General features: G+C 71.8%; 49 protein-coding genes (1 of these 49 running past the window's edge). 22 read left to right on the forward strand and 27 right to left on the reverse strand.

The features are described from left to right. From dxs to ASE20_RS00500, 10 genes are all read right to left on the reverse strand, one after another. Window positions 1–1,273: 1-deoxy-D-xylulose-5-phosphate synthase (dxs, locus tag ASE20_RS00455; protein ID WP_235538743.1), on the reverse strand; the 1,273-nt coding region annotated here is incomplete at its 3' end. Between the two features lie 18 nt (window positions 1,274–1,291). Continuing rightward, a complete protein-coding gene (locus ASE20_RS00460; protein WP_056892573.1) occupies window positions 1,292–2,233 on the reverse strand; it encodes an SMP-30/gluconolactonase/LRE family protein in 942 nt (313 codons plus the stop codon). Continuing rightward, window positions 2,230–2,661 (reverse strand): NUDIX hydrolase, encoded by a 432-nt coding sequence (locus ASE20_RS00465; RefSeq protein ID WP_056892574.1) that lies wholly within the window; start codon window positions 2,659–2,661, stop codon window positions 2,230–2,232. Before ASE20_RS00465 ends, ASE20_RS00460 begins: the two co-directional genes overlap by 4 nt. After that, window positions 2,658–3,371, reverse strand: coding sequence for a DUF3105 domain-containing protein (locus tag ASE20_RS00470; protein WP_082612027.1), 714 nt, complete (start codon window positions 3,369–3,371; stop codon window positions 2,658–2,660). The genes ASE20_RS00465 and ASE20_RS00470 overlap by 4 nt, the downstream gene beginning before the upstream one ends. Then, window positions 3,368–3,667, reverse strand: a complete 300-nt coding sequence (locus tag ASE20_RS00475) for an MTH1187 family thiamine-binding protein (protein ID WP_056892576.1) — start codon at window positions 3,665–3,667, stop codon at window positions 3,368–3,370. Before ASE20_RS00475 ends, ASE20_RS00470 begins: the two co-directional genes overlap by 4 nt. A gap of 42 nt (window positions 3,668–3,709) precedes the next feature. Continuing rightward, entirely contained in the window at window positions 3,710–6,373 is a 2,664-nt protein-coding gene (locus ASE20_RS00480) for a hypothetical protein (RefSeq protein ID WP_056892577.1), read from the reverse strand. An 82-nt stretch (window positions 6,374–6,455) separates the two neighbouring features. Then, entirely contained in the window at window positions 6,456–9,092 is a 2,637-nt protein-coding gene (locus tag ASE20_RS00485) for a hypothetical protein (RefSeq protein ID WP_157538345.1), read from the reverse strand. A gap of 215 nt (window positions 9,093–9,307) precedes the next feature. Beyond that, a complete protein-coding gene (locus ASE20_RS00490) occupies window positions 9,308–10,108 on the reverse strand; it encodes a DNA polymerase beta superfamily protein (RefSeq protein WP_056892579.1) in 801 nt (266 codons plus the stop codon). Window positions 10,109–10,205: 97 nt separating this feature from the next. Further along, window positions 10,206–13,025: an aconitate hydratase gene (locus ASE20_RS00495; RefSeq protein WP_056892580.1), complete on the reverse strand. Its 2,820-nt coding sequence runs from the start codon at window positions 13,023–13,025 to the stop codon at window positions 10,206–10,208. 132 nt (window positions 13,026–13,157) lie between these two features. Further along, complete coding sequence (locus ASE20_RS00500) at window positions 13,158–15,071, reverse strand: ABC transporter ATP-binding protein (protein WP_056892581.1); 1,914 nt, start codon at window positions 15,069–15,071, stop codon at window positions 13,158–13,160. A 142-nt stretch (window positions 15,072–15,213) separates the two neighbouring features. On the opposite strand from ASE20_RS00500, the gene ASE20_RS00505 reads away from it, so the two are divergent. From ASE20_RS00505 to ASE20_RS00515, 3 genes are all read left to right on the forward strand, one after another. Further along, window positions 15,214–15,789 (forward strand): dihydrofolate reductase family protein, encoded by a 576-nt coding sequence (locus tag ASE20_RS00505; protein ID WP_056892582.1) that lies wholly within the window; start codon window positions 15,214–15,216, stop codon window positions 15,787–15,789. A gap of 97 nt (window positions 15,790–15,886) precedes the next feature. Next, window positions 15,887–16,369, forward strand: coding sequence for an RNA polymerase sigma factor (locus ASE20_RS00510; RefSeq protein ID WP_056892583.1), 483 nt, complete (start codon window positions 15,887–15,889; stop codon window positions 16,367–16,369). Then, on the forward strand, window positions 16,362–17,513 hold the full coding sequence (locus ASE20_RS00515; protein ID WP_056892584.1) for a DUF4232 domain-containing protein: 1,152 nt from the start codon (window positions 16,362–16,364) through the stop codon (window positions 17,511–17,513). Before ASE20_RS00510 ends, ASE20_RS00515 begins: the two co-directional genes overlap by 8 nt. On the opposite strand, the gene ASE20_RS00520 is transcribed toward ASE20_RS00515, so the two are convergent. Then, window positions 17,500–18,633 carry a class I SAM-dependent RNA methyltransferase gene (locus tag ASE20_RS00520; RefSeq protein WP_056892585.1) on the reverse strand — a complete coding sequence of 378 codons (1,134 nt, stop codon included), beginning with the start codon at window positions 18,631–18,633 and terminating at the stop codon, window positions 17,500–17,502. The two genes, ASE20_RS00515 and ASE20_RS00520, sit on opposite strands and share 14 nt — an antisense overlap. Beyond that, window positions 18,630–20,672 carry an APC family permease gene (locus ASE20_RS00525; RefSeq protein ID WP_056892586.1) on the reverse strand — a complete coding sequence of 681 codons (2,043 nt, stop codon included), beginning with the start codon at window positions 20,670–20,672 and terminating at the stop codon, window positions 18,630–18,632. The genes ASE20_RS00520 and ASE20_RS00525 overlap by 4 nt, the downstream gene beginning before the upstream one ends. A gap of 122 nt (window positions 20,673–20,794) precedes the next feature. Here ASE20_RS00525 and ASE20_RS00530 point away from each other — a divergent pair, with 122 nt between their 5' ends. Together ASE20_RS00530 and ASE20_RS00535 are read left to right on the forward strand one after the other, a co-directional pair. After that, complete coding sequence (locus ASE20_RS00530; RefSeq protein WP_056893046.1) at window positions 20,795–21,460, forward strand: potassium channel family protein; 666 nt, start codon at window positions 20,795–20,797, stop codon at window positions 21,458–21,460. Window positions 21,461–21,505: 45 nt separating this feature from the next. Beyond that, window positions 21,506–22,180 (forward strand): potassium channel family protein, encoded by a 675-nt coding sequence (locus ASE20_RS00535; protein ID WP_056892587.1) that lies wholly within the window; start codon window positions 21,506–21,508, stop codon window positions 22,178–22,180. A 4-nt stretch (window positions 22,181–22,184) separates the two neighbouring features. Here the strand turns inward: ASE20_RS00535 and ASE20_RS00540 are convergent, their stop codons facing one another. Genes ASE20_RS00540 through dut form a run of 4 tightly spaced genes read right to left on the reverse strand, consistent with a single transcriptional unit; the run spans window position 22,185 to window position 24,465 of the window. Next, complete coding sequence (locus tag ASE20_RS00540; RefSeq protein ID WP_056892588.1) at window positions 22,185–22,940, reverse strand: DUF3159 domain-containing protein; 756 nt, start codon at window positions 22,938–22,940, stop codon at window positions 22,185–22,187. Then, window positions 22,937–23,299, reverse strand: coding sequence for an OB-fold nucleic acid binding domain-containing protein (locus tag ASE20_RS00545; RefSeq protein ID WP_056892589.1), 363 nt, complete (start codon window positions 23,297–23,299; stop codon window positions 22,937–22,939). The genes ASE20_RS00540 and ASE20_RS00545 overlap by 4 nt, the downstream gene beginning before the upstream one ends. A gap of 13 nt (window positions 23,300–23,312) precedes the next feature. After that, a complete protein-coding gene (locus ASE20_RS00550) occupies window positions 23,313–23,972 on the reverse strand; it encodes a DUF3710 domain-containing protein (RefSeq protein ID WP_056892590.1) in 660 nt (219 codons plus the stop codon). Window positions 23,973–24,009: 37 nt separating this feature from the next. Continuing rightward, window positions 24,010–24,465, reverse strand: coding sequence for a dUTP diphosphatase (gene dut / locus ASE20_RS00555; RefSeq protein ID WP_056892591.1), 456 nt, complete (start codon window positions 24,463–24,465; stop codon window positions 24,010–24,012). 51 nt (window positions 24,466–24,516) lie between these two features. Here dut and ASE20_RS00560 point away from each other — a divergent pair, with 51 nt between their 5' ends. Beyond that, the gene (locus tag ASE20_RS00560; RefSeq protein ID WP_056892592.1) at window positions 24,517–25,002 is read left to right on the forward strand and encodes a DUF3093 domain-containing protein; all 486 of its coding nucleotides are present in this window, start codon (window positions 24,517–24,519) and stop codon (window positions 25,000–25,002) included. Window positions 25,003–25,023: 21 nt separating this feature from the next. Further along, on the forward strand, window positions 25,024–25,311 hold the full coding sequence (locus ASE20_RS00565; protein ID WP_056892593.1) for a DUF4235 domain-containing protein: 288 nt from the start codon (window positions 25,024–25,026) through the stop codon (window positions 25,309–25,311). A gap of 132 nt (window positions 25,312–25,443) precedes the next feature. Here the strand turns inward: ASE20_RS00565 and ASE20_RS00570 are convergent, their stop codons facing one another. The 3 genes from ASE20_RS00570 to ASE20_RS00580 all read right to left on the reverse strand — a co-directional run bounded on the left by ASE20_RS00570 (window position 25,444) and on the right by ASE20_RS00580 (window position 27,724). Continuing rightward, window positions 25,444–25,734 carry a DUF4193 domain-containing protein gene (locus tag ASE20_RS00570; RefSeq protein WP_036542629.1) on the reverse strand — a complete coding sequence of 97 codons (291 nt, stop codon included), beginning with the start codon at window positions 25,732–25,734 and terminating at the stop codon, window positions 25,444–25,446. Window positions 25,735–25,871: 137 nt separating this feature from the next. Next, window positions 25,872–26,663 carry an inositol monophosphatase family protein gene (locus tag ASE20_RS00575; protein WP_056892594.1) on the reverse strand — a complete coding sequence of 264 codons (792 nt, stop codon included), beginning with the start codon at window positions 26,661–26,663 and terminating at the stop codon, window positions 25,872–25,874. Continuing rightward, complete coding sequence (locus tag ASE20_RS00580; protein WP_056892595.1) at window positions 26,660–27,724, reverse strand: ferrochelatase; 1,065 nt, start codon at window positions 27,722–27,724, stop codon at window positions 26,660–26,662. The genes ASE20_RS00575 and ASE20_RS00580 overlap by 4 nt, the downstream gene beginning before the upstream one ends. 32 nt (window positions 27,725–27,756) lie before the next feature. On the opposite strand from ASE20_RS00580, the gene ASE20_RS00585 reads away from it, so the two are divergent. The 5 genes from ASE20_RS00585 to ASE20_RS00605 all read left to right on the forward strand — a co-directional run bounded on the left by ASE20_RS00585 (window position 27,757) and on the right by ASE20_RS00605 (window position 34,104). Next, window positions 27,757–28,962, forward strand: coding sequence for an MFS transporter (locus ASE20_RS00585; protein ID WP_056892596.1), 1,206 nt, complete (start codon window positions 27,757–27,759; stop codon window positions 28,960–28,962). Continuing rightward, a complete protein-coding gene (locus ASE20_RS00590; RefSeq protein WP_056892597.1) occupies window positions 28,943–30,250 on the forward strand; it encodes a D-arabinono-1,4-lactone oxidase in 1,308 nt (435 codons plus the stop codon). The genes ASE20_RS00585 and ASE20_RS00590 overlap by 20 nt, the downstream gene beginning before the upstream one ends. After that, window positions 30,247–30,630, forward strand: coding sequence for a YchJ family protein (locus ASE20_RS00595; protein WP_056892598.1), 384 nt, complete (start codon window positions 30,247–30,249; stop codon window positions 30,628–30,630). Before ASE20_RS00590 ends, ASE20_RS00595 begins: the two co-directional genes overlap by 4 nt. Window positions 30,631–30,944: 314 nt before the next feature. Next, entirely contained in the window at window positions 30,945–31,976 is a 1,032-nt protein-coding gene (sepH, locus tag ASE20_RS00600) for a septation protein SepH (protein ID WP_225868972.1), read from the forward strand. Window positions 31,977–32,058: 82 nt separating this feature from the next. Beyond that, on the forward strand, window positions 32,059–34,104 hold the full coding sequence (locus tag ASE20_RS00605; protein ID WP_056892600.1) for an SDR family oxidoreductase: 2,046 nt from the start codon (window positions 32,059–32,061) through the stop codon (window positions 34,102–34,104). A gap of 13 nt (window positions 34,105–34,117) precedes the next feature. Here ASE20_RS00605 and ASE20_RS00610 read toward each other — a convergent pair whose 3' ends face one another. Next, window positions 34,118–34,927: a sulfurtransferase gene (locus tag ASE20_RS00610; RefSeq protein WP_056892601.1), complete on the reverse strand. Its 810-nt coding sequence runs from the start codon at window positions 34,925–34,927 to the stop codon at window positions 34,118–34,120. A 70-nt stretch (window positions 34,928–34,997) separates the two neighbouring features. Here ASE20_RS00610 and ASE20_RS00615 point away from each other — a divergent pair, with 70 nt between their 5' ends. Continuing rightward, window positions 34,998–35,450, forward strand: a complete 453-nt coding sequence (locus tag ASE20_RS00615) for a hypothetical protein (protein ID WP_056892602.1) — start codon at window positions 34,998–35,000, stop codon at window positions 35,448–35,450. On the opposite strand, the gene ASE20_RS00620 is transcribed toward ASE20_RS00615, so the two are convergent. Beyond that, entirely contained in the window at window positions 35,451–36,911 is a 1,461-nt protein-coding gene (locus ASE20_RS00620; protein WP_056892603.1) for a glutamate-cysteine ligase family protein, read from the reverse strand. A 9-nt stretch (window positions 36,912–36,920) separates the two neighbouring features. Then, entirely contained in the window at window positions 36,921–37,940 is a 1,020-nt protein-coding gene (locus ASE20_RS00625; protein ID WP_056892604.1) for a DUF4192 domain-containing protein, read from the reverse strand. Window positions 37,941–38,072: 132 nt separating this feature from the next. Between ASE20_RS00625 and ASE20_RS00630 the strand changes: the two genes are divergently transcribed. From ASE20_RS00630 to ASE20_RS00640, 3 genes are all read left to right on the forward strand, one after another. Beyond that, window positions 38,073–39,419 (forward strand): DNA polymerase IV, encoded by a 1,347-nt coding sequence (locus tag ASE20_RS00630; RefSeq protein ID WP_056892605.1) that lies wholly within the window; start codon window positions 38,073–38,075, stop codon window positions 39,417–39,419. Window positions 39,420–39,429: 10 nt separating this feature from the next. Then, a complete protein-coding gene (locus ASE20_RS00635) occupies window positions 39,430–41,601 on the forward strand; it encodes a S9 family peptidase (protein ID WP_056892606.1) in 2,172 nt (723 codons plus the stop codon). Between the two features lie 203 nt (window positions 41,602–41,804). Then, window positions 41,805–42,782, forward strand: coding sequence for an RNA polymerase sigma factor RpoD/SigA (locus tag ASE20_RS00640; RefSeq protein ID WP_056892607.1), 978 nt, complete (start codon window positions 41,805–41,807; stop codon window positions 42,780–42,782). Between the two features lie 48 nt (window positions 42,783–42,830). Here ASE20_RS00640 and ASE20_RS00645 read toward each other — a convergent pair whose 3' ends face one another. Further along, entirely contained in the window at window positions 42,831–43,460 is a 630-nt protein-coding gene (locus ASE20_RS00645; protein WP_056892608.1) for a hypothetical protein, read from the reverse strand. A 110-nt stretch (window positions 43,461–43,570) separates the two neighbouring features. On the opposite strand from ASE20_RS00645, the gene ASE20_RS24535 reads away from it, so the two are divergent. Continuing rightward, window positions 43,571–44,596, forward strand: a complete 1,026-nt coding sequence (locus ASE20_RS24535; protein ID WP_056892609.1) for a helix-turn-helix transcriptional regulator — start codon at window positions 43,571–43,573, stop codon at window positions 44,594–44,596. Here ASE20_RS24535 and coaE read toward each other — a convergent pair. Continuing rightward, entirely contained in the window at window positions 44,584–45,192 is a 609-nt protein-coding gene (gene coaE, locus ASE20_RS00655) for a dephospho-CoA kinase (protein ID WP_056892610.1), read from the reverse strand. The genes ASE20_RS24535 and coaE overlap by 13 nt on opposite strands. 22 nt (window positions 45,193–45,214) lie before the next feature. Between coaE and ASE20_RS00660 the strand changes: the two genes are divergently transcribed. Continuing rightward, window positions 45,215–46,492 (forward strand): class I adenylate-forming enzyme family protein, encoded by a 1,278-nt coding sequence (locus ASE20_RS00660; protein WP_164483656.1) that lies wholly within the window; start codon window positions 45,215–45,217, stop codon window positions 46,490–46,492. 48 nt (window positions 46,493–46,540) lie between these two features. Here the strand turns inward: ASE20_RS00660 and ASE20_RS24145 are convergent, their stop codons facing one another. From ASE20_RS24145 to ASE20_RS00675, 3 genes are read right to left on the reverse strand one after another with little or no spacing between them, the layout of a single operon-like run. Further along, the gene (locus tag ASE20_RS24145; protein WP_082612029.1) at window positions 46,541–48,055 is read right to left on the reverse strand and encodes a caspase family protein; all 1,515 of its coding nucleotides are present in this window, start codon (window positions 48,053–48,055) and stop codon (window positions 46,541–46,543) included. Between the two features lie 30 nt (window positions 48,056–48,085). Beyond that, window positions 48,086–51,112, reverse strand: a complete 3,027-nt coding sequence (locus tag ASE20_RS00670) for a hypothetical protein (protein ID WP_157538344.1) — start codon at window positions 51,110–51,112, stop codon at window positions 48,086–48,088. A 12-nt stretch (window positions 51,113–51,124) separates the two neighbouring features. Then, window positions 51,125–53,353 carry a hypothetical protein gene (locus ASE20_RS00675; RefSeq protein WP_157538343.1) on the reverse strand — a complete coding sequence of 743 codons (2,229 nt, stop codon included), beginning with the start codon at window positions 53,351–53,353 and terminating at the stop codon, window positions 51,125–51,127. Between the two features lie 190 nt (window positions 53,354–53,543). Between ASE20_RS00675 and ASE20_RS00680 the strand changes: the two genes are divergently transcribed. The 4 genes from ASE20_RS00680 to ASE20_RS00690 all read left to right on the forward strand — a co-directional run. Then, a complete protein-coding gene (locus tag ASE20_RS00680; RefSeq protein WP_056892613.1) occupies window positions 53,544–54,272 on the forward strand; it encodes a LuxR C-terminal-related transcriptional regulator in 729 nt (242 codons plus the stop codon). A 317-nt stretch (window positions 54,273–54,589) separates the two neighbouring features. Continuing rightward, window positions 54,590–56,317: an SIR2 family protein gene (locus ASE20_RS00685; RefSeq protein WP_056892614.1), complete on the forward strand. Its 1,728-nt coding sequence runs from the start codon at window positions 54,590–54,592 to the stop codon at window positions 56,315–56,317. Further along, a complete protein-coding gene (locus ASE20_RS24540; RefSeq protein WP_157538342.1) occupies window positions 56,317–56,889 on the forward strand; it encodes a hypothetical protein in 573 nt (190 codons plus the stop codon). The genes ASE20_RS00685 and ASE20_RS24540 overlap by 1 nt, the downstream gene beginning before the upstream one ends. Next, window positions 56,882–57,671: the start of an AAA family ATPase gene (locus tag ASE20_RS00690; RefSeq protein WP_056892615.1), read on the forward strand. It continues 1,619 nt past the right edge of the window; the window shows 790 of its 2,409 coding nt (coding positions 1–790); its start codon is at window positions 56,882–56,884; the stop codon falls past the right edge of the window. The genes ASE20_RS24540 and ASE20_RS00690 overlap by 8 nt, the downstream gene beginning before the upstream one ends.

The raw sequence follows: 57,671 nt of genomic DNA on the forward strand, positions 1-57,671 counted from the left end.
CGCCGTCGTCGCCGGTCACGCCCGAGCGGTCGAGGACGAAGGTGACGCCGCACCTGTGCAGGGCGACGTCCATCAGCACCTGGTCGAAGGCGCGGTTGAGGAAGGTGGCGTAGACCGCGAACACCGGGTGCAGGCCGCCCAGCGCGAGGCCCGCGGCCGAGGTGGCGGCGTGCTGCTCGGCGATGCCGACGTCGAAGGTCCGCTCGGGGAACCGGGCCTGGAACTTGTCCAGCCCGACCGGGTGCATCATCGCGGCGGTGATGCCGACGATGTCGGAGCGACGCTCGCCGATGCGCACGATGTGGTCGGCGAAGTGGTCGGTCCAGATCAGGCCCTTGGGCTTCTCCGCTCCGGTCTGCACGTCGAACGGACCGGGCGCGTGGAACTGGTCGGCCTCGTGCCGCTCCGCGGGGTCGTAGCCGAAGCCCTTGCGGGTGATGGCGTGCACGATCACGGGGCCGCCGAAGCGCTTGGCCTGGCCGAGCGCCTGCTCCATGGCCGCGCGGTCGTGGCCGTCGACCGGGCCGACGTACTTCAGGCCGAGGTCCTCGAAGAGGCCCTGCGGCGCGAGCGCGTCCTTGAGGCCCTTCTTCATGGCGTGCAGGGCGTCGTAGGCCGCCGCGCCGACACCGGGCACCGCGGTGAGCCGGCGCTTGACGATGTCGAGCACCGTCTCGTAGCGCGGGTTGGTGCGCAGGCTGGTCAGCGCGGTCGCGAGGCCGCCGATGGTCGGCGTGTAGGACCGGCCGTTGTCGTTGACCACGATCACGAGCTTGCTGTCGTGCTGGATCGCGATGTTGTTGAGCGCCTCCCAGGCCATGCCGCCGGTCAGCGCGCCGTCACCGATGACGGCGACGGTGTGCCGGTCCTCGCCACGGATGGCGTAGGCCTTGGCCAGGCCGTCGGCGTAGCTCAGCGCGGTGGACGCGTGGGAGTTCTCGACGATGTCGTGCTCGGACTCGGCCTGGCTGGGGTAGCCGCTCAGGCCACCCTCGCGGCGCAGCGTGCCGAAGTCGCCGGCCCGGCCGGTGACCAGCTTGTGCACGTAGGACTGGTGACCGGTGTCGAAGACGATCTTGTCGCGCGGGGAGTCGAACACCCGGTGGATCGCCAGGGTCAGCTCGACCACGCCGAGGTTGGGTCCGAGGTGGCCGGAGTTCGTGGCGACCGTGCGGATCATCAGGTCGCGGATCTCCGCCGCCAGCTGGGTCAGCTCGTCCTCGGACAGGGCCCGCAGGTCACGCGGGTGGGAGATCGATTCGAGGACAGGCATGGAGTCCACTTTAGGCCGTCACAGGTCGTAGACGGCGATTGCGGGCTCGTGGAGGCTGCCCATCCACAGCCGGCCGTCGTGCTCCCTGACCCCCGTCACCATGTGGTACGACGCGCCGTGGTCGGCGGGCGTGACGTCGACGTCGTGCACGAGGGCGCCGCCGGTGTCGTGGGCGACGACGCGGACCGACTGCTTCGGCTTGGGCTGCAGCGCCTCGGGCAGCATCGTGGCGAGCTTGCGCAGCAGCATCGGGCCGGTCTGGAGGCGCTCGACCAGCGGGTCCTTCGGGCTCGCGATCGTGATCCAGATCAGGCCGTCGGAGCCGCGGGCGATGTTGTCGGGGTAGCCCGGCAGGTCGGTGGCGAGGAAGTCGCGGGTGCCCGCGCGGGGACCGCTGATCCAGTGGCGCACGACGGTCCGGGCGCCGGTCTCGGCGACGCAGACGAAGTCGCCGTCGGCGGAGAGCGCGACCCCGTTGGCGAAGGCGAGGCCCTCGAGGACGACGGTCACGGTGCCGTCGGGGTCGCGGCGCAGGAGCCGCCCGGTGCGGGTGTTGCGGACGAAGTCGTGCTTCCACCGGGCGATGCCGAACCGGGTCGAGCTGTCCGACCACCAGATCGTGCCGTCGTCGGCGATCGCGGCGTTGTTGCAGAACCTCATCGGGACGCCGTCGACCTCGGCGGTGATCAGCTCGACCTCGCCGCTCGCCGGGTCGACCCAGAGCAGGCCGCGCAGGGCGTCGCACACCAGGAGCCGGCCGTCGGGGGCGAACTCGATGCCGAGCGGGCGGCCGCCGGTCTGCGCGACGAGGTCGACCTTCGCACCGTCTTCCCCGACCCGGAAGATCGAGCCGTCCTCGGTGCCGGTGAAGACCGCACCGGCGTCGGGGCCGGACGTGGCGACGACGACGTCCTCGGCGCCGGGGCCGGGGACCGGGATGACGGTGAACGCGTTGCTCATGGCAGCAGCTCCTGGTAGCGGTCGGAGGCGAGGAAGTCGGGCAGGATCATCGCAGCCGCCGCGCCGAGCGGCAGGTCGCCCAGCCGGGCCGGGTCGACGAAGACGATCTGCCGGCCCTCCCCCAGCACGATGTCGCCGTCGCGCGCGGTGGTCGCGGCGGCGTACACGTGGACCTGGTCGTGGCTGCCGTAGCCCTCGTGGAAGACGGTGAGCTCGCGCCACAACGGCAGCGCGGGCGGGGCCATGCGCAGGCCCGTCTCCTCGGCGAGCTCGCGGTACGCCGCGTCGTCGGGGTCCTCCCCCGCGTCGACGTGGCCGCCGACGAAGCCCCACCGTTCGGGGTCGATGACGGGGTTCTCGTCGCGCTCCTGCAGCAGGATCCAGCCGCGGGGGTCGACCAGGATGATGGAGGCGAACCGCCGGGTCACGCCGCCCCCCCGCCGCTGCCCGCCAGGTCGTCGGGGTCGACTCCCCCGTTGCAGGACGCGAACGGCTCGGGCGCCGTCGTCCCCGCGCCGTAGGCGGCGAGGAAGAGTCCGATCCGCGGGTCGTCAGGGCCGACGAGGTCCAGCTGCCGGCCCCAGACGGTGATCACGACCGGCGCCTCCTGGTCCGGGTACGGCGACAGCAGGCCGTTCGCGGGCAGCAGCTCCTCCAGCTTCGCGACACCGGCGTCGTCGACCTCGTCGGGCCGGTAGGTCAACCAGGTGCTCCCGTGCTCGAGGTCGTGCACCGCGTTGACCTCGGGCAGCGGTTCGTCGTAGGCCCCGCACTCGAGCCACACCGGCGCGTGGTCCCCGCCGACCGCCGGGGACTGCGGGTAGTCGTGCTCCTCGCCGACCTCGAGGTGCTGGTAGGTCAGCCCGTCGTAGGTGCGGACGGCGGACAGGTCGCTGGTGTCGATGTCCTCGCCCGCGGTCGTCGAGTCGTCGTCCGCGAGCGCCAGTGGGACGGCGACCGCCGCGGTGACCAGGCCGACCGCGATCACGCCGGCGATGACGACCGGGAGCAACCTACGACGGCGCACCGGCTCCGGCGCGAGCACCGTCAGCAGCGCAGGCGGCGGGTAGGGCGGCGGCGGGTGGGGCGGGTACGAAGGTGGCGGCGGGTACGGCGGCGGTGGCGGCAGCTCGCTCACTGCTCCAGCGCCCTCTCGACCCGCTCGACCTTCGCGGTCAGCTCGCCGGTGAAGCCGGGACGGATGTCGGCCTTCAGGACCAGTCCGACGCGCGGTGAGGTCGCGGCGACGACGTCGACGGCACGCTTGACCACCGCCATGACCTCGTCCCACTCCCCCTCGATCGTCGTGAACATCGACGTCGTCTCGTTGGGCAGGCCCGACTCGCGGACCACCCGGACGGCCGCGGCGACCGCCTCGGAGACACCGCCGGTGTCGTCGGCGACGGAGGGGCTGATGCTGAACGCGACGAGCATGCCCCCACCGTAGTCAAGCCACGGTGGGGGCATGCTCCCCGGTCAGGCGATCGCCGCGGTGGCGGCGGACGTCCTCGAGGTCGTGAGGTAGCCGGCCAGCGACCGGGTGACGACCACCTTGATCGTCTTGCCCCGGTCGGTCGAGGTCAGCGTGTAGGTCCTGGCCGTGGCGCCGCTGATCAGCACGCCCGAGCGGTACCACTTGTAGGTGGTGCCGGTCGGCGTCGGCGACCACGTGCCGACGACCGCGGTCAGCGTGGAGCCGACCTTCCGGGTCCCGGAGATCGTGGGAACCGGCGCCGTGATGAACACCTTGAGCACCGCGCTGGTGGCGGCCGAGACGACCGACTTGGTGACGTAGCCGGACCTGACCCCGGTGACCTTGACGGTCATCGTCTTGCCGACGTCGGTCGACGTGAGCTTGTAGGTGCTCGCGGTGGCACCCGAGATGGCGGCGCCCGAGCGGTACCACTGGTAGGTGTACGTCGTGGCGGCCGGCGTCCACGTGCCGAGGCCGGCGGTCAGGGTGTAGCCGACGGCCTTCGTGCCGCTGATCGTCGGCACCGGCGCGGCGAAGACGCCCAGGACGGCGGCGGTCGCGGCGGACGTCGAGCTGCGGGAGACGTAGCCGCTCAGGACACCGGTGACCTTGACCGTCATCGTCTTCGTCTGGTCGCTCGCGGTCAGCGTGTAGGTGCTCGCGGTGGCGCCGCTGATGGCCGTGCCCGAGCGGTACCACTGGTAGGTGAAGGTGGCGCCTGCTGGAGCCCACGTGCCGGGGTTGGCGGTGAGCGTCGAGCCGACCGCCGTCGTACCGGCGATGGTCGGCGTGGGCACGGTGGTGAACACGCCCTGGATCGCGGACGTCGCCGCCGAGGTCTTCACGACGGGGTCGTAGCCGGTCTTCGTGCCGGTCACCCGGACCGCGATCGCCTTGCCCTGGTCGGCTGTCACCAGCGGGTAGGTCGTGGCCGTGGCGCCGCTGATCGGTGCACCGTCGCGCAGCCACTGGTGGGCCAGCGTCGTGCCGGTGGTCCAGGTGCCGGCGTTGGCCGTCAGCGTCGAGCCGACGGCGGTGGTCCCGGTCACGGTCGGCGTGCTGCCGCTGATCGCGCCGGGGACCGTGACCGACACGCGGTTGAAGTACTCGTTGTCGCCGTTGTCCCAGTTGTACGCCGTGATCCGGGCCTCGAGCTTCTTGCCCCTCATGTCGGAGGTGATCTCGATCGTGTCGCCCTGGGCGCCGAAGATCGGGCGGCCGTCGAGGTACCACCACCAGGACGGGTACTCGACGGCAGGCGTGAAGGTGCCCGCGTGCGCCGTGGCCGTCGAGCCGACGCTCAGGTCACCGGTGATGGAGAGGCTGCCGGACATCGTCGGGGCCGTGCCACCCACGGTGTTCACGCCCCAGGCCGCGGTCGCCGTCGCGTAGCCCGGGGCGGTGCCGGTGATGTAGGCGACGGGACGCTTGCCGACCATGTCGGCAGTCGGGGTGTAGGTCGGCGACGTGGCGCCGGGGATCGCCACCAGCTGGGTGCCGTTCCAGTACTTCCACTGCCACGACAAGGTGACCTCCGCCGGGCTCCACGGGCCGGGGTCGACGGTGATCGGCGTACCGACGGCGGTGACGCCGGTGCCGGTGGTCCACGGGTCGCCGGGCTGCATGGACTTGCCCACCAGCGGGAGGGTCAGGTCCTGCTTCAGCTTGGGCTGTGCGGCCGTCGGCTGCCAGGCGGTCGCGGAGGCGAGGTCGGGGGTGTTGCCGAGGCAGCGCGTGCCGTAGCGGTTGGGTCGCTGCGAGCCGGGGTCGAAGTTGTCGTCGTAGACGTCGTCGTAGAAGCAGAGGGTGTACTCCTTGGCGTCCGAGATCCGGAACTTCATCCGGCCATCGGCGCCGGTCTCCAGCGGCCCGTACTGCAGGCCGTTGTCCCATGCGCCGCCGACCGGGCGGGAGAAGACGTTCCAGCGCACCTTGTCCATCGGGGCACCGCTCGGGTCGACCGCCCGCAGGTAGAAGCCCTTCCAGTCCTCGACGGCCAGGCTGATGGCCGTGGTCTGGCCGGGCGTGACGGTGAAGGTCTGGTTGGGAACCGTGGTCAGGAAGTTCTCGGCCTCCCAGGGCTCGTTGCCCTGCACCGCCACCGTGCCGGGCGCGACCTTGTCGATCGTGAACGTGCCGTTGTCGGCGACGGTGGCACCCGGGTAGCTCCTCCAGTAGTCACGGGCGTCGTTGTCAGCCGTGATCTCGGCCGTCGGCCAGGCCGTGGCCACGCCGTTCTTCTTCACGGTGCCGGTGATCCGGCCCCAGCGCTCGAGCGTGGCGTCGTAGGTCGTCGCCGCGGACACCACCTTGGTGACGGTCGGCTCCGGGGCGTACTCCTGCGCGCACGGGTAGTCGCCCCAGCACTCCATCGCGATCTGGTAGGTGCCGGTCGTCGGCAGCGTCAGCGAGTAGCTGCCGTCGGTCGCGGTGTAGTCGTAGATGCGGGGGTCGAAGGTGTCGCCGTCGGCGTCCTTGGCCTCGACGAACACGTCGGCGATCGCGACGGTCGCCCCGGTCGCGTCGAGCCCGGTGACCTTGCCGCTGACGACGACCGTCGCCGCGCGGGCCGGCGCGGCCAGGCCGGGAAGGAGGGTCAGCGCGAGCAGCGCGCCGAGAAGGGCTGAGAGCAGGACGGCAGGGCGTGACCCCGAGCTGAGACGCATGGGCGCGATCCTGTCCGTGTCCGGAACCGATCAAACCAAGGGGATATCAGTTCCGGACACGGCCTCGACCGGGCTCCGCGCGTCAGCGGATGGCGGTGGTCGCGACCGACGACCGCGTGGTCGTGACGTAGCCCGTGCGGCCCCGCTTCACGATCACCTTGATCCGCCTGCCCTTGTCGGCGGCGACGAGCCGGTAGGTGCGGTTCGTCGCGCCCCTGATCGCGACCCCGTTGCGGTACCACTGGTAGCGCGTGGTGCTCGGCGTCGGCGACCAGGTGCCGAGCACGGCGGTCAGGAGGGAACGGACCCTGAGGGTGCCGGTGACCCGCGGCGCCGGGGCCTTGCTGAAGAGTCGCAGGATCGCGCCGGTCGCGGTCGACGTCTTCGCCGTCGTGGCGTAGCCGTCACGCGCCGCCGTGACGCGCACGGCGATCCGCTGGCCGCCGTCGGCCGTGGTCAGCCGGTAGGTGCGGCTGGTGGCGTTCGCGATGGCGACGCCGTTGCGCAGCCACTGGTACGACGTCGTGGTCGGGGCGGGCGCCCAGGTGCCGGCGTTCGCGGTCAGCGTCGAGCCCGCGGCGCGGGTGCCGGTGATCGTCGGCGTCGGAGCCGTGGTGAACCCGGCCAGCACGGCGGCGGTCGGCACCGAGGTGTCGGCGGCCGTGACGTAGCCGGCGCGCGCACCGGTGACCTTCACGGTGATCGCCTGACCGGCGTCGGCCGCGACCAGCTGGTAGGTCGGACCGGTCGCGTCGGGGATCGCGACACCGCCGCGGAACCACTCGTAGGTCGTGGTGTCCGGGGTGGGGACCCAGGTGCCGGCGTCGGCGGTGAGCGTGGCGCCGATGGCCGCCGTACCGGTGACGGTGGGGGTGGGCACGGTCGTGAAGGCGGCCTGGGCGACCAGCGCCGTGGCGACCGAGGTCTTCGTCGTCTGGACGTAGCCGTCCCGGGCGCCGGTGACCGCCACCTTGATGGTCTGGCCGGCGTCCGCCGCCGCGAGCTGGTAGGTCGCCTGCGTGGCGCCCGCGATCGGGGTGTCGCCGCGCAGCCACTGGTACGTCGTCGTGGTGGCCGCCGGCGTCCAGGTGCCGGCGGTCGCGGTCAGCGTCCGGTCCACCGTCGTCGTACCGCTGATGGTCGGCACCGGCGCCGAGGTGAAGGCGCCAAGACCGATCACGGCCGTCGCGGCCGACGTCCTCGACGTCGTGGCGTAGCCGGTGCGGACCCCGGTGACCTTGACCGTCAGGGTCTTCCCCAGGTCCGCGGGCAGGAGGGTGTAGGTCGCGTCCGTCCCAACAGGGGCCACGACGCCGGAACGGAACCACTCGTAGGTGGACGTGGTCGCGGCCGGGGTCCAGGGCAGGGTGCTCGCGGTCAGGGTCGAGCCGACCTTCTGGGTGCCGGCGACCGTCGGCGCCGGGGTCGAGGTGAAGGCACCCGCCGACACCGCGGTCGTGGCGGCGGACGTCTTCGACGTGGTCACGTAGTTGGTCCGGACGGCGGTGGCCCTGACCGTGATCGTCCTGCCGAGGTCGGCCTCGACGAGCTGGTAGGTCGGGCCGGTGCCGATCGGTGCGGTCGTGCCCGAGCGGAACCACGCGTAGCTCAGGGTCGCATCGGTAGGCGTCCAGGTGCCGGGCACCGCGGTCAGGGTCGCGCCGACGGCCGCCGTACCGCTGATGGTCGGCACGGGCGCCGCGGCGAAGGCGTACGGCAGCACGATGTCCTGCTTGACGTTCGGCGTCGCGGCCGACGGGGTCCACAGCGTGGCGGTGTCGCGGGTGGCCGCGTTGCCGAGGCAGCGGGAGAGGTGACGCTCGGCCGGCGGGGTCGTGCCGGGCTCGAGGTAGTCGTCGTAGAGGCAGATGGCGTACTCACGCGTCGTGTCGGTGACTCGCCACTTCATCCGGCCGCTGGCGTTGGTCAGCAACGGGCCGGCCTGGATGCCGTCGTCCCAGGCGCCGCCGCCCAGCGGACGGGAGAAGATGTTGAAACGGATGTTCGGCAAGGGCGTGCCGTCCGGCTGGACCGCCCGAGCGTAGGAACCGCGCCAGTCCGTGACGGCGAGGTCGATCGTCGCGGTCCCTCCGGCCGGCACCGTGACGTCCTGCCCGGCCGTCAGGAAGGGCTCCGCGTCCCAGGACTCGTCGCCGTCGACCCGGACGGTTCCGGGCGCCACCTTCTCGATCGTGAAGGTGCCGTTCGGCGCGACCGGCACGCCGGGGTAGCTGCTCCAGTACTGGCGAGCGTCGTTGCTCGCCTCCACGAGGCCGTTCGGCCAGGCGGTGGCGACACTGTTCTTCTTGACCGTTCCGGTGATCCGGCCCCATCGCTCGAGGGTCGCGTTGATCGTGACCGTGGAGGAGATCGCCTGGGTGATGGTGGGCTCGGGCGCGTAGTCCTGGGCGCAGGCGTAGGCGCCCCAGCACTCGATGTCGATCTTGTAGGTGCCCGCGACGGGCACCGTGAAGGAGTAGGTGCCGTCCGCCTGGGTGTAGGCGTACCGACGCGGCTCGAGGGGCGCGCCGTTGGCGTCGTTGGCCTCGACGAACACGCCCTCGACCTTCACGCCGTTGAGCCCGGTGATCGTGCCCTGGATCGTGATGTCGGCGGCCTGCGCCGGCGCAGCCAGCATCGGCACGACCGCCACGGCGAGCAGCAGGCCGAGGAGGGACGAGAACAGGGCTGCGGGACGGGACCCGAGTCGTGGACGCATGGACGCCATGCTTCCTTGGAGAGGGTTTGCTCAAACCTCCGGGCCGTCGTACGACCGCTCAACCGTGCAGCAGGTCACACTCCCCGCGCCACGGGGCGAGCTCCGGCGCCTGCGTCCGCAACTGCGCGAGCGCGTCACGGGCCTGCGACTTCACCGCGACGACGGCGATCAGCACCGGCCCATCGTCCTCCCCCGGGGCGTGCGGCGCCAACGGTTCAGGCCGGCGCCCACCGGTCGAGCAGGGCGGCGAAGCCGGCCTCGGCCTCCGTGCGCAGGCCGGAGGACGGCGGGGTCCCGCGGTCCGGCTCGGCCGCGAACACCTGCGCGACCCACCGTGCGACAGCCACGGGTACCGGAGCACTGCCCAGCTCCCGGGTCCGAGACTTGAGGTCGCGCAGCTCCGCCAGCTCGTCGCGTACGGCGGCCGGCACGTCCGCCTGGCGCAGCAGCTCGTCGAGGTTCATCGGGGGCACCCCGGCGTGGTCGTCCAGCCAGCGCAGCGTCACGGCCGGCCGGATCGCGTAGAACACCCGCTTCAGGCGGACCTGGCCGGCGTCCTCCTGCGCGCGGGTCCACTGGGCGCGACCCACGTGGAGGTAGTGCCGGCGTACCCGCGCGGGGTCGCCGACGCGCGCCACGACGTCGAGGAGGTCGTCGCGGAAGGCCGCGTCACCGTCGTACACGAGCGGGGAGCGGAGCCACTCGCCGACCGTCGCGTTGCCGGCGGTGGCGAGCCGGATGGCCTTGCCGAGGTCCCAGCCGTTGACGTCGAGGAGGCCCTCGAGAGGGGTCTCGATCACGTCCCGCGGCGGCCACAGGCGCCGGTAGTCGGCGACCGGGCGGACGAAGAAGAACCGGCAGTCGTAGTCGCTGTCCGGGGACGCGAACCCCCAGGCCCGGCTGCCGCTCTCGACGGCCCACGGCACGCGGACCCCGTGCTCGGCAGCAACACCGGCGAGGCGTCCGTCGATGGCCGCCACGGCGGCGGGGTCGAAGTCGTCGGCCAGGGAACGCATGCCGGAACGGTACGGGCGACACCCCCGCACTGTCCTTTCAAAAAATGGCCGGCGGCCCGCCCCAGAGCTGGGACGGGCCGCCGGATCGAGGGCTGGGTCAGCCGCGCAGCAGGTTCCGCAGGACGTACTGCATGATGCCGCCGTTGCGGTAGTAGTTCGCCTCGCCGGGGGTGTCGATGCGGACGACCGCGTCGAACTCCACACCGGTGTCGGTCGTGACCTTGACCGTCGAGGGCGTGGTGCCGTCGTTGAGCGCGGTGATGCCGGCGATCGAGAAGGTCTCCTCGCCGGTCAGGCCGAGCGACTCGGCGTTCTGGCCCTCGGGGTACTGCAGCGGGATGACGCCCATGCCGATGAGGTTGGAGCGGTGGATGCGCTCGTAGCTCTCGGCGATGACCGCCTTCACGCCCAGCAGCGAGGTGCCCTTGGCCGCCCAGTCGCGCGACGAGCCCGAGCCGTACTCCTTGCCGGCCAGGACGACCAGCGGGATGCCGGCGGCCTGGTAGTTGACCGAGGCGTCGTAGACGGTCGTCACCGGACCGTCGTCGACGGTGAAGTCACGGGTGAAGCCGCCCTCGGTGCCCGCCGCGATCTGGTTGCGCAGGCGGATGTTGGCGAAGGTGCCCCGGATCATCACCTCGTGGTTGCCGCGGCGCGAGCCGTAGGAGTTGAAGTCGCGCGGGGCGACGCCGTTCTCCGTGAGGTACTTGCCCGCGGGCGAGTCGGCCTTGATCGAGCCGGCCGGCGAGATGTGGTCGGTGGTAACCGAGTCGCCGAGCTTGAGCAGCACACGCGCACCGTCGATGTCGGTGACCGGGGCCGGCTGGTCGGGCATGCCGTCGAAGTAGGGAGGCTTGCGCACGTACGTCGAGGACTCGTCCCACGTGAAGGTGTTGCCCTCCGGGGTGGGCAGCGAGCGCCAGCGCTCGTCACCCTTGAAGACGTCGGCGTAGGAGTCGGCGAACATCTGCGAGTTGATCGCGCCCGCGATGGTCTCCTCGATCTCGGCCGGGGAGGGCCAGATGTCCTTGAGGAAGACGTCGTTGCCGTCGGCGTCCTGGCCCAGCGCGTCGTTGAACAGGTCGACGTCCATCGAGCCGGCCAGCGCGTAGGCGACGACCAGCGGCGGGGAGGCGAGGTAGTTCATCTTGATGTCGGGGCTGATCCGGCCCTCGAAGTTCCGGTTGCCGGAGAGCACCGAGACGACGGCGAGGTCGTTCTCGTTGACCGCGGCGGAGACCTCGGGGATGAGCGGGCCGGAGTTGCCGATGCAGGTGACGCAGCCGTAGCCGACGAGGTTGAAGCCGAGCTTGTCGAGGTACGGCGTGAGGCCGGCCTTGTCGTAGTAGTCGGACACGACCTGCGAACCGGGCGCGAGGGTGGTCTTGACCCACGGCTTGCGGGTCAGGCCCTTCTCGACTGCCTTCTTGGCGAGCAGCGCGGCGCCGATCATGACCGACGGGTTCGACGTGTTGGTGCAGGACGTGATCGAGGCGATGGTGACCGCACCGTGGTCCAGCGTGAACGTCGTGCCGTCCTCGAGGGTGACCTCGACCGGCGTGGACGCCCGGCCACCGTCGGCGGGCGCCGCCGAGAGGTGGTTGCTCGGCGCCGGGGCACCGTTGGCCTGGTGGGGGTCGTGCGACGGGGCGTCGGACGCCGGGAACGACTCCTCGACGGCCTCGTCGTAGCCCTGTGCGTCCTGCGGAGCGCCGGCGTAGTCGACCAGCGCGCCGCGGAAGGACTCCTTCGCCTCCGAGACCAGGACCCGGTCCTGGGGACGCTTCGGACCCGCGATGGACGGGACGACGGTCGCGAGGTCGAGCTCGAGCTTCTCGGAGTAGCGCGGCTCGGCGTCGGGGTCGAGCCAGAGGCCCTGCTCCTTGGCGTACTTCTCGACGAGCGCGATCTGCTCCTCTGAACGGCCGGTGAGGCGCAGGTAGGTGGTGGTCTCCTCGTCGATCGGGAAGACCGCGATCGTGGAGCCGAACTCCGGCGACATGTTGCCGATCGTGGCGCGGTTGGCCAGCGGGAGCGCGGAGACACCGGGGCCGTAGAACTCGACGAACTTGCCCACGACACCGTGCTTGCGGACCATCTCGGTGATGGTGAGCACCAGGTCGGTCGCGGTGGAGCCGGCGGGCAGCTCGCCCGACAGCTTGAAGCCGACCACGCGCGGGATCAGCATGGAGACCGGCTGCCCGAGCATCGCGGCCTCCGCCTCGATGCCGCCGACGCCCCAGCCGACGACGCCGATGCCGTTGACCATGGTGGTGTGCGAGTCGGTGCCGACGCAGGTGTCGGGGTAGGCCAGCAGCTCGCCGTCGACCTCGCGGGTGAAGACCGTGCGCGCGAGGTGCTCGATGTTGACCTGGTGGACGATGCCGGTGCCGGGCGGGACGACCTTGAAGTCGTCGAAGGCGCCCTGGCCCCAGCGGAGGAACTGGTAGCGCTCGCGGTTGCGCTCGTACTCGATCTCGACGTTGCGCTGGAACGCCTCGGGCGTGCCGAAGACGTCGGCCATGACCGAGTGGTCGATGACCATCTCGGCGGGCGCGAGCGGGTTGATCCGGGTGGCGTCGCCGCCGAGCTCGGCCATCGCCTCGCGCATGGTGGCGAGGTCGACGACGCAGGGCACGCCGGTGAAGTCCTGCATGATCACGCGCGCCGGCGTGAACTGGATCTCCTTGTCGGGCTGGGCGGTCTCGTCCCAGCCGGCGAGGGCCTTGATGTCCTCGGCCGTGATGTCCGCGCCGTCCTCGGTGCGGAGCAGGTTCTCGAGGAGCACCTTGAGCGAGAACGGGAGGCTGGCCGCGTCGAGGCCCTCACCCGTCACCGCGTCGAGGCGGAAGATCTCGTAGGACTTGCCGTCCACGTCCAGGGTGCTCTTGGCGCCGAAGCTGTTCTTGCTGGCCATCGCGTCTCCGTCTTCGTCGACTGATCGGGTCGGATAGGTCTCCACCCCGCATCCTGCCGCCGTCGCCCGGCGTACGGATAGTGAGGTTGACCTAAGTTTCAAGGGGACCGGGATCCCCGATATCTCTTGATGTCAAGATACACGATCTGAAGGCAGATTTCCACGCATCTCGGCGACGACGGGCGTGTCCTCGGCGAACTGCGTCCGGTACAGCTCCTGGTAGCGGCCACCCGCGTGCACGAGCTCGACATGGGTGCCGCGCTCGACGATCCGGCCGTCCTCGACGACCGCGATCAGGTCCGCCGCGCGGATCGTGGAGAGCCGGTGCGCGATCACCAGGGCCGTGCGTCCTGCGAGCGCCTCTGCCAGCGCCGCCTGGACGGCGGCCTCTGACGTCGAGTCGAGCGAGGCCGTCGCCTCGTCGAGGATCACCACGCGCGGCTGCTTGAGCAGCAGGCGCGCGATCGTCAGCCGCTGGCGCTCGCCCCCGGAGAGCCGGTAGCCGCGCTCCCCCACGACGGTGTCGAGCCCGTCGGGCAACGAGCGCACGAGGTCGGCGAGCCGGGCCCGCGACAACGCGTCCCACAGCTGGGCCTCGTCGGCCTCGGGCCGGGCCAGCAGCAGGTTGCCGCGGATCGTGTCGTGGAAGAGGTGGCCGTCCTGGGTCACCATGCCGACCGCGCCCCGGATCGCCTCGGCGGTCAGGTCCCGCACGTCGTGCCCTGCCAGGCGTACGACGCCCGAGTCGACGTCGTACAGCCGGGAGACGAGCTGCGCGAGGGTCGACTTGCCCGCACCCGAGGAGCCGACGAGGGCGACGACCTGTCCGGGCTCGGCGCGCAGGGACACCCCGTGCAGCACCTCCTCGCCGCCCCGGGCGTCCAGGACGGCGACCGCCTCCAGCGAGGCGAGCGAGACCTTGTCGGCCGAGGGGTAGGAGAAGTGGACGTCGTCGAGCTCGACCGCGACCGGACCGTCCGGCAGGCCGCCGGCGCCCGGGCGGTCCTTGATCAAGGGCTCGAGGTCGAGCACCTCGAAGACCCGCTCGAAGCTGACCAGCGCGCTCATCACGTCGACCCGCGCGCTGGCGAGCGACGTCAGGGGTGCGTAGAGGCGGGTCAGCAGCAGGGACAGCGCGACCACGTCGCCCGCGTCGAGGGTGCCGCGGATCGCGGCGAGCCCGCCCACGCCGTACACGACGGCGACGGCGAGCGCCGAGACCAGGGTGAGGGCGGTGACGAAAGTGGTTTGCACCATCGCCGTACGGACGCCGATCTGCGCCACCCGCTCGGCGCGTGCCGAGAACTCGGCCGACTCCTGGGCGGGACGACCGAACAGCTTGACCAGGGTGGCGCCCGGCGCCGAGAAGCGCTCGGTCATCTGGTTGCCCATCGCGGCGTTGTGGTCGGCCGCCTCACGCTGGATGCCGGCGAGGCGGCGCCCCATCCGGCGGGCCGGCACGACGAAGACCGGGAGCAGGACCAGGGCCAGCCCGGTGACCTGCCACGAGATGCCGAGCATGACGACCAGGGTCAGGGTCAGGGTGACCATGTTGCCGACCACGCCGGACAGGGTCGTGCTGAACGCGCGCTGCGCGCCGATCACGTCGTTGTTGAGGCGGCTGACCAGCGCGCCCGTGCGGGTGCGGCTGAAGAACGCGACCGGCATCCGCTGCACGTGGTCGAAGACCGTCGTGCGCAGGTTCAGGATGAGGCCCTCGCCGATCCGGGCCGACAGCCAGCGCGCCAGCAGTCCGAACGCCGCGTCGGCGACCGCGAGCCCGGCGATGGCCAGCGCCAGTCCGGTGACCAGGCTCTCGCGCCCGCCGTCGACGATCGCGTTGACCACCCGGCCGGCCAGCACCGGTGTCGCCACGGCCAGCGCGGAGGTGACGACGCTAAGCACCACGAAGCCGATCAGCTCACGGCGGTGCGGACGGGCGAAGCTGAAGATCCGCCGCGCAGTGGCCCGGTTGAAGGCACGCTGCTCGTCGGGGCCGTGCATGCTCCGGTACACCTGGTTCCACGCGATCTGCTCCATGCTCATGGCGCGACGGTAGAACCTCAAGTCGGGTTGAGGACAAGCCAGTGTGCCCTCACCTCGAGAATTTCCGGCCGACCTGTCGTATCCGCGCGGGTGCCTTCGTGGAGAGGATGAGAAGCGCCCCCAACCGACCCAGGAGGTCACCATGCGCACCCTGATCTACACCGCCTTCGTCTCCCTCGACGGTGTCGTGCAGGCCCCCGCCCCCGAGGCGGACTACCCCAACGGCGGATGGACCTTCCAGGGCATCGACTTCCTCGCGGACGTCTACGAGCTCAAGGGACGCGAGCAGCAGGAGGCGAGCGCGCTGATGCTCGGCCGGGTCAGCTACCAGGCCTTCGCGCCGGTCTGGCCGAAGATGACCGAGGAGTTCCCGAGGTACAACGCCATGCCGAAGTACGTCGTGTCGACGACCCTCGGGGACGACGACCTCGTCGACAACTGGGGCGACACCACGATCCTGCGCTCCTTCGACGACGTCGCCGCGCTCAAGGAGACCGAGGGCGGCCCGATCTCGATCCACGGCTCCGCCAGCCTGGCCCGCGGCCTGTCCGACGCCGGCCTGCTGGACCGCTACCACCTGCTGGTGTTCCCGTGGGTCCTCGGTGCCGGCAAGCGGATGTGGAGCGAGACCGCCAAGGACCGGCAGAAGCTGGAGCTCGTCGAGAGCCAGGCCTACGCCAACGGCGTGCAGAAGCTCTGCTACTCCGTCGCACGGTGACCAGGCCTCGATCCACGGATTCCGTGGATCGAGACTAAGCGCGACAGCCCGGCCCGGGTGTAGGGAGGGTGTGGACGCACTCACGACCGGAGGGACGATGACGACGGGACCGACCGCCGACACGTTCGACGACTGGGTGCGTCCCCACCTCACCACCCTGCACCGGTACGCCGCGCGCCAGGTCGGTCCGGCCGACGCGGACGACGTCCTGCAGGAGGCCCTGGTCCGGGCCTGGCGCCGGCGCTCGACGTACGACGCCGGACGGGGCGACGCGCTCCCCTGGCTGCTGGCGATCGTCCGTGACCGGGCGCGCCGGCACCGCACCCGGCAGCGGCCCCACCTCGAGCTGGCGGACGCGAGCGAGCCGTCCGTGGCCCCGGTCGTCGTCGACCTGGACCTCGAGCGGGCGGTCCGGGCCCTCCCCGAGCGGCAACGCGAGGCGGTCGACCTCTACTACTTCGTCGGCCTCGACGTCGCCACCGTCGCCGCGGCGATGGCCTGCGCGCCCGGGACCGTCCGCGCCACCCTGCACCAGGCCCGCGCGGCCCTGCGCACGCTGATCGGAGACGACGATGACTGAGCACGACCCGCGCGACGCCCGCATGGACGAGCGCCTCCGCACCGCCGGCGAGCAGTGGCGAGCCGGACTGCCGGCAGCCGGCCGGCCCCCGGTCCCGGTCGCGGAGGCCGGCCGACGACGCTGGCTGGTCCCGGCCGCGGCCGCGGCGGCCGCCGTCGCGGCGATCACCGCCACCACGTTGGCACTCGGCAACGAGCACGGCGAGGACCCGGCCCCACCGGTCACCTCCGAGCCCACCTCGACACCCACGACCACGCCCACCGAAGGCACCCCGACGACACCCGCCGTGCCGGTCGCCTGCGCCGCCGGCGACCTCGTCCCGGGCGTGCCCAGCACCGGCGTCGCCGCCGGAACCGTCGCGATCACCGTCCCGCTGACCCTGGCCACCGACGCCGAGTCCTGCACGATCGGCGGCTACGCCGAGGTCGCCTTCCTCGACCACGGCAGCGACCTCGGCCTCCGGGCCACGCACAACCCGGCCTGGCCGGACACCCCCGTGACCGTACGGCGCGGTACGACGGTCGGCGTGACCGTGGGCTGGGCGGTGCACCACGACTGCAGCGACGTCGACAACGACATGCTGCGGCTCACCCTCCCCGGCGGCCAGATGGTCGAGGTCGACGGGTTCGGCGCGACCTCCTGCGAGCCGGGCGAGTCCACCTCACCGCCGTGGGTCGGCGCCCTGACGACCGACGTCGCCGCAGGCGCCGCCACGACGACGTCCGCGACCCCGCCCGACGCGGCCTGCGGCCCCGGCGACCTCGTCCTGGGCTCCCCGATGACCGAGGGCGCCGCCGGCACGATGGTCACCTACGCCGACCTCACTCTCGCCGACGGCAAGGATCCGTGCACGATGCGCGGCTACCCCGAGGTCGCCTTCCTCGACCACGGCAAGGACCTCGGCCTCACCCCCGGCCACAACAAGGCGTTCGACCCCGAGAACGTCCGGATGGCCCCCGGTACGACGGCGACCGTGATCGTCGGTTGGGCCGTCCACCACTACTGCGGCGACCTCGACAACGACGCCGTCCGCCTGACCCTGCCTGGCGGCCAGGTGGTGGAGATGCCGGGCTTCGGCCCGACCAGCTGCGACCCGGGTGAGGGTCTGCCGCAGCCGTGGATCGGCGCCGTCACGCGGAAGTGACGGGCTCCAGCAGCGCGACGCACTCGACGTGGTGCGTCATCGGGAACAGGTCGAACGCGCGCAGCGACGCCAGCCGGTAGCCGTGCTCGGCGAAGATCGCGACGTCGCGGGCCAGGGCAGCGGGGTCGCAGGCGACGTAGGCCACGGCCCGCGGAGCGCGGCGGACGATCTCCTCGACGACGGGTCGCCGGGCCCCGACCCGCGGCGGGTCGAGGACGACGAGGTGGGCGCGGTCCCATCCCGGGGGCAGGCCGCCCGCGAGCACCTCGCCGACGTCGCCGGCGTGGGCGGTGATGCCCGGGCAGTTGCTCTCCGAGAGGGCCGAGGCTGCTCCATCGCCCTCGATGGCGGCGACCCGGCCGGTGGGGCCGACGGCCTCCAGGAGGAAGCGGCTGAAGAGGCCGACGCCGGCGTACAGGTCGAGGGCGGACTCCCCCGGCTGCGGCCGGAGGGCGCCGAGAACGGCGTCGACGAGCGTCGAGGGAGCGCCCGGATGGACCTGCCAGAAGCCTCCGTCGGCGACCTCGAAGGCCCGCCCGTCCACGTCGTACGACGGGCCGGTGGGCGCCTCGAGCAGGCACTCCTCCACGGGGACGACCTCGTGGGAGCGGTGCTTGCGCATGCCGCGGCGGCCGTCGGGCAGACCGACGTAGCGCTGACGGGTGCGCCAGCGCAGGCCGTCCTGGTCGCCGGGGACCGCCTCGACCTCGACGTCCACGTCGATCTTCGCCACGCGGCGCAGCTGCTCGCGGACGACGTCGGCCTTGAGCCGGCGCTGCGCGCCGAGGTCGACGTGCTGGAGGTCGCAGCCGCCGCAGAGACCGGGGCCGGCGTACGGGCAGGGGGCGGGGACGCGGTCCGGGGAGGCGCTCAGCACCTCGACGGCGTCGCCGCGCCAGAACTTGTCGCCGTCGGTGCCGTCGGTGATCTCGAGGACGACCCGCTCACCGGGCAGGGCGTGGCGGACGAAGACGACGCGGTTGCCGTCCTCCTCCGGCAGTCGTACGACGAAGTGCCCACCGTGCGCGACGGGACCGACCTCCGCCTCGAACCGCCGGCCGACCGCCGACGCGCCGCGCGCCTTGCGGACGCGCGGCCGGCGGCCAGGGGTACGGCTCACCGCTTGATCTGCCGGTCGCGCTCGTCGTCGACCCGGCCGCGGCGCAGGTCGCCGGGACGCACGCGGTGCTCCTCGCGCTCCTCGCGCTCGACGGCGATCTCGGAGGACCGCAGCTGGTAGGGCACCGAGGTGACCATGACGCCGGGGGTGAAGAGCAGCCGGCCCTTGAGCCGCAGGGCGGTCTGGTTGTGGAGCAGCTGCTCCCACCAGCGACCGACGACGTACTCCGGGATGTAGACCGCGACGACGCCGCGCGGGTTGGCCTCGCGGATGGCTGTGGCGTACTCGACGATGGGCCGGATGATCTCGCGGTACGGCGAGTGGAGGACCTTGAGCGGGATGCCGGTGTTGCGGTCGTCCCACTCCTCCAGCAGCCGGGCGGTCTCCTTCTCGTCGACGGAGACGTAGACGCCCTCGAGCGCGTTGGGCCGGGTCGCCTTGGCGAAGGCGAGCGCGCGCAGGGTCGGCTTGTGCAGCTTGGAGACGAGGACGATCGCGTGCACGCGGGTGGGCAGCGCCTTGTCGGTCTCGTCGGCGGCGAGCTCGCGCTCGACGTTGTCGTAGTGCTTCTTGATCGACTTCATGACGACGAAGAAGAAGCCCATCGCCAGGATCGTGATCCACGCGCCGGCGAGGAACTTCGTCAGCAGCACGACCACGAGGACGACAGCGGTGAAGGACAGGCCGATCGCGTTGATGGTCCGTGAGCGCACCATCTTGCGCCGCTCGGCGGGGTCGCGCTCGGTGGCCAGGTGGCGGGTCCAGTGACGGATCATGCCGAGCTGGCTCAGGTTGAAGGACACGAAGACGCCGACGATGTAGAGCTGGATCAGCTTCGTGGTCTCGGCGTCGAAGGCGATGATCAAGATGATCGCCATCAGCGCGAGGAAGACGATGCCGTTGCTGTAGGCGAGCCGGTCTCCGCGGGCGCCGAGCGCGCGGGGCGCGAGGCCGTCCTTCGCCAGGATCGAGCCGAGGACCGGGAAGCCGTTGAACGCCGTGTTCGCCGCGAGCACGAGGATGATGCCGGTGACGGTGACGACGAAGTAGAAGCCCGGGCTGAAGTCGTGGAAGACCGCCTGCGCGATCTGCGCGATCACCGCGTGCTGGTCGTAGTCGCCGGGGAGCGGCTGACCGCCCCGGGTGAGGCGCTCGAGCTCGTGCGGGTCGACGTACTTGAGCCCCATCTGCTTGGCCAGCACGATGACGCTCAGCATCATCGAGATCGCGATCAGGCCGAGCAGCAGCAGCGTGGTCGCGGCGTTCTTGCTCTTCGGGCGCTTGAACGCCGGCACGCCGTTGGAGATCGCCTCGACACCCGTCAGCGCCGCGCACCCGGACGAGAACGCCCGAGCCAGCAGCACGATCAGCCCGAAGGTCGTGAGCGGATCCTCCCAACCCTCCTTCGGCGTGATGTCCAGGTTCGAGCTCTCCGCCATGGGCAGGTTGCCGAGCGCCATCTGGAGGAAGCCGTAGGCGCACATGCCGAGGATCGCGAACATGAACAGGTACGTCGGCACGGCGAAGAAGGAGCCCGACTCGCGGATGCCGCGCAGGTTCATCGCGGTCAGCAGCACGACCATCACCACGGCCACCGTGGCCTCGTGCTCCTGGAAGGCCGGGAGCGCGGAGGCGGCGTAGTTGGCGCCCGACGAGATCGACACCGCCACGGTGAGCACGTAGTCGACCAGCAGCGCGCTGGCGACCGTGATGCCCGCCGTGCGACCGAGGTTGACCGTCGCGACCTCGTAGTCGCCGCCGCCGGAGGGGTAGGCGTGCACGGTCTGCCGGTACGACGCGATGACCGCCGCCATCACGAGCGCGACGGCGATCGCGATCTTCCACGACCAGATGTACTGCGACGCTCCGGCGATCGCCAGCATGATGAAGACCTCGTCCGGCGCGTACGCGACCGAGGACAGCGCATCGCTGGCGAAGACGGGGAGGGCGATGCGCTTGGGGAGCAGCGTCTCCCCCAGTTGTGCGCTGCGAAGCTTTCGCCCGAGCAAGATCCGCTTCGAGACGTCACCGACACCCACGAGCGACAACGGTAGGGCATGACTGCCCGCGAGGCGTGGTTGCGGGCGCCGGCGCAGGTCCGCGTGGCCCCGGGCGCTCGGCCCCTGACCGATCAGCAGCGTCCTGCTATAGCGTGCTCACCGTGCACGTCGTGATCATGGGCTGCGGCCGGGTGGGCTCGACCCTGGCCCGCAGCCTCGAGGACCGCAACCACACGGTGTCGATCATCGACACCGAACCCGACGCGTTCCGGCGCCTGGGGCCGGGCTTCAACGGGGACAAGATCCCCGGCATGGGGTTCGACCAGGAGGTCCTGGAGAAGGCCGGCATCCGCCGCGCCGACGCGTTCGCCGCGGTCTCCAGCGGAGACAACTCCAACATCATCGCCGCGCGGGTGGCCCGGGAGACCTTCGGGATCCAGCAGGTCGTCGCGCGGATCTACGACCCCGGCCGCGCCGAGGTCTACCAGCGTCTCGGCATCACGACGGTCGCCACCGTGAAGTGGACGGCCGACCAGGTGCTGCGGCGGATCCTCCCGGCGGGTGCCGAGCCCGACTTCCGCGACCCGTCCGGCACCATCCGCGTCGACCACATCCCGACCCCCGAGGTCTGGGTGGGCGCCCGCGTGGGCCAGCTCCAGGAGCAGGGCCGCTGCCGGGTGGCGTGGATCGACCGGCTGGGCGAGGGCATGCTGCCCGACCGTGACACCGTGATCCAGGAGGGCGACATGCTCCACCTGATCACCCGCGAGGAGACCGCCCAGCTCGCCTACGACGTGCTGGGCCGCGGCCCCGAGCACGGCGACTGAGCACGGCGACTGAGCACGCCGACAAGCACGAGGAGAGCAGAAGACATGCGCGTCGCCATCGCCGGAGCAGGAGCCGTCGGCCGTTCGATCGCCCGGGAGCTGATCGAGAACGGCCACGAGGTCCTCCTCATCGACAAGTCCCCCAGCTCGATCCACCCCGAGCGGGTGCCGGACGCGGAGTGGCTGCTCGCCGACTCCTGCGAGCTCTCCTCGCTGGAGGAGGCCCGCCTCGACAAGTGCGACGTGGTCATCGCCGCGACCGGGGACGACAAGGCCAACCTGGTCACCTCGCTGCTGGCGAAGACCGAGTTCGGCGTGCCGCGCACCGTCGGCCGGGTCAACCACCCCAACAACGAGTGGCTGTTCACCGAGGCGTGGGGCGTCGACGTCAACGTGTCGACGCCGCGGATCATGTCCGCACTCGTCGAGGAGGCCGTCACGGTCGGCGACCTGGTGCGGCTGTTCACCTTCCGCCAGGGCAACGCCAACCTGGTCGAGATGACGCTTCCCGCCGACTCGCCGTACGTCGGCAAGGCCTCCGGCCTGATCCCGCTGCCGGAGAACTGCGCCTTGGTCAGCATCCTGCGCGACCAGCAGGTCTACGTCCCGACCCCCGAGCAGCCGGTCGAGTCCGGCGACGAGCTGCTGTTCGTCGTACCGTCGGAGGCCGAGGACGAGCTGGAGCGCCTGCTGGCGCCGGGCTCGCACCCGCAGAAGTAGTCGGTCAGGCCGTCTCGGGCTGCGGCTCGAGCGGCGTCGCGTTGCGGGCGAGCAGCCAGATCATCACCGACCACGAGCCGATCCGCAGCGCCCAACCGAGCCCGGTGCGCAGCACCAGCATCAGCCACACGGCGGTGCTCACCCCGATCGTGCCGCGGTCGCCGAGCAGCCAGATCGGGCCCTGGAGCAGCACCCCGATCGCGCCGGGCAGCAGCATCACCCAGGTGAGCCGGCTGCAGAGCTTCACGATCTGGGGGTTGTCGTGCCAGCCGAGGGGGTCCTCGGCGACCGCGCCCAGCATGAACCCCAGGGCGGGCCACCGGACGAGGCAGGACGCGCTCAGCACGACGGTGTAGGCAAGGCTGATCAGGATGCCGGGCAGGAAGAAGGCGAGCTTCTTCTCGTCCTCGGTGGCGCCGGAGCTGTCGGCCCACTGGACGAAGACCCAGCCGATGCCGATGCCGAAGATCGCGTTGAAGACGTACTGCACCGAGCTGCGCTCCAGCAGCCGCGCCACCAGCGCGATGCCGGCCACGCCCAGACTGGCGATCAGCGCCCAGCGCAGGTTGTCGGTGGGGAGCCAGACCGCGGTGAACACCAGACCGGGTACGGCGGCCTCGACCATGCCCCTCTTGCCGCCCAGCGCCGCGGCGAGCTGGTGACGCACCAGGGCCTCGACCGTGTCGACGCCGAGCTTCTGCCCGGCGGAGGCGGAGAGCGTGTGCTCCTCGGCGTCGCCGTGCTCGTGCGTGCCGCTCACAGGAGGTCGTACCGCGGGTTGTAGAGGACCCGGTTGTCCTCGTGGCTGCCGATCCGGCCGCTGACCTCGATCGCCCGACCCGGGCCGATGCCGGCGATCCGCCGGCGACCGAGCCAGATCACGGTGACCGTGCCGGTGCCGTCGTAGAGCTCGGCCTCGAGGGCGGGGACGCCGCCACGGGGCCGGAGGGTCACGGTGCGCAGCGTGCCACGCAACCGGACCGGCTCGCGGTCCGGGGCGTCGCCGATGCAGATCACGCCGGCGGTGGTGAACGTCTTGCGCAGGTCGCGCGCGTCGGCCTCGGTGTTGTTGGCCCACTTGCTGATGGTCCGCCTGAGGCGGCTCTTGTTGGCGCCCATCGGGATGATCCCCTCAGCCCGCGTCGACGGCCTTCGGCTGCGCGCCGTCGGGCAGGTTGAGCGGGAGCTGCTCGCCCACGGGCATCGCGTGGGCGCCGCGGCGCACGGCCAGCTGGGTGATCGCCTGCTCCCACTCCGTGGCGGCCTCCGGCTCGCGGGCCGGCTCGCCGAGGAAGGTCGCGCGCAGCAGCCAGCGCGGGCCGTTGACGCCGATGACGCGGGAGGTCTGGGTGCCACTCTGGCCGTCGGCGCGATTCACCTGCACCTCGCAGACCAGCTCGGTGCCGAACCGGCCCTCGCGCTCCGTGGCAGTACCGCCGCGGCGGGCGGCGTCGGCCGCGATCTGGGGACGGATGTCGCTCCAGAGGTCGCCACCGCGCGGAGCGGCGAAGGCACGCAGCTCGAGCGCACCGGCGTCCGTCGCCAGCAGCACGGCACGGACCTCGCCGGACTTCTCGTCGACCTGCACCCGCAGCTCGCGGTCGGGCAGCGGCGCGACCAGGATCGAGCCCAGGTCGAGCCGGGCCAGGCCGTCGTCGGGCAGCTCGTCGGCGTCGTACGGACCGGCGTTGCCGGGCTCCGTCGTCGCGTCGGCGTCGGCCGCGTCGTCGTGTGCGGACTCGTCCGCGGCAGCCTCAGCCGCCGCGGCCTCCCCCTTGCGCCGCAACCTCACGTTGCTCTCCTCCTCGGACTCTCAGCGAGCCAGGTCGTCAGGGCCTTCCGAACCCACCAGTAGAACCGTAGCCGCCCGCACCACGCACGCTCTCGGGAAGGGTCTGCACAGCGACGAACGAGGCCCGTTCGTAACGCTGGACCACGAGCTGCGCGACCCGGTCGCCGCGCCGCAGCACGATCGCCTCGGAGGGGTCGTGGTTGATCAGCAGCACCTTGATCTCACCGCGGTAGCCCGAGTCGACGGTGCCGGGCGTGTTGACGATCGAGAGCCCGTGCCGGGCGGCCAGGCCCGAGCGCGGGTGGATCAGGGCGACGTACCCCTCGGGGAGCGCGATCGCGACGCCGGTCGGCACCAGCGCCCGCTCCCCCGGCGCCAGGGTGAGGTCGACGGTGGACACCAGGTCGGCGCCGGCGTCGCCCGGGTGGGCGTAGGCCGGGAGGGGCAGGTCGGGGTCGAGCTGCTGCACGGCGATCTCGAGGTCGTGGGGCACGGGGAGACCCTAGGTCATCGGCACGCGGACCCGGATGGGATCATTCCCGGCGTGACTTCGAGTGCGACGGCCTACAGCGAGCGGCTGCGGGTCCCGTTGCGGTGGTGGGCGCAGGGGACGATGTTCATCGCCACCGTCTGGCTCGCCCTGGTCATCCCGCTGCACGAGCAGCCGTGGATCGCGCACGCCGCGACCGGCGCGCTGCTCGCCCTGATGACCCTCTTCCACCGGACGTACGGCGGCGCCCGGCTCGTCGTCGCCGACGGCTGGCTGCTGGCCGGCCGCGCCCGGATCGAGGTCACCCACCTCGGCACCGCCGAGGCGCTCGACGCCGACGACACCAACCGCGTCTCCGGGCGCGACGCCGACGTGCGGGCCTACCTGCTCCTGCGGCCCTACGTGAAGCGCTCGGTGCGGGTGCCGATCAACGACCCGGCCGACCCGGCGCCGTACTGGCTGCTGAGCTCGCGGCACCCGAAGGCGTTCGCCTCCGCGATCAACACCGCGATCGACGCCGCCCGGGGCACGAACGCCTGACGATCCCGATAGGGTCGGTCCATGGCAAAGGACAGCTCCAAGGTCTGGTCGGCGTTCTCGCTCGTCGCAGCGCTCGGCTCGGCCGCCGTGGCGAAGAAGGCACTCGACGGCGGCTGGAAGGCCGCGACCGGCAAGCAGCCCCCGGCCAACCCCGCCGACCCCGACGTCGACGTCTGGGAGGCCGTGGCGTGGGCGGCGGCCAGCGGCACGTTCGTGGCGCTGGCGAAGATGCTCGCCCAGCGCAAGGCGGCCGGCTACTACCTCAAGTCGACGGGCGAGCTGCCGCCCGGGTTGCGCAAGGACGCCTGACCGGCGCCCCCGGACCGGGCCGGCAGCACGTGCCCTTTGGGCACGAACTGCACGCCCGGACCCCGATCTGTTGCGGTTTGGGACCAAACCGCAGGGGTTGTCCCATCTGGTGGACGGGACCGCTCGACGCGCTCAGGCGCAGTCGAAGCAGATCATCTTCTTGGAGTCAGCGAGCTGGCTCCGGTGGTGGACGAGGAAGCAGCTCATGCAGGTGAACTCGTCGTCCTGCTTGGGCTTGACCTCGACGGCGAGCTCCTCGTGCGAGAGGTCCGCACCGGGCAGCTCGAAGGACTCAGCGGCCTCGGTCTCGTCCTCGTCGACCTTGCCGGAGTTCTTGTCGTGGCGGCGAGCCTTGAGCTCTTCGATGCTCTCCTCGGACTGCTCGTCCTCGTTCTTGCGTGGTGCGTCGTAGTCAGTCGCCATGACGTCTCCCTCTCCCCTCAGTGAACCGGCCTCCGGCACTGCTGGTGTGCGGAGCGGCGCGGCAGATTGTGCACCATCGACCCCGGGTTGCGACACCCGGGTCGATGCGAGTCCTCAGAACAGTGGACAGGCGCCCGCTATTCCCTCACGAACCCGGCAGATCGTACGGCGTCGAGGAGCTCCTGGAACCCGTGATTCGGGCCACACACCACGGCATCCCGGCCGAGGGCGCCGGGGGTGACCAGGAGGCGCGCTCCGGCACGCCTGGCGATCAGTCCGGCGGCGGCGTGGTCCCACAGGTTGACGCCCTCCTCGACGTACCCGTCGAGGGAGCCGGCGGCCACCCGGCACAGGTCCAGGGCGCACGAACCGGAGCGGCGGATGTCGCGCACCTCCGGCAGCAGCCGGGCCACGGCGGCGGCCTGGCCGGCGCGCACCTCGCGGACGTAGCTGAACCCGGTGGCGACGAGCCGGTGCGCCAGGTCGGCCGGGCCGCGGACGGCGATCTCGGCGCCGTTGCGGGTCGCGGGGCCGTCGGCGCGGGCGGCGTACACGTCGTGCTTGGCCACGTCGACCACCACACCGGCGACGACCTCGCCGTGGAGCTCGGCGGCGATCGAGACGGCGTACTCCGGGATGCCGTAGAGGAAGTTGACGGTGCCGTCGATCGGGTCGACGACCCAGCGCACGCCGGAGCTGCCGACGATGTCGTCACCCTCCTCACCGAGGAAGGAGTCGTCGGGACGGGCCGCGAGGATCCGGGCCCGGATCAGCTCCTCCGAGGCACGGTCGGCGGCGGTGACGACGTCGATGTCGCTGGACTTGGTGGCCGCGACCTCGATCGTGCCGGCGGCGCGATCACGGACCAGCTCGGCGGCCTCGAGCGCGGTGGCCAGGGCCAGGTCGAGCAGGACGGCCGGCTCGGTCATCCCCGGGAGCCCAGGCAGCAGCCGGCCGGACAGCGGTCGTGGGAGGGGCCGCGCGTGCCGCAGGCAGGGCGCTCGACCTGCTCGCCGCGCTCGGCGGCCGCGCGCTCGACGACCAGGTCCCGCAGGGCCGCCACGAACGCCGGGTGCGTGCCCGCGGAGGCGGCCCGGCGGGCGGCGATGCCGAGCCTCTCGGCGGTGGCCAGGGCCTCGGTGTCGAGGTCGTAGACGACCTCCATGTGGTCGGAGACGAAGCCCACCGGGATCAGTACGACGGCCGTCGTACCCGCGGCGGCGAGCTCCTCGAGCCGGTCGTTGACGTCCGGCTCCAGCCAGGGGGTCCGCGGCGAGCCGGAGCGCGAGCAGAAGGCCAGCTCGTGCGGCCGCTCGACACCGGTCGCGTCCCGGACCGCGTCGGCCACGACCGCGGCGACGTCGAGGTGCTGGGCGACGTAGGCACCGCCCTCCGGACCGCTCTCGTCGCTCATCGCGGTCGGGATCGAGTGCGTGACGAACACCAGCCGCGCGGCGTCCCGCACCTCGTCGGGCAGGTCGGCGAGCGCGTCGAGCACGCCGTCGACGTTGGCCGCGACGAAACCGGGGTGGTTGAAGTAGGCCCGCACCTTGTCGATCCGCGGCGCCGGGGTGCCTTCGGGCAGCGCGGCGAGAGCGGCGTCGATGTTGTCCCAGTACTGCCGGCAGCTCGACCACGACGAGTACGCCGAGGTCGCGATGCACAGCACCCGCTGCCTCCCGTCGGCCGCCAGCTGCGCGACGGTGTCGTCGAGGTAGGGCGCCCAGTTGCGGTTGCCCCAGTAGACCGGCAGGTCCACGCCGGCCGCGGCGAGGTCCGCCTCCAGCGCCGAGATCAGCGCCCGGTTCTGGTCGTTGATCGGCGACTTCCCCCCGAACAGGAAGTAGTGCTGGCCGACCTCCTCGAGCCGCTCGCGCGGGATCCCGCGGCCGCGGGTGACGTTCTCGAGGAAGGGGACGACGTCGTCCGGCTTCTCGGGTCCCCCGAAGGAGAGGAGCAGGAGGGCGTCGTACGGATCCGGATTCGGCACGGGTCCATCGTAGGGAGCAGGATGACGACGCCATGTTGCAGACCTATCGCCAGATCTTCACCCCGCCCACCGCACTGTTCAGCCTGAGCGGCCTGGTGGCCAGGCTCCCGATCTCCATGGTGGGCCTCGGCATCGTGCTGCTGGCCGAGCACGAGACCGGTTCCTACGGCTTCGCGGGCTCGGTCTCGGCGGTGGCGCTGATCGCCAACGCCCTCTTCGCCATCCCGCAGGGCCGGCTGATCGACCGGCTCGGCCAGGGCCGGGTGCTGTCGGTCGTGATCACGGTCTGGGGCATCGGTCTGGCGCTGGCGATGGGCTCGCTCGAGTGGGACTGGCCACACTGGTCGACGTACTTGCTGGCGGCGGTGGCGGGTGCGGCCCTCCCCTCGGTCGGCACCTGCGTCCGGGCGCGCTGGTCGCACACGCTGGCCGACCAGCCGGAGCGCCTGCACACGGCGTTCTCCTTCGAGGCGGTCGCCGACGAGACCGTCTTCCTCGTCGGCCCGATCGCGGTCACCATGCTCGCGACGGGCGTGCACCCCGCCGCCGGTCTGATCGCCGCGCTGGTCACGGGCGTCATCGGCACCTACGTCTTCGCCGCCCAGCGCGCCACCGAGCCGCCGGCGCACCCGCCGGTCTCGGCCGAGGTCGTCCGTCCCCCGATCCCCTGGGGCGCGATCGTCCCGCTCACCGCCGTCGGTACGGCGCTCGGCATCCTCTTCGGCGCCGCCGAGGTCGTGACCGTGGCCTTCTCCGAGGAGGAGGGCACGAAGGCGGCCGCCGGCTTCCTGCTCGCGATCTGGGCGTTCGGCAGCCTGGTCGCCGGCCTGGTCTCGGGAGCCATCAGCTGGCGCCGCGGTCCCCTGTTCCGGCTCCGCCTCGGCGCGCTCGGCATGCTGGTCGCGATGGTGCCGCTGCCGTTCGTCCCGTCGCTCCCCGTGATGGGCGCGGTCCTGCTGGTCGGCGGCCTGGCCATCTCACCGACCCTGATCGCGGCCCTGTCGCTCGCCGAGCGGGTGCTGCCGACCGAGCGGCTCACCGAGGGCATGGCGTTCATCCAGACCGGCATCGCGGCCGGTCTGGCCCCCGGTGCGGCCATCGCGGGAGTCGTCATCGACGCCCACGGCGCCTCGCCGGCGTACCTGGTCTGCGTGGCGGGTGGCGCCCTCGGCCTGGCCGGGGCGCTGGCCACCCGGGTCCCCGCTACTGTCGCGGACCATGAGCAGCAGCTGGCGTAACTGGTCCGGGCTGGAGTCGGCGGACGGTCTGCGGTCGGTCTCCCCCACGAACGCGACCGAGGTCGCGGAGGTGGTCACCCGCGCCCGCGCCGCCGGCGAGACGGTCAAGGCGGCCGGCACCGGCCACAGCTTCACCGGCATCGCCACCCCGCAGCACGTGCACCTGCTGCCGACCGGGATGCGCGGGATCGTCTCCGTCGACCGCGACGCGATGACCGTGACGGCGCAGGCCGGCACCCAGCTCAAGGTGTTCAACGCCGAGCTCGAGCGGCTCGGGCTGAGCCTGCACAACATGGGCGACATCGCCGAGCAGACCCTCGCGGGCGCCGTGTCGACCGGTACCCACGGCACGGGCGGCCGGGCCGCGGGCCTCGCCGCGCAGGTGGTGGGCTTCGAGCTGGTCACCGGCACCGGCGAGGTGCTGCGCGCGTCCGCCGACGAGAACCCCGACCTGCTCGCGCTCGGCCGCGCCGGCCTGGGCGCGCTCGGCGTCCTGACCACGCTGACCTTCGCCGTCGAGCCGCTCTTCCTGCTCCGTGCCGAGGAGCAGCCGATGTCGTGGGACGACGCGATGGCCGCCTTCGACGACCTGACCGCTGCCCACGACCACGTCGACATGTACTGGTTCCCGCACTCGGACCGGATGCTGACCAAGCGCAACACCCGGATGGGCACCGACCTCTCGGCCGCGGAGCCGCTCGCACGCTGGCGTGCCTGGCTCGACGACGACCTGCTGTCGAACACCGTCTTCGGCGCGCAGACTGCCCTGCTCAACCGGGTCCCCCGCGCCATCCCGGCGGCCAACCGGTTCGCGTCGCGCCTGCTCGGCCCGCGCACCTACACCGACGCCGCCCACCGGGTCTTCACGACCGAGCGCCGCGTCGTCTTCCGCGAGATGGAGTACGCCGTGCCCCGCGCGGCCGGCCTGACCGCGCTGCGCGAGTGCCGCACCGCGTTCGAGCGGTCCGCGCTGTCGGTGTCCTTCCCTGTCGAGATCCGGGTCGCGCCGGCCGACGACGTCGCGCTGTCGACGTCCTACGACCGCGACTCGTTCTACCTCGCCTTCCACACCCACCGCGGCGCCGACCACCGTGCGTACTTCGCGCTGATGGAGGCGATCATGCGCGACCACGAGGGCCGGCCGCACTGGGGCAAGCTGCACCACCTCGACGCCGGCGACCTCGCCGACCGCTACCCGCGCTTCACCGAGTTCACCGCGCTGCGCGACCGGCTCGACCCCGACCGCGTGTTCGCCAACCCCTACCTCGACCGGGTCCTCGGCCGGTGACCCGCGGTGCCTGTCCGTGCGGCACCGGACGGCCCTACGACGCCTGCTGCGGCCCGCTGCACCGCGGCACCGACACGGCGGCGACCGCCGAGGAGCTGATGCGGTCGCGGTACGCCGCGTTCGTGGTCGGAGAGGCGGCGTACCTGCTGGCGACCTGGCACCCCGCCACCCGCCCGGAGACGCTCGACCTCGACGACGACGTGCGTTGGACCGGGCTGGAGGTGCTGGCCACCGAGGCCGGCGACGCCGACGACCGGCGCGGGATCGTCGAGTTCCGCGCCCAATTCACCGAGGCCGGGCGCGCGGGCGTCCTGCACGAGCGCAGCCGGTTCCGGCGCGACGCCGAGGGCTGGCAGTACGTCCGCGGACGGCAGTGTTAGTTGTGCGCTCGCGCATGTCGGGCATCAGTCCCACCTGATGCGTCCGCGCACCACGTGGGCCTGAATGCCGTCGGGCGCCCCGCGTGCTCTGGACTGAGCGGAGCGAGCGACCGAGGAACGAGTGAGGGAGCGAGCGCAGTGAGGGAAGATCACGCGCAGAAGGGCGCCCGACATGCGCGAGCGAAGCGAGCGCCATCAAACAATTGTCGACAGATAGACCACACGCCGGAGAGGCAACCGGGAGCGGGCCCGTTGCGGGCGTAGGCTCACGGCACCGGAGAAGGCACGACGATCGAGGACCAGGTGTGACCGAGATGGACGACGCGGGCACGGCGGCGGACACCGTCCAGCCCGTCGCGGTCCCGCTCACCCTCGCCGGGAGCTCCCCCGACGCCCGTCGCCTGCTCCTGGTGGACGACCAGGGCAGCGAGTACACCCTCGTCATCACGCCCGACCTGCGTGCCGCGGTGCGCGCAGAGACCACCCGTGAGCCCACCCGTGTCGGCCAGTTGGAGACCAAGATGAGCAGCAGCATCCGTCCGCGCGAGATCCAGACCCGCATCCGGGCCGGCGAGTCCACCGAGGCCGTCGCCGAGGCTGCCGGGACCACCGTGGACGCGATCATGCCCTACGTCGCGCCCGTCCTCGCCGAGCGCGAGCACGTCGCCGAGCGGGCCCTCAAGGCGTCGCTGCGCCGCACGCCCGGCGAGGGCACCGCTGCCCACACGCAGAGCCGCGTGCTCGGCGACGCCGTCGCCGCCCACCTGCGCAACACCGGCGCCGACCCGGCTGAGGTCGCCTGGGATGCCTACCGCCGCGAGACCGGCCGCTGGGTCCTCACCGCCACCTACGACGCCGGCACGCGCAGCGGCACTGCCCGGTTCACCTACGACGCCCCCGGCAACTACGCCCTCTCCGACAACGACGACGCCCGCTGGCTGGTCGGCGACGTGCTGCCCGAGCCGGTGGCGCCCGCCCGCGACGACCTCCAGGAGGCGCGCGAGCGCCGCCTCGCCGTCGTCCCCGCGGAGGAGCTGCCGCTCGGCACCCTGGGCGACGCCCCCGACGAGCTGCCCTTCGGCGACGCCTTCGAGGCCGAGGCGTCGACCGGCCTGGTCGACATCCCCGCCCCCCGCCAGCACGCCGCACCGTCCGACGCGGAGGCTGCAGAGGGCGCGGAGGCACCCGAGGTGCTCGACGAGCCGATCCGCGCGACGACCGACGAGGAAGCCTCGGCAGCGGCCGAGCGGGAGCGCGCGAAGCACCGTCGTCCGGTGCAGAAGAAGCGCGGCCGGGCGTCCGTGCCGAGCTGGGACGAGATCATGTTCGGCGGCGGCGACCAGTAGCCCCACCGGTTGCTCGACCAGCCGCCGAGCAACAAGTGACTGACGAGTACGAACGCGTGCAAAAGCGCGTAGCGTTCGCCGCATGGCCTACTTCGTCACCGGCGCCACGGGTTTCATCGGGCGCTTCCTCATCCCCGAGCTGATCGACCACCGCGAGGGTCCGATCTACGTCCTGTGCCGCGCCTCCTCGCTCGGCCGGATGGACGCCCTCATCCGCCAGTGGGGCTCCGACCGGGTCCAGCCCGTCGTCGGTGACCTGGGCCAGCCCGGGCTCGGGGTCGACGAGGGATGGGTCACCGAGCACGCCGGCTCGATCGACCACTTCTTCCACCTCGCGGCGATCTACGACATCACCGCTGACGACGCGACCAACGACGCGATGAACATCGAGGGCACGCGCAACGCGCTCACCCTCGCCGAGGCGCTCGACGCCGGCTGCTTCCACCAGGTCTCGTCGGTCGCCGCGGCCGGCGACTACCACGGCCGGTTCGACGAGACGATGTTCGAGGAGGGGCAGCCGCTCCCGTCGCCGTACCACCGGACGAAGTACGAGTCCGAGAAGATCGTGCGCGACGAGGCCCGCGTGCCGTGGCGCGTCTACCGGCCCGCGATCGTCGTCGGACACTCCGAGACCGGCGCGATGGACAAGATCGACGGTCCCTACTACCTGTTCCCGCTGATCAAGCGGCTCCGCGACAACCTGCCGTCCTGGCTGCCGCTGGTCGGTGTCGACCTCGGCGACACCAACGTCGTGCCGGTCGACTACGTCGCCAAGGCGATGGACCACCTCGGCCACCTCCCCGACCGCGACGGCGAGGCCTTCCACCTGGTCAACCCCGAGCCGCAGCCGGTCGTCGACATGGTCAACGCCTTCTGCGCCGCGGCCGGTGCTCCGCAGTTCGCGACCCCGGTCGGCCGCAACCTCACCAACGCGGGCCCGCTCGCGCTGATCCCGCCGCGACTGCGCCCGCTGAACCTGATGACCGCCGTCATCCGCACCGCACCCGCCCAGCTGCTCCTCGAGCAGACGATCGGCAGGCTGGGCCTGCCGGCCGAGGCGATCGCGCACACCTCCTTCCCGTCGGTCTTCGACTCGCGGATCACCGAGAAGGCGCTCGCCGGCTCGGGCATCAGCGTCCCGCCGCTGGAGACCTACGTCCGCACGCTGTGGGGCTACTGGGAGGAGAACCTCGACGACACCACCGGTCGCGACCCGAAGGCGCGGGCCGCGCTGAAGGACAAGACCGTCGTGATCACCGGGGCCTCCTCCGGCATCGGCAAGGTCGTCGCGCTCAAGGTCGCCCAGGCCGGCGGCATCCCGGTGCTCGTCGCCCGCGGCAAGGAGAAGCTCGAGGAGACCAAGGCGGTCATCGAGAGCCGCGGCGGCCAGGCCCACGTGTTCCCCTGCGACCTCTCGGACCTCGAGGCGATCGACCGGCTGTGCGAGCAGCTCGTCGCCGAGCTCCCGAGCGTCGACTACGTCATCAACAACGCCGGCCGCTCGATCCGCCGCTCGCTCAAGTTGTCGCACGACCGCTTCCACGACTTCGAGCGCACCATGCAGCTGAACTACTTCGGCGCGATCCGGCTCGTGATGGGCCTGATGCCGCAGCTGCACGCCCAGCGCTCCGGGCACATCGTGAACATCTCGTCGATCGGCGTGCAGACGAACCCGCCCCGCTTCTCGGCGTACGTCGCCTCGAAGGCCGCGCTCGACGCATGGAGCAACGTGGTGTCCTCCGAGGTCGTCGGCCACGGCATCACCTTCACCAACGTGCACATGCCGCTGGTGCGCACGCCGATGATCGCGCCGACCAAGATCTACGACAAGTTCCCCACGATCTCCCCGGCCCAGGCGGCCGACACGGTCATCAAGGCGATGGTCGACAAGCCGCACGAGATCAACACCGCGCTCGGCACCGCCGGCGAGCTGGCCCACACGATCGCCCCGCGCACCGCGTTCCGGGTGCTCAACCTGGCCTACCAGGTGTTCCCGGACTCCGCCGCGGCGAAGGGCCAGAAGCCCACCTCACAGGCGGCTGCGGCTGCCGAGGAGGCGCCCGCCGAGAACCGCCGGGAGACCGAGCAGATGCTGCTCGCCCAGCTGTTCCGCGGCGTGCACTGGTGAGCTGAGACCGAGGTCAGGACCTCTCGACCGGGCGGCTGGAGTCCGCGACCCACTCGCTCCAGCTGCCCGGGTACAGCGCCGCCCGGACCCCGGCGAGCTCGAGCGCGAGCACGCCGTGGGCGGCGGTGACGCCGGACCCGCAGTAGACCGCGACGTCCGCGCCGTCGACGGCGCCCACCTCCGCGTAGACCTGCGCGAGCTCCTCGGGTGAGCGGAAGCGACCGTCCTCGCCGAGGTTGCGGCTGGTCGGCACGTTGACCGCGCCCGGGACGTGGCCGGCGACGGGGTCGATCGGTTCGACCTCGCCGCGGTACCGCTCCGCCGCACGGGCGTCGATCAGCACGCCCGCAGCAGCGACCGTGCCGACGTCGACCGCCGGCATGGCGCCGGGTCGGGCGGTGAAGTCCCCGGTCGCGGCGTCCGGCTCACCCTGCTGGACGGGCAGTCCCGCGGCCTGCCAGGCGGCCCAGCCGCCGTCGAGGACCCGGACGTCGCGGTGGCCGTGGAAGCGCAGCAGCCACCAGCACCGCGCCGCGGCGTGGGCCGACCAGTCGTCGTAGACCACGATCGGCCGGTCGTCGCTGACGCCGGCGGCGCGCATCGCGGCCTCGAACACGCCCTGCTCGGGCAGCGGGTGGCGCCCGCGCGGGCCGGGTGCGGCGGCGAGCGCGCTGTCCAGGTCGACGTACGACGCCCCGGGGACGTGTCCCGCGGCGAACTCCCCCGGGCCGCCCCGGCCGCCCATCCGGTACCGCACGTCGAGGATCGTCACCTCCCCCGACCGGGTCGCGAGCTCGTCGACGGAGATCAGCGGTGAGGCCATGGCCGCAACCTACCGGCGAGCCTGTGGAGGACGCCCGCACCCGGCGCGGGGATCCGGCAGGCTCGCCGTCATGGCGACCGGTCCGGGCATCCAGGAACCGCTCCCCACGCTGCTCCGCAAGGTGCTGCGGGGGACGGTCCGCGAGCACGCCCGCACCGAGCGGCGCCGGGTCCACCCGGCGGTGCTGCACGTCGGCATCCCCGGAGGCGAGGCCCGCGAGCTCGAGCTGGAGCCCGGCGAGCACCCCGACCTCGCGGCCCGGATCGAGATCGTGGAGGCGATGGCACGCGACTTCCTGGCCCGCGACGTCGTCCCGCTGCTGTGGCTGACCCGGATGCCGGAGGGACCCGACGTCGAGGACCTCGCCTGGGCGGCCGCCGCGACCTCGGCCTCCGGCGAGCTGGGCGTGCGGCTCGACCTCGTCGTGGTCACTCGGCGCTCGTGGCACGACCCGCGCTCGGGGGACGGGCAGCGCTGGGCGCGGGTGCGCCCGGACCCGCCCGACCAGCCCGCCCCCGCGTGACTACCAGGTGTGGACCGGGCGGTTCTCGTGCATCCGGGTGCGGTACTCCCCCAGCACGGCGCGCAGGGCGTCGTACCGGTCCTCGTCGCGGCGCTGCTGCATCTGCCGCACGAACCAGTCCGCGCCGTTGGTGCCCCCGAGGCAGCGCTGCTCGATCACGTCGAGGTAGCGGTGCGCCTCCTCCTCGCCCACGCCCCAGGCCGCGAGGCCCTCGTGGGCCAGCGGCAGCAGGCGGCGCACGACCAGCTCGGTCGCCCGCACCCGGCCCAGGCCCGGCCAGTAGACCTCCGCGTCGATGCCGTGCTGGGCCGCGGCGTGGAAGTTCTCCTCGGCCGCGCTGAACGACATCTGCGACCACAACGGCCGGTCGTTGTCGGCCAGCGCGCGGACCAGGCCGAAGTAGAACGCGGCATTGGCCACCGTGTCGACGACGGTCGGCCCGGCGGCGAGGATCCGGTTCTCCACCCGCAGGTGCGGGAGGCCGCCGCTGATGTCGTAGACCGGGCGGTTCCAGCGGTAGATCGTGCCGTTGTGCAGGCGCAGCTCGGACAGGTTCGGCGTACCGCCGGCCTCCAGCACCGTCAGCGGGTCCTCCTCGTCGATCACCGGGAGGAGGGCCGGGAAGTAGCGGACGTTCTCCTCGAAGAGGTCGAACACCGAGGTGATCCAGCGCTCCCCGAACCACACCCGCGGCCGCACGCCCTGGACCTTGAGCTCCTCGGCGCGGGTGTCGGTCGCCTGCTCGAAGAGCGGGATCCGGGTCTCGGCCCACAGGTGCTTGCCGAGCAGGTACGGCGCATTGGCCCCCACCGCGAGCTGCACCCCCGCGATGGCCTGTGAGGCGTTCCAGTACGCCGCGAACCGCTCCGGGCTCACCTGCACGTGGAACTGCGTGCTCGTGCAGGCCGCCTCCGGCATGATCGTGTCGACGGTCGTCTGCAGCCGCTCCACGCCGTGGATGTCGATCTTGATGTCCTCGCCGCGCGCGCCGAGGATCTGCTCACTGAGCAGGCGGTAGCGCGGGTTGGCGCTGATCGCCTCGGCCGTGAGGTGCTCGGGGGCGAGGGTCGGCAGGATGCCGATCATCACCTGGTGGGCACCCACGCTCGCCGCCCGCTCCTCCGCGGCGTTGAGGCTGGTCCGCAGCCGCTCCTCGCAGGTCGTCAGCCCACCGTCGGCGAGCGGGCCCGGCGGCAGGTTGAGCTCGATGTTGAACTGCCCGAGCTCGGTCTGGAACTCCGGGTCGTCGATCGCGTCGAGCACCTCGACGTTGCGCAACGCCGGGTCCCCCGCCTCGTCGACCAGGTTGAGCTCGACCTCCACGCCGGTCCACGGGTCGTCGGTGTCGAACGCGGACTCGCGCAGCATCCGCTCGAACACGTCGAGGCAGCGGCGGACCTTCTCCCGGTAGCGGGTCCGGTCGGCAGGCGTGAACTCCTGTGCGGCGACGTCATCACCCATGTGCCGACACTAGTGGGCATCACCTCCCCCGCGAGGGAGCCCGATCCTCCAGTCGGGGACTCCCGTCCAGGACTCGGGCGGCACCGCGTGCTCGAGGAGCTTCGCCAGGTCGGCCGCCAAGGGGTACGCCGGCTCCGACCGCCGGCAGCGGTCCACCGCCGCCCAGGCGAGCGCACCGTCGCCCGCCTGCCACGCCGACCAGCCGAGCAGGGCCGCGGGAGCCGCCGCGACCGGGTCGGGGGCACGGCGCAGCACGTCGGTCCAGAACCGCACGTGCGCGGTCGCACCGGCCCGGTCGAGCAGGGACCATGCAGCGTCGCGGACGAGCGGCACCTGCAGGGTCCAGAGCAGCCGGGCCAGCTCGCCGGGCCGGGGCAGCTCGCCGGTGGCGACCGCCCGGGCGACCGTCTGCTCGACCCATGCGCCCTGAGTCCCGATCGCCCGCCCGTCGGCCGGCGGACCGGTGTCGAGCAGGCCACCGTCGGCGAGGGCGGCGAGGACCGGGGCGGCAAGGACCGGGTCGAGCTCGAGCCCGGCGGCCATCTCGTCGCGCGAGCGGTGCGGCAGCTGGCCGCTGACGAGGGCGTCGAGGACGAACGGGTGGATCGTGACGTCGTAGGGGGTCGGTGGCCCGAGCCGACCGCCGCCCGCACCGAGGTCGACGTACGCGTGCCCGTCGGCGACCACGCCGGACACGACCTGGATCCGCGCGCGGCGACAACCCCGCGCGAGCGTGGTGTGCACCGCCTCGGCCGCGAGGAGGTCGGAGGTGAAGTAGAGCAGCACCACCGCCCGGACGCCGTAGCGCTGGGCCGGCCCGAGCAGCATCCGGCAGACCTCGCCCCGCACCTTCTTGTCCTGGACCTCTCGCGGTGGCAGGTCGACGCGGGCGTGGAAGGGTCGCGCGGCGCCGAAGGTCAGCAGCACGATCGACTCCTCGGGCCAGAAGCCGAGCACGACGGGAGCGAGGGCGATCAGGTCCTCGGAGCAGCGGGCGGTGAGCGGGGTACGCGAAGGTGTGGTGGTCATGGCGTGAACCTCGCCGGAGGGTCCGACGCCCACGCGGCGGCGACGACGGGGCTGTGCACGAGCGGGACGGACGGGCCCGGGTGTGGACGCTCCGGGGACGGAGCTGGGGGTGGCGACGACTAACGTGACGCCGTGCGCGCCCAGGCCTCCATCCTCCACCTGGACCTGGACGCCTTCTTCGCCGCGGTCGAGCAGCGCGACAAGCCTTCGCTGCGCGGCAAGCCCGTGGTCGTGGGCGGCACCGGAGGGCGCGGCGTGGTGTCGACGGCGTCGTACGAGGCCCGGGTGTTCGGCGTCCGCTCGGCGATGTCGACGCGGGAGGCACGGGCGCGGTGCCCGCACGCGGCGTACCTGTCCGGCCGGTTCGAGGCCTACCGCTCGACCAGCGCGGCCGTCATGGGCGTGCTCCGGTCGTGCTCGCCGCTGGTCGAGCCGCTGTCTCTGGACGAGGCGTTCGTCGACCTGGCGCAGGCGGACCTGCCGGACCTCGAGGTGGCGACCGTGACCGCCTTCGCCGAGGACCTGCGCAGCCGGGTCCACGAGGTGACCGGCGGTCTCACCGCCTCGGTGGGGCTCGCCAGCTCGAAGTTCCTCGCCAAGATCGCCAGCGACCTGCGCAAGCCCGACGGCCTCGTGGTCGTCGAGCCCGGCACCGAGCTGACGCTGCTGCGCCCGATGCACGTCTCGGTCATCCCCGGGGTCGGCCCGGCGACGGTCGAGCGGCTCCGGCGGGCAGGCATCCACACCGTCGCCGAGCTCGAGCAGGTCACCGAGGACGAGCTGGTCCGCCAGCTCGGCAAGTCGCTGGGGCACGGGCTCTTCCAGCTCGCGCGCGCGGAGGACGACCGGCCCGTCGTACCGGACCGGGAGACGAAGTCGGTCAGCGTCGAGGGGACCTACGAGCACGACCTGACCGACCGGCGCCAGATGGAGGCGATCGTCGTACGGCAGGCGGGTGAGGTCGCGCGCCGGATGAGGTCGAGCGGGCTGTCGGGGCGGACGGTGTCGCTGAAGGTGCGGATGTACGACTTCACCACCCTGAGCCGCTCGGCCACGCTGCCGGCGCCGACCGAGGACTCCGCCACGATCGCGCGGCTCGCGCGGACCCTGCTCGCCGACCTCGACACCTCGGGCGGCGTGCGCCTGCTCGGCGTCGGCGTCTCCGGGCTGGCCGACTGGGTGCAGGAGGACCTGTTCGCGGTCGAGGAGGACGAGGACGAGCCGGAGCAGCCCGACGAGCAGCCCGAGGAGGCCGGCGCCCGTCCCCGCGGTACGACGTGGGCGCCCGGCATGGACGTGGTCCACGACGAGCACGGCCGCGGCTGGGTCTGGGGCTCCGGGCGGGGCGTCGTCACGGTCCGCTTCGAGACCGCCGACACGCCGCCGGGACCGGTCCGCTCCTTCCCCGCCGACGACCCGGCGCTGCAGCGCTGGCACCCGCCCGCCCCTCCCGCGGAGGAGCAACCGGAGGCGCAGTAGCGTTCGACGCATGTCCGATGTCGAGGTCGTCCAGCCCGTCCCGCCCCGCGCCGACCAGCGTCCGGTCACCACCACGCTCCACGGCCACACCCGCACCGACGAGTACGAGTGGCTGCGCGCGAAGGACGACCCGGAGGTCATCGGCTACCTCGAGGCCGAGAACGAGTACACCCAGGCCCGCACCGCGCACCTGGCCGGTCTGCGTGCCCGGATCTACGACGAGATCAAGGCGCGCACCCTCGAGACCGACCTGTCGGTGCCCACGCGCGTACGCGGGTACTGGTACTACGGACGCTCCTTCGAGGGCCGCCAGTACGGCGCCAGCTGCCGCGTGCCCGTGACGGACCCCGACGACTGGACTCCCCCGCAGCCCGCCGCCGACGCGCGGCCCGACGAGCCCGCACTGCCCGGCGAGGAGACCCTGCTCGACCTCGACGAGCTGGCCGAGGGCCACGAGTTCTTCTCGCTCGGCGGATCGTCGGTGAGCCCGGACGACCGGCTGCTGGCCTACGCGACCGACGTCGTCGGCGACGAGCGCTACACGGTCCGGGTGATCGACCTGGCGACCCGCGAGCTGCACGAGGACGTGCTCACCGACGTGCTCGGCGGCGTGACCTGGGGCGGCTCGTCCGACCACTTCTACTACACGACCGTCGACGACGCCTGGCGTCCCGACAAGGTGTGGCGGCACCACCTCGGCACCGCGCAGGCCGACGACGAGCTGGTCTTCCACGAGCCCGACGGCCGCTACTTCGTCGGCGTCGGCCGCACCCGCAGCCGCCGCTACGTCGTGGTCGCGGCGAGCTCCAAGACGACCTCGGAGTTCCACGTGCTCGACGCGAACGACCCGGCCGCGACGCCGCAGCTGTTCGCCGAGCGGGTCGACGGGGTGGAGTACTCCCTCGAGCACGCGGTGATCGGCGGCCGCGACCACTTCCTGGTGCTGCACAACGCGAACGGACCGGAGTTCGAGCTCGGCCTCGCGCCCGCCGTACCGACTCCGGCGTCGGGGTGGCGCCCCCTGCTCCCCCACGACCTCGCGGTCCGGCTCGAGGACGTCGACGCCTTCGCCGACCACCTCGTCGTGTCGCAGCGCAGCAACGGGACCAGCCAGGTCCGCATCCTCGACCTCGGCGACGACCCGGAGGCGCCGGTCGTCGGCGACCGGCTGGTGGAGTTCCCGGGCGAGCTGGCCACCGTGGGCGCCGGCAGCAACCCCGCCTGGGAGCAGCCGACGATCCGGGTCGGGATGACCAGCCTGAGCCGCCCGTCCGCGGTCTACGACCACGACCTGCGCACCGGCGAGCTGGTGCTGCGCAAGCAGGCGCCCGTGCTCGGTGGCTACGACGCCGACGACTACGAGGAGCACCGCCTCTGGGCGACCTCGACCGGCGGCGTGCAGGTGCCGATCTCGCTCGTCGTGCGCAAGGGCGTGCGCGGCGAGTCCGGGACGGACCCGGTCCCGGTCCACCTCTACGGGTACGGCGCCTACGAGTCCTCGATGGACCCGTACTTCTCCGTCGCCCGGCTCTCGACCCTCGACCGCGGCGCGGCGTTCGCGATCGCGCACATCCGCGGCGGCGGCGAGATGGGCCGGCACTGGTACGACGACGGCAAGCTCGAGCACAAGCAGCACACCTTCGACGACTTCGCCGCCGCGGCCCGCCACCTCGTGGAGACCGGCTGGACCACGCCGGGCCAGATCGTCGGCGAGGGCGCCAGCGCGGGCGGCCTGCTGATCGGGGCCGTCGCCAACCAGGCGCCGGAGGCGTTCGGCGGGTTCGTGGCCGGCGTCCCGTTCGTCGACACGCTCACCACGATGCTCGACGCCACGCTGCCGCTGACCATCCCCGAGTACGACGAGTGGGGCAACCCGTCCGACGACCCGGTCGCCTACGAGCGGATCGCCGGCTACGCGCCCTACGAGAACGTCGCCGACCTGCCCTACCCCCCGATCCTCGCCGAGACCTCGCTCAACGACACCCGGGTGCTCTACGTCGAGCCCGCGAAGTGGGTCGCCCGGCTGCGCGACCGGGCGCCGCGGGCCGACGTGCTGCTGCGGACGGAGATGGCGGCCGGCCACGGCGGCGTGTCCGGGCGCTACCGCGCCTGGGAGGACCGCGCGTTCACGCTCGCGTGGATCCTGGACCGGCTGGGGCTGGCCGACCGCGACCCCGCCTGAGGCTCGATCCATCGGGTCACGAGCCTGAGCGCGTTCCCCCTGAAATTGAGAAGTGCCTGAGATTCCCTCTTTCGGGCAACTTACGGGGAGTGCCGCACGTCATTGCGGATAGAGCAGCACTGAGGACCCGGGAATCCGGGACCGACCCGCGGTGTTGGGAACCATGTGCGGACGCCCCAGCCGCACGATGAAGGAGGGACGCGATGGCCACGGCAACTGCGAACAGGACGCGCAACACCGGTCGGGAGATCGAGGGACGCGACAGCGTCGGCCTCTACCTCGACGAGATCGCGCGCACCCCCTTGCTGGACGCGGCCCGCGAGGTCGAGCTGGCGAAGACGATCGAGGCCGGCCTCTACGCCGAGAACCTCCTCGCCGAGGGCCGCATCGGCCGCCGCAAGGGCGGCGCCCCGAAGCAGGCCACGCAGGACGAGCTGGAGTGGATCGCCGAGGAGGGCCGCAAGGCCACCCAGGAGTTCATCAACGCCAACCTGCGCCTCGTCGTGTCGATCGCGCGCAAGTACGGCCGAGCCCAGATGCCCATGCTGGACCTGATCCAGGAGGGCAACACCGGCCTGATCCGTGCGGTCGAGAAGTTCGACTACGCCAAGGGCTACAAGTTCTCCACCTACGCCACCTGGTGGGTCCGCCAGGCCATCACCCGCGGCATCGCGCAGCAGGCCCGCGTCGTGCGGCTGCCCGTGCACGTCGTCGAGGAGCTCAACCAGGTCGGCGGCGCCCGTCGTACCCTCGAGCGCCAGCTGGGCCGTGACCCCGAGCCCGAGGAGATCGCCGCCGAGCTCGGCATCGAGGTCGACCGCGTCCTCGACCTGATGGCGTGGGGCCGCGAGCACGTCAGCCTCGACACCCCGGTCGACGAGGACGGCGACACCTCGCTCGGCGACCTGATGGCCCAGGAGACCGCGCCCGGCCCGGACCTCACCGTCCTCGACGTCGAGGCCCGCGACCGGCTCAACAGCCTGGTCGACCAGCTCGACGCCCGCGCGGCCGACATCATCCGGTCCCGCTACGGCCTCACCGACGGTCGCCAGCACAAGCTGGCCGACATCGGCGTCAAGCACGGCATCTCCGCCGAGCGGGTGCGCCAGCTCGAGCGGGAGGCGCTGCAGAAGCTGCGCCGCCTGGGCGACCCGGACCTGGCGTCCGGCTCCGCCGCCTGAGACACCCGGCCGCTGCGTCCCCGGCGGCTGCGTCCCCGAAGACCCCCGTCACACCGTGACGGGGGTCTTCGCGTTCTCGCGCGTCCCACTGACCCCGATCGAGATCGCCCACGTGCCGAGCAGGGCGCTGACCGGGAAGAGCGGGTCGAAGGCGTCGGTGAACGCGATCGTCGCCGAGGCCAGCGCGAAGGCCGCGCCGCCGACGGCTCCGAGCGCGGCCGTCACCACGTTGCCGATGCTGCGGGTCAGGCCGCCGACGAGCGCGAGCGCGGCGAAGGCGAGGCCCCAGGCCGCGTCGACCACCGTCTCGTTGACGGCCTGCACCTGCGCGAACAGGTTGGCCCGACCGTCGGCGAGGGCGTCGGCGTTCAGGCCCTCGAGCAGGTGCACCGCCATGCCCAGGATCGCGACGGTCCCCACGACCGTCGCGACCCTGGCGACGGACCGGGTGGCCGCCGTACCCCTGTCGCGGAGGGCAGCGGCTCCGGCGGCGAAGCCGACCGTGCCCAGCAGGAGGAGCGCGTGGGAGGGGTACCAGCTGGTCTGGACCAGCATCTCGTGCAGCTGCTCGGTCTTGGTGCCGCTGCCGCTGTCGCCGGGGTGGGTGGCGCCGCCCGCGATGAAGGCCAGGCCGCCGAGGGCGAGGAGCGCGAAGGGGAGGGTACGTCGGGTGTCCATGCCGCCACGCTGGCCCGGCCGAGCGTGCGCACGCCACGGGGCTGACCCTGGAGGGTGGCTCCAGGGAGAACCCCGTACGCCCGGCCCGCCGCGCGTGCCAGCATGGCGCCGTGACCAGGCCACAGGCACCCAGCGGGGACGTCGCGATCACGCTCGGCGGGGTCGGGGCCGTCGCGGTGCTGGTCGCGCTCGGCGCCGAGCGCGGCTTCTGGGCCTCGAACCTGCACAACGCGGTGCTCGCGGCGAGCTTCACCCTGGTCGGCTCGATCGTGCTCTCCCGGCGGCCCGGCCACGTCGAGGGACGACTGTTCGTGCTGGTCGGGCTCTGCAGCGCCGTCCTCTACTCCGCCCGCCAGGTCGGCCTCTCGTCGTCCTCCCGCGCCGACGCGTGGTGGGGGTGGCTGGGGGTGTGGCCGACCGCGGTGATCATCGGCATGACCACGTGGGTGATCCTCTGCTTCCCCGAGGGGCGGCCGCTGTCCCGGTCGTGGCTGCGCGTCGCGGCCCTGGCGAGCGGGCTGGCCACCGTGAGCGCGCTGCTCTCGGCCCTCTACCCGGTCGAGTACGACGACGCCGGGGTCGGCACGCCGTTCCCCTTCGACCTCGGCGGCCGCGCACTCGCCCAGGACGTGTGGAACGTGCTCGGCCACGGCAGCTACCTGCTGCTCCAGGTGCTGTGGATCGTCGGCCTGGTCGCGCGCTGGCGTGCCTCGGACTCGGCGGTACGCCGTCAGCTCGCGCTCCTGCTCGCCACCGTGGTCGGGGTGTCGGTCGTGCTCGTCGCCGGGCTGGCGACCGCGGGCTCACCGACACCGGGGCTGATCGCGCTCGGCGTCGTACCCGTGGTGGCGGGGTGGCTGCTGGACCGGCTGAGCCTGGCGCACGTCGTCGAGATCGAGACCGCGGCCGGGCGCCTGCCGGAGCTGTCCGCGCGGGAGAACGAGGTCCTGGAGCTGATGGCGCAGGGACTGTCGAACGCCGCGATCGCCGAGCGCCTGCACCTGAGCGTGAAGACGGTCGAGCCGGCGATCAGCTCGATCTTCCGCAAGCTCGGCCTCCACGAGGAGCCCGCCAGCAACCGCCGCGTGCTCGCGGTGGTGCAGTACTGGTCGCGACCCGCCCGTCAGCCGGACTGACGCGCCAGGGCCTGCTGGACCAGCTCGTCGTAGACCTCGTGGACGCGGGCACGCAGGTCCTCGCGCGTCCCGGTGTTCTCGATCAGGTACGTCGCCACCTGCCGCCGCTGGTCACGGGTGGCCTGGGCGGCGATCCGCGCGCGCCCGTCCTCCTCGGTCCAGCCGCGGTCGCGCACCATCCGCTCGACCTGCAGCTCCTCAGGCGCGTCGACGACGATCACCGCGTCGAACTCCCCCGCCCGGCCGGACTCCACGAGCAGCGGGATGTCGTGGACCACGATGCCGTCGGTGGGCGCGGAGGCCTCGAGCTCGGCGTACCGCTCGAAGACGAGGGGGTGCACGATCGCCTCGAGCATGCGGCGCAGCGTCTCGTCGTTGAAGACCAGGGCGCCCATCCTCGGGCGGTCCAGCTCGCCGTCGGCCGTCAGGACGTCGGGGCCGAAGGCCTCGACGACCGCCGCCAGTCCCGGCGTACCCTTCGCGACGACCTCGCGGGCGAGCTGGTCGGCGTCGATCACGACCGCCCCCAGCTCCCGCAGGATCGAGGACACGGTGCTCTTGCCGGAGGCGATGCCCCCGGTCAGTCCGACGCGCATGGGGTGACCCTACTGTGGCTCCGTGGCTCACCCGACGGACCTCCCGACGGACCTCCCTGCGCTGGTCGCGGGCGACCGCGTGGCGCTGCTGGTGCCGGGGTCGCACGCGTACGTCGAGGGCGTCTGGCGGCTGCTCACCGCCGGGATCTTCCCGATCCCGCTGGACCCGCGGCTGACCGCCTCCGAGCGGACGCGGATCCTCTCCGGGCTCTCCCCGTCGCTGGTCGTGACGACCGCTGCTGAGCTCGCGGCCCTTCTCGACTCCCTGCCGGAGCCGGGGTTGCCGCTGGGGCGGCCGATGCACTGCACGAGCGGGACGACCGGCGTACCGAAGGGGGTGTTCTCGGGTCTGCTCTCCCCTGCCGATGCGACGGCACTGTGGGCCGAGGAGCAGTCCCTGTGGGGCTTCACCTCCTCCGACGTGAACCTGGTCCTGAGCCCGCTCTACCACTCCGCTCCCCTGCGCTTCGGCCTCGGCACCCTGCTCGCCGGTGGCCGTCTGGTCATCCCCGGCCCGTTCGACCCCGCCGCTGTCACCGCGGCGATCGCGTCCGAGCGCCCGACGACGATGTTCTGCGTCCCCACCCACCTGCAGCGCCTCTTCGCCCACTGGGACGAGGTCGGCGTCCCCGACCTCTCCTCCTTCCGCCTCGTCGCCCACGCCGGCGCGCCGTGCCCCGTTGAGGTGAAGCGACGACTGATCGAGCTGTTCCCACCCGGGTCGACGTGGGAGTTCTACGGCTCCACCGAGGGCCAGTTCACCGCCTGCCGCTCCGAGGAGTGGCTCACCCGCCCGGGGACCGTCGGCCGCGCCCGGCCCGGCCGCTCGATGTCGGTCGACCCCGACGGGACGCTGTGGTGCTCGGTGCCGCCCTTCGCCTCGTTCACCTACTCCGGCGCGCCGGAGAAGACGGCTGCTGCCTGGCGGGACCTGCCCGACGGAGGTCGGGCGTTCTCGGTCGGCGACCTCGGCCGCATCGACGCCGAGGGGTACGTCCACCTCGACGGGCGGCGGGAGGACCTGGTCATCAGCGGTGGGGTGAACGTCTACCCGACCGAGGTGGAGCAGGTGCTCGGCGAGTGCCCGGGCGTGGTGGAGGTCGCCGTGTTCGGCGTACCGGATGCGGAGTGGGGGCAGCGGGTCTGCGCCGCGGTCGTCGGGACTGCCACTGAGGCGGAGCTGGACGCGTACGCGCGGGCGAACCTGGCACCGCCGAAGCGGCCCAAGTCCTGGTCGTTCGTCGACGCGTTGCCGCGGACGTTGACGGGCAAGGTCCTGCGTCGAGAGCTCGGCACGTAGAGGCGCGGCAGCGCGCCCGGACCGCGGGGGTCCGGGCGCGCGCGGCTCTCAGCCCCAGCCGCTGTCGCCCCAGCCCCCGTCGGAGCCCCCGTCGGAGCCCCCGTCGGAGCCCCCGTCGGTCTCGCCACCGCCCTCGGCACCACCCGACTCGGAACCCCAACCGCCGTCCGAGCCCCCGTCGGTCTCGCCACCGCCGTCGGAACCGCCCGACTCCGAGCCCCAACCACCGTCCGAGCCCCCGTCGGTCTCGCCACCGCCGTCGGAGCCACCCGACTCCGAGCCCCAACCACCGTCGGAGCCGTTGGAGCCCCAGCCGTCATCCGTGCCGTCCGAGCCGCCGTCCGACCCGCCGTCGCCGCCGTAGCCGCCCGACCCGTCGTAGCCGCCCGACCCGTCGTAGCCGCCCGAGCCCGAGCCGTTCGACCCCGATCCGTTGTCCCACGAGCCGCCGGATCCCGCGTCGGAGGGCGAGCGCTCGAGGGCCTGCCAGGTGAGCGTGCCGACGATGCCGTCGGTGCTCAGCCCGCGACTGAGCTGGAAGGCCTTGACCGCCTGCGTCGTCTTCGGCCCGAACTGGCCGTCGGCGGCGAGGGTGTAGCCGTGGACGGTCAGGCGCTGCTGCAGGTAGACGACGTCCGGCCCGTAGGAGCCCTGCTGGAGCTGCGGCCGGGCGGTCGGCGTGGCGCCACCCGAGCCGCCGGCACCCTCGATCGAGAACGGACGCTGGGCCTGGAAGCCCGAGACGTCGCCGAGCGTGTAGAAGTTCGGCGTCTGGTCGGCGGGCATCCGGCTGACGATCGCGGCGTGGAAGGCCCGGTAGTCGCCGTTGAAGCGGCCCTGGTTCCAGACCGCCAGCAGCGCGGTGGTGAAGGCGCCGTTGATCGTGCCGTCGAACGACAGCTGGTTGTCCTGGCACCCGGACAGCAGGATCACCGAGGCCGCCGGATCGGGGTTGCGCGCGCCCCTGGTCAGGGTCTGCGCGAGCTCGTAGACACCGCGACGACGCCGCACGTCGGCCATCGCGATCGAGGGCGGCATCGCCCGCGGACGGGCTTCCTCGACCTTGACCCCGGCAGGCCACATCTCCTTGCCGAGCGGGTTCCTCGCGATCGCGTGACGCGTGGCGAGGTTGACCACGGAACGGGCGACGGTGCCGCTGTGGCAGCTGTCGCTGACGATGAGCACCCGCACGCCGGCGGGGAACTGCAGGTACATCTGGTTGAGCTCGTCGTCGCAGACCTGCCGGTCGTAGAGGACCCAGGTCTCGTCCTGGCCGTCGCCCTCGTCCCCGTTGGAGTCGGGCACCTGGCCGCCGTGGCCGGAGTAGGAGATCAGGGCGATGTCACCCGCACGGCAGGTGCTGGCGAGGGTGCCGATCGCGGACAGCACGGCGGCCGAGGTGGCCTCCCCGTCGATCATGCGCTTGGTGCGGAAGCCTGCCGCCGAGGCGACCTGCATCATCGAGTTGGCGTCGTTGATGCAGCCTCCCAACGTGGAGTCCCAACCGGGGTACGCGGCGGGGTCGCAGTGGTTCAGGCCGATGTGTAGTGAGTAGCCGGGCATCCCGGTCTCCTTTCAGGGTGGTCTTCTGGCTCATGGATGGGTGGTGGGTGCGGCGACCGGGATCACCGCCCCCTGCCTGCGGAGCGACCACGTGACCGGGTCGCTCGATGTCCTCGTGCCGTCGGCGGCCACGAGAGTGCAGACGTAGGTGAGGGCCGGGTCGGCGACGTACGCCGTCAGCGGCAGCTGGTAGCGCCGCGCCCCCTGCCGGGTGGTGGCCGTCAGTACCAGCGGAGCCGCGTCGGGCCGACCCAGGAAGGTCGTCGCGATCTCCAGCGCGGTGTCCTGGGAGAGGCTCCCGGTCAGGACGAGGACCACCTCGACCTCGAGGTCCTCGATGTAGACCCGGACCTCCTCGAGGGTCTCCCGGCTCGACTCGACCACCGTGACGACGTCGTACTCGCCGTCCTCGGGGCGCGCCGCGGCGACGGTGCGTGACTCACCGGGGGCGAGGACCGCGTCGACGGGGACCTCCGCGCCGCCGGGTGCCCGCAGCCGCGTGGCGGCGACGCGGGACCCGATCCGGTTGGTGAGCTCGACGCGTGCGCCGTCGCGGCGCAGCGTGACGGGACCGCCGTCGTACGGTCCGGTCACCTGGCTCAGGCCCAGCCGGACGGCGCTGGCGACGACCTGCCCGTCGGGGAGCGTCAGGGTCGCGCTGCCGCTGAGCCCGGTCGTCTCCAGCATGGTCCTGACGACCAGGAAGTCGGAGACGTCGAGGGTGAGCACGATCGTGAACCCGGTCGCGGTCGGCACGCACTGCACGTCGCCGTGGCCGGGTACGGCCAGGTTGACCACCTGCGCGACACCGGCCGCCCACGGCAGGTCGAGGGTCACCTGCGGGCTGCGGCTGCGGAGCTCCTCGACGATCGCCCTGCGGACGCCGGGCGCGACGTCCGCCTCGACGGTCGCCGCGAGCACGGCGCGCAGCGCGGCCGTCTCGGTGTCCAGCACGGAGGTCAGCAGCAGCTGCGGGTGGAAGGCCCGGTCGCCGGCATCCGGGGCGAACCGGCCGACGAGGTAGCGGTCCGGGACGAGCAGGAAGTGCCCGGGGCGGGTCAGCGAGCGCAGCACGGTGGCGTGCCCCTCGGCGGCGGCCACCTCGATCGGCTCGTAGGTGCGGAACGGGGCCTGGCCGAGCTTGAGCACGTCCTGGCAGCCGATCGCCTCGGGGTCCTCCCCCGGCACGATCCGTCGGTAGGCGGCGCCGTGGTCACCGCACGGCACCAGCACCGGCACCGAGCTCGCGGCCTGGAAGTGCGCCCACTCGTAGCGCTCCTGGTAGAGCTCGGCGAGCAGCGCGGCGTTCATGTGCAGCCGCGGCTCCACCGTGAGTCCCGCCTTGGCGAGCGTCTTCACCTGGTTGACCGCGATGCCGACGTCCCACCGCGGCGGGAAGGGCTCCGGCTCGACGGGCACGACCGTGCGGGGCGGACGGACCGCGCGGATCACCGGCGGGCGGAGGACGGCGAGCCGCTCGACGGGCGGCTTGAGGACGACGGCGATCTTGTCGGGCTGGGCGATCGGGAACGATCCCGTCTCACGCCGCCACCCGCCGTACGACGTCGTGACCAGGATCCGCGCGGGCTCGGCCTGGAACCCGGGGGTCGACAGGGCGCCGTACGCCATCCGGGCCCACTGGTCGGAGAGCCGGAAGACCGCGACCAGGGTGCCGCCGTCGGCGCCGAAGTCGGCGCTGGGCGTGATGCTCTCGGCCGGGTGGTGCTGGACCTGGAGGCGTCCGTCCTCGTCGCGGAACGGGACGCCCAGCTGGACGCCGAGGTCCTCGCTGCTGACCGGTCGCACCGTCGGGCTGCCGGCCGCCTCCCAGGCGGCACGCACGTCGTCGGGCATCCGGGACGCGAGGGTCAGGCGGATCGTCGCCTCGAGGCCCTCGGACCCGTCGAGACCGTGGCCGGAGGGCGTGACGTCGAACAGGAAGGGCCCACCCTCGGCCGGCTGCGCCGGGTCGGGCAGCACCAGCGTGAGCTCCGGGACGTACCAGTGGGTCGAAGCGTCGAAGCGGTCCGGCCAGAAGGCCGGTCCGCCGGTCTCCACGACCGGCCCCGGTGACTGCGGCGGATCGGTCGGGAAGATCGCGAGCGTCACCGCGTCGGCCACGGCCAGCTGGGTGTCGAGGCGCACCGCGGCCGGGCTGACCGACGGCCTGAGCTCGCCGCCGGCCGCCAGCACCACCGGCTGGACGCGGTCGACCGACTGGAGCATCACCAGTCGGTCGCGCCCACCGGCCCTGGCGCGCGGGAGCGCCCGGTTGGGCAGGAGCCCGTTGACCTTGCCGCCGTCCGCGGTCACGAGGCTGAGGTACGACGACGGTGCGACCTGCGCGTCGGCGAGCAGCTCGCCGATCGGCCGCTCCACCGTCAGCACCTCGCCGGGCGCGCCCGGGAGGGTGACCATCGCGGTCACCTCCATGTCGCCGGGGCGCCGGTCGGCCAGCCTGTGGCGCCCGGGCTCGGCGTCCACCGCGGCCAGCACGCCGACCGCCCGTCGTACGACGATGTCGGCGACGGCCTCGCAGCCGGCCAGGGTGCCGGGGAGCTCGACGAGCTCGAGGGCGCCTCCCGCGACCAGCTCGCCGAGGTGGCGGGCCAGGTCGGCGACGCGCAGGGTGCGCGCGGCGCCGATGTGCGCGTCGAGGACGTCCCAGAGCCGGCCGAGGTGGAGCCGGACCCGTCGGGTCACGCCGGGTCCGGCGCCGGTCATCGCCTCGGCGCGGACCATCGGTCCACCGCTGCGCTCGACCAGGCTCTGCAGGAGACCACCGGCGGCGGCGCCCTCGACGGTGAACGACAGCGACACCTGGCCGAAGGGACCGCTGCCCTCGCCCCGGGCGGGGCCGGACGGCAGCAGCACCGAGGCCCGCGTCCGTTCGATCGTCGCGTCCGGGGCCGTGGCCACGAGGTCGAGGCCGACGACCGCGTGGGTCACGAGGTCGCGAAGTCGCTCACCGGGGCCGGGCGGGTGCGCCAGGACGACGGATGCGGAGCACACCGGTCGTCCTGCGCTGTCCCGCCCGAGCCCGAGCTCGAGGGACACCACACACCGCCTTCAGAGCTGGTAGCTGAGGAAGGTGGTCGGCTGCTTCGCCGGCGGACCGTCCTTGCTGCCGTCGGCGCTCGCGCCGTTCGCCGCCGCGGGAGCCGCCTCGGCGGGCTTCGACGGGCTCGCCGGCGCGGAACCGCTGGGCGGGAGGGCGCGGAGCTTGGCGATCCGCGGCTCGGGGATCGCCCGCGACTTCGTGACGACACCCTCGCCGTCGGGCCGCGGCACGCTGATCACGAGCGGACCGTTGCCCTGGGTCGGCGTCCACGGTCCCTCCCACGCGCGGCCGGGCTCGAACAGCGTGCCCTTCACCGTCACCGACACCTTGTAGCGGTAGTACGGCTTGAAGGTGGGGTCGCCGGTGAACACCGTCCAGATCCGGTCCTTGTCGTAGTCGCCCTCGTTCCACCGGAAGCGCACGGGCGGGATGCCGAGCGGCGTACCGTCCTCCTTGGTGGCCTCGAAAACGGCCTCCACGACCTGGGTGTTGTCGGTCAGGACGACGCCCAGCTGCACCGGGCCGACGGCCAGCTTGCCCGCCGAGTCGGCCCGGACCTCGAGGATCGTCTCCTTGAGCGGCGTGCCGTTGGGCCCGGGGTCGATGTCGATGACGTTCTGCTGGATCTGGGTACGCCGGTAGGGGTCGACCACCTCGCTGCGCGGCTCGGCCAGGTGCACCTTGCGCTTGATGAAGGTCTTGTCGGGCTCCCAGTTCTCGGGCGGAGAGGTCACCGAACCGGCGGGCTTCTGGACCCGTGCCCACTTGTAGGTGCCGTCGTTGCCCTCGTCACCGGAGAACGCGTGGCCCTGCCAGTTGATCGCGCCGTCGTCGCCGGGGTAGCCGATCTCGACGGACATGAACTCCACGTCGCCGTCCTCCCAGGCCGCCACCGGACGCACCACGCGGTTGAGCTTGCGCGGCCAGTCGTCCAGGTCGACGTTGAGGAAGTACTTGCGCTCGGCCTCGGGGTCGGCCTTGATCTCGTCGTACATCCCCGCCAGGGAGCTGGACACGGTGTGGTCCTGCAGGTAGGCGAACTGCTGCGTCTCCTCGTAGTGGAGGTCGAGGTGGGTCTCGTCGCGGCGGTACTTCAGCGCGACGCCCACCCCCCACAGGCCCCAGCCGCCGGTGTCCGCCTTGGCGGCCTCGACCTGCGGCGCCGGCGGGTCGAAGATCATCTTCTGCGCCTGCTCCATGAACTTGTTGAAGACGAGGTCGGACTTCTGCTGCAGCCGCTGCGCGATCGCGTCGGCGCCCGGCAGCGTGGTGTCGACCTTGACGTCGGTCGTGATCGTGCCGTTGGTGCGCATGTTGTTGAACTCGGCCTGCAGGTCGACCTTCGCCCACAGGTAGCGTCCCGACGCGGCGGCCGAGAAGTGCTCGAAGATGCGGTCCCAGTGGCCGTCGATGGTGATCTTGACGACCGGCGACCAGACCTTGAGCTTGTAGTTCTGGATGACGATCAGCGGCGAGGCCGTGCCATGGAAGGCCTCCCACAGGATCGCCGCCGGGTAGACGCCGACGAGCCCCGAGAAGGCGTGCGTGCCGGTGGGGTCGATCGACCCGGTCCCCTGGCCCTGCATGTCCCAGTACCAGGGGTCCAGGTTGGAGCTGCCCGCCGCCGGGACCGCCGGGGCCGCAGCGCCCGGAGCCGGCGGCTCGCCGTCGCGGACCACCCGCGGGGAGCGTGCTCCCGAGCGAGCGCCCGGCAGGCCGAAGTACGCCGTGCGCGACCCCTTGCCCCGGCTGGCCGGCCGCATCGCGGGGAAGCCGCGCGGCGTCGGCGAGACGTTGGAGACCGCCGTGGTCGACGACGCGATGATCGCGGGCCGGAACATCGGCGGCTTGCGCGCGCCGCGGATCCCCCAGAAGGCGTCGTCGCTGTCGGCGAACTGGGCCGTGATCTGGGCCTCGGCCTGCTGGCGGGTCGACTCGGGCAGGGCGCCGGTGGTCGAGAACGTGAGCACGCCGCCGGCGACGTCACCGCCTCCACCGACGACTCCCTCGCCGCCGGTGCCGGCGAAGCGGACCAGGTTGAAGAGGTAGTCGCCCTTGTCGGGACCCTCCTTGCGGGCCATCCGCACCTGGTTGGGGATGTAGTAGAAGACGGGCGCCTCACCCTGGGCGATCAGCTCACGGTTCATGACGTCCGGCAGGTAGAGGACGGCGTACCCGTCCTTGACGATGGGCTGGGTGCCGCCTGCGTAGGTGGGTCCCATTGCCTGTACAGCCATTGCTGACCTCCGGGAGACGAGTGGAGGCGATGCTCGAGTCGCTATCGCCGCTACGACCATGGCGATCAGCGCCTCCCCGCCGCTATCGGCCGACGGGTCCGAACGGGATCCAGGAGGGATCCAGACCGCGTGGATCCACGAGCCCGGGAATTCGATGTATCTGGGTGCACCCTCGCCGACTCCTCGGTGCATGGACGCTCTGCTGACGCAGGAGCGGCATCTCGGTCCCCCCACCGGCACCGCGTGCGCTCCGATCCGGGTCTACGTCATCTCCCCCGTGCGGATCTACCGCGACGGCCTGGTCCAGGTGCTGGGCCGCCGGTCGGAGTTCACCGTCTCGGGGGCCGCCGACACCTTCGAGGCCGCCCTTCCCGTCGTACGACGACTCGAGGTGGACGTCGCGCTCTACGACCTGCGCTGCCCCTCCGGCCTCGCCGGCCTGCGCCGTCTCGCCGAGGCACCCCAGGTCAGCATCGTCGGCCTCGGGGTCGAGGAGACGGTCGAGTCCGTCCTCGCCTGCGCCGAGGCCGGCATTGCCGGCTACGTCACCGACGCCGCCTCCCTCGACGAGCTCGCCGCCCGCGTCTCCGACGCCGCCCGGGGCGAGCTCAACTGCCCACCCCACATCGCGGCGAGCCTGCTGCGCCGCCTCGCCGCCCACGGCTCCCGCCAGGACACCCCGCACGCCGGCCTGGGACTCACCTCCCGCGAGCTCGAGGTCGCCGCCCTGCTCCAGCAGGGCCTCTCGAACCGCCAGATCGCCCACCGCCTCACCATCCAGCTCGCGACCGTGAAGAACCACGTCCACAGCATCCTGCGCAAGCTCGAGACCCCGACGCGAAGCGACGCCGCGGCGGTCCTGCGCTCCTGCAGCCCGGGTCCCACGAGCCTTGCGCCTGCTGCGCGCTGGCCCGGGTGAGGTGAGTCGACGGGACGGGCTGTAGGCCATCGCTCCGGCTCGTGCCCGTCCCCGAAAGCCGACTAGCACTCCCCCACCCAGGCAACTCACTGGCTCTCGAGGTACGTCCTACCGCCCAGAATGCCCCACCCGCGCGCCGGGACGAACTGGGGGTCCCGTCGCCCCGCTTTCAAATACGCGACGCATGGACCGTGAGGGCATGGCAGCATGACCTGCGAACGCTGGCGTGCCAACTCTCCGCGCAGAGCGAAGCGAAAACCGATTGCAATTGGACGGAGCGCCTGGTGACGGCTGAACCTGTTAGGACGGTACCGGCCATGCTGGAACGGTTCGATACTGTCTTCGCCGAGTTCGCCGTTGCCTTTAATGAGGGCCAATACGTTCTGTGGCTCGGTTCGGGCATTTCTCGCGAGAGGGTACCAAATGTCTACGAACTCCTTGAGCGCGTCACCGAGCACCTCCGTTCGAATATCATTGCTCAGGATCCAAATTGTGCGTATCGCTCCGCGCTCAACGAGGTGTTACAGCTCGCTAACCTTCGGCGCGAAGAGCTAGAGACCCTTGACTTTTCGGTTGCGATAGAGGCGTGGCCGCTTCGGGATCGCATCGTCTCAGCACTTGTCACAAACTACTCACGTGTTCTTGATGTGCTCGTGGGCGACGAAAACCCCGACGACTATCTAATTTGGACGGGTCTCGATGTCCCGAACACGTATGGATCGCCGGATCTTGAGCCCGATGTGGAACATTACTGCGTTGCGATCCTCATGCTCGAGGGGCTGGTCGCTTCGGCAGTCACCGCAAACTGGGACGGGCTGCTCGAGAAGGCGTTGGACGAGCTTACGCCGGCGTCCGCTTCGCTGGTGCGGGTGGCTGTCAAGCCGGACGATTTCCGTATCGCCGGGCCACGTATCGACGTCATCAAGTTCCACGGCTGCGCGGTGCTTGCCCGATACGGAGATGCCGGATACCGGGCACTGCTCGTTGGGCGCGAATCACAAATCTCTGGCTGGACCGAGCAGCCAGAGAATCGATCCATGCGTAAGCACCTCGAATTGCTGTACACGGACCGGTTGACCTTGATGGTTGGCCTGTCGGCACAGGACGCGAACCTGCACACCGTGTTCGCAGCCGCGATCCAGGACTTAGCTCGGCCCTGGCCGGCGTCACCGCCCGCAGTTGTACTGAGCGAAGAGCGCCTAGAGTCGTATCACCGCAACCTCCTCAGGCTAACCTACGGATCGAATCATCAGGGAAATGCGGGCGCCATCGCACAGTCCGCTCTGCTGGGCGCGTACGGCAAGCCAACCCTTCTTGCTCTTGTCCTTTCGTCGCTCACCGATAAGTTGAGTTTCCTGATTGAGCATGCATTGGGCGTGACCGCAGACTCCTATGAAGTGGGGAAGCTGCGAGCCGACCTCATCACCATGCGCAACTCAGCAGCCAGCCATGCTGACCCGGAAGATCCGGATGCCCTTGAGCACTTGGCGATTATGGAATTCCAGCGCGCCTATTTCGCGCGCGTCATCGACGTGACGAATTTGGCCCTGACGATTTTCCGTACCGGTCGCACGCCCCTCGCGGGTGGACCGTCTTACGAACCCCTGTCAGACCGACCTATCACTCAAGCGGTCCACGGCGCGGATTTCCCTGCAATGCAGTTCGGACGCTTCGGCGTGGCGCTGGCGTTGATCGGTCGCGGACTGGCTTCGGGACACTGGTCCGTCGTGCCTGGCGATAGCAAGGCGCCTGGTGGCGGTGTCGTCCGTCTGGTCACGGCCCAACGCGACGCGCGGGTGTTCTTTGTCAAGGACGCCACGACGCTGACGAACCTTGAGTTGGACGGTTCGTTCGACGACAGCGATGGAGATGTGCTGATCGTTGTCGCTGATGAAGAGCCGCCCGCGTTGACTCGGTCACCGAAGCCCCGCTTTGGTCGTGACGGAAAGGCCAGCGCGGGACGGTTCAACGTCGGGTCGAGCATTGCCGACACAAAATCAGCCGACGGCCTGTTTGAGGCTTTCAAACTTGCAGGAGGATTCTGATGGCGAGCGTTCATGCAGTAGTCACCGTTCTCGAAGACGCCGGTTTTGAACGTCTCCCGAAACCGTTGACGATCGCCGGCACCGAGTTCGACTTCGAGGCAGCAGTTCGCGGCACCGACACGTCCCATGACCTGGTCCTGGTCGCCACCGACGAAGTTCCCCGCATACGTCTACAACGCCTCATGGCGGGTTTGGCTCGGTCCCTTGACCTAGCCGCATCGCGCCGACCCATGAGTCTCGTGCTCATCGGTGGAATCGCCGCCTCAGACCGGACCGAGTTGGAGCGCTATGCCCGCGTCCTTCCGATCCGATCCACAACACCTGGCTCTGCGGAGATTGAGGAAGCGGTCGCGGTCCTGCTGCCGCTCAAACTGCCGAACGCGGACCTGGTCCACGGAAGTGATCCTGTCAACGAAGTGATGGCGGCGCTAGGTCCCGTTAAGGCAACACGTGACCACTTCGCGCTCATCCAAACGGCAGCAGACGGACCCGAGGCGGTGCGGGAAGCCTTGCGCCAATATGCCAACGATGGGGCAGGTTGGACCGACGCGCCAGGGGCCGGCGATGAGTGATTTCCCCATTCGTCGCCTGACCGTCTCCGACTTCCGTCGTATCGAAGGCACTCGTGAACTGCCGTTCGATGCCCCCGTGGTTCTCATCCACGGCCCGAACGGCACGGGCAAGACCAGCGTCCTGTCCGCACTTGAGCTCGCATTGACGGGCGGTATTCGAAGCATGGAACGACAGTCTGACCGCTACCGAGCACACCTGCCCTTCTTTGGGCAGCCGTACGCAACCGTTCGAGCCGACGTCGCCGACTACCTGCAGGCGGGGTCCCCGGGAGTCCCCTTGACCGTCAACGGGGCGCGGTTGGAGGGCGCGCCGGCGCTCAATGACGAGGCCGCGACCTTCTACAGCGAAAGGTGCTATTTGGATCAGACATCCCTGGGCCGCCTACTCGACCTCTACCAGGCCCGCGCCGGAAATGAACAGACGGCGCTTGAGAAGTTCGTGAACGAACTCCTCGGACTTGAGAAGCTCGATGCACTTCGCGACGGGCTGAGCGATGCAAACGACCTGAGGCTCCTGAAGAAGCTCGCCGTCGGCGTTGATGAAGCTGACCGTGAATCGAAGACAGCGACGGCCCAACTCAAAGAACAGAGCGCTCTGCGGGGCGAGATCCGAAAGGACGTCGCGAGAGCGCGGGCTGCAATCCGGGATGCCATCGCAGGACTCCGCCCCGGACCGACTGATGACATGACTGATGGAGACCTTCTCGGGTTCGTCCGGTCACTCAGCGACGGCGCCATCCGTGCCGAATCTGCCCGCGCGGCGACAGTCCACCAGGAACTCA

The organism is Nocardioides sp. Root240 (genome assembly GCF_001428825.1).
Classification (GTDB): domain Bacteria; phylum Actinomycetota; class Actinomycetes; order Propionibacteriales; family Nocardioidaceae; genus Nocardioides.

Bases quoted from the DNA above. Each gene is read 5' to 3' on its own strand.
- ASE20_RS00460 (WP_056892573.1), bottom strand. From the start codon at position 2,233: ATGAGCAACGCGTTCACCGTCATCCCGGTCCCCGGCCCCGGCGCCGAG.
- ASE20_RS00475 (WP_056892576.1), bottom strand. From the start codon at position 3,667: ATGCTCGTCGCGTTCAGCATCAGCCCCTCCGTCGCCGACGACACCGGC.
- ASE20_RS00480 (WP_056892577.1), bottom strand. From the start codon at position 6,373: ATGCGTCTCAGCTCGGGGTCACGCCCTGCCGTCCTGCTCTCAGCCCTT.
- ASE20_RS00485 (WP_157538345.1), bottom strand. From the start codon at position 9,092: ATGCGTCCACGACTCGGGTCCCGTCCCGCAGCCCTGTTCTCGTCCCTC.
- ASE20_RS00490 (WP_056892579.1), bottom strand. From the start codon at position 10,108: ATGCGTTCCCTGGCCGACGACTTCGACCCCGCCGCCGTGGCGGCCATC.
- ASE20_RS00495 (WP_056892580.1), bottom strand. From the start codon at position 13,025: ATGGCCAGCAAGAACAGCTTCGGCGCCAAGAGCACCCTGGACGTGGAC.
- ASE20_RS00500 (WP_056892581.1), bottom strand. From the start codon at position 15,071: ATGAGCATGGAGCAGATCGCGTGGAACCAGGTGTACCGGAGCATGCAC.
- ASE20_RS00505 (WP_056892582.1), top strand. From the start codon at position 15,214: ATGCGCACCCTGATCTACACCGCCTTCGTCTCCCTCGACGGTGTCGTG.
- ASE20_RS00510 (WP_056892583.1), top strand. From the start codon at position 15,887: ATGACGACGGGACCGACCGCCGACACGTTCGACGACTGGGTGCGTCCC.
- ASE20_RS00515 (WP_056892584.1), top strand. From the start codon at position 16,362: ATGACTGAGCACGACCCGCGCGACGCCCGCATGGACGAGCGCCTCCGC.
- ASE20_RS00535 (WP_056892587.1), top strand. From the start codon at position 21,506: ATGCGCGTCGCCATCGCCGGAGCAGGAGCCGTCGGCCGTTCGATCGCC.
- ASE20_RS00545 (WP_056892589.1), bottom strand. From the start codon at position 23,299: ATGGGCGCCAACAAGAGCCGCCTCAGGCGGACCATCAGCAAGTGGGCC.
- ASE20_RS00565 (WP_056892593.1), top strand. From the start codon at position 25,024: ATGGCAAAGGACAGCTCCAAGGTCTGGTCGGCGTTCTCGCTCGTCGCA.
- ASE20_RS00570 (WP_036542629.1), bottom strand. From the start codon at position 25,734: ATGGCGACTGACTACGACGCACCACGCAAGAACGAGGACGAGCAGTCC.
- ASE20_RS00575 (WP_056892594.1), bottom strand. From the start codon at position 26,663: ATGACCGAGCCGGCCGTCCTGCTCGACCTGGCCCTGGCCACCGCGCTC.
- ASE20_RS00585 (WP_056892596.1), top strand. From the start codon at position 27,757: ATGTTGCAGACCTATCGCCAGATCTTCACCCCGCCCACCGCACTGTTC.
- ASE20_RS00590 (WP_056892597.1), top strand. From the start codon at position 28,943: ATGAGCAGCAGCTGGCGTAACTGGTCCGGGCTGGAGTCGGCGGACGGT.
- sepH (WP_225868972.1), top strand. From the start codon at position 30,945: ATGGACGACGCGGGCACGGCGGCGGACACCGTCCAGCCCGTCGCGGTC.
- ASE20_RS00605 (WP_056892600.1), top strand. From the start codon at position 32,059: ATGGCCTACTTCGTCACCGGCGCCACGGGTTTCATCGGGCGCTTCCTC.
- ASE20_RS00610 (WP_056892601.1), bottom strand. From the start codon at position 34,927: ATGGCCTCACCGCTGATCTCCGTCGACGAGCTCGCGACCCGGTCGGGG.
- ASE20_RS00615 (WP_056892602.1), top strand. From the start codon at position 34,998: ATGGCGACCGGTCCGGGCATCCAGGAACCGCTCCCCACGCTGCTCCGC.
- ASE20_RS00620 (WP_056892603.1), bottom strand. From the start codon at position 36,911: ATGGGTGATGACGTCGCCGCACAGGAGTTCACGCCTGCCGACCGGACC.
- ASE20_RS00625 (WP_056892604.1), bottom strand. From the start codon at position 37,940: ATGACCACCACACCTTCGCGTACCCCGCTCACCGCCCGCTGCTCCGAG.
- ASE20_RS00635 (WP_056892606.1), top strand. From the start codon at position 39,430: ATGTCCGATGTCGAGGTCGTCCAGCCCGTCCCGCCCCGCGCCGACCAG.
- ASE20_RS00640 (WP_056892607.1), top strand. From the start codon at position 41,805: ATGGCCACGGCAACTGCGAACAGGACGCGCAACACCGGTCGGGAGATC.
- ASE20_RS00645 (WP_056892608.1), bottom strand. From the start codon at position 43,460: ATGGACACCCGACGTACCCTCCCCTTCGCGCTCCTCGCCCTCGGCGGC.
- coaE (WP_056892610.1), bottom strand. From the start codon at position 45,192: ATGCGCGTCGGACTGACCGGGGGCATCGCCTCCGGCAAGAGCACCGTG.
- ASE20_RS24145 (WP_082612029.1), bottom strand. From the start codon at position 48,055: ATGCCCGGCTACTCACTACACATCGGCCTGAACCACTGCGACCCCGCC.
- ASE20_RS00675 (WP_157538343.1), bottom strand. From the start codon at position 53,353: ATGGCTGTACAGGCAATGGGACCCACCTACGCAGGCGGCACCCAGCCC.
- ASE20_RS00680 (WP_056892613.1), top strand. From the start codon at position 53,544: ATGGACGCTCTGCTGACGCAGGAGCGGCATCTCGGTCCCCCCACCGGC.
- ASE20_RS00685 (WP_056892614.1), top strand. From the start codon at position 54,590: ATGCTGGAACGGTTCGATACTGTCTTCGCCGAGTTCGCCGTTGCCTTT.
- ASE20_RS24540 (WP_157538342.1), top strand. From the start codon at position 56,317: ATGGCGAGCGTTCATGCAGTAGTCACCGTTCTCGAAGACGCCGGTTTT.